Here is a 55,444-nt window from a genome sequence, read left to right on the forward strand (position 1 = left end):
GTCAGCGTCACCGTGGCGCGACCGGCGTTGATCTCGATCGGCTCGTCCCCGTACATGATCCGGTCCGTGTCCGTCATGGCGAACCGCTCCTTTCTGGTCGCGGCGGTGTCAGCCGCCGATGGGGTCGTGGCAGGAAACGAGCTTGGAGCCGTCCTTGAACGACGCCTCGACCTGCATCAGCTTGAGCATTTCGCGCACCCCGGGCATGACGTCCCCGGCGCCGAGCACCTGCTTGCCGAGCTCCATGCACTCGGCCACCGTCCTGCCGTCGCGGGCGGCCTCCAGGACCGCGACGCTGATCAGCGCCACCGCCTCGCTGTAGTTCAGCTTCACGCCGCGCTCGCGGCGCTTGGCGGCCAGGTCGGCGACGACGTAGATCAGCAGCTTGTCGATCTCGCGCGGTGCGAGGTTCATGAGCTCTCCTTAGGTGGAAGCGCGCCGGACGCCGGAGAACGCCGGGACCGCCGCCAGGAAGATCCAGGTGACCAGGACGAACGGCCAGGTCAGGGTGTGCCCGCCGACCGGCGCGAACAGGTAGCCGACGAACGCCGTCAGCACGGTCGCCGACACCACGCCGGCCAGGGCGTACAGCAGGCCGAGAACGGTCGGCACGACGAACGCGCAGCACAGCGCGATGCCGGTGAGCACCGCGTTGTAGCCGTACAGACCGGCGCCGATGTCGGCCGCGGGCGCGCCGAGCAGCACGGCCACCAGGATCCCGACGGCGCTGGCGGCCAGCGCGGCCCCGGCCACCCGCCACCCGGCGAACGCCAGGCCGATCAGGAAGATCAGGCCGACGTACCACTTGCCCTGGAAGAACACCTGCCCGACGCCGTTCAGCAGCCCCTGCCACAGGTCGGCGAACGTCACCGCGGTCCCCGGGGACGTCGCCGACGGCGGCGCCGCCAGGACGTGCCGGCGCCAGACCCGCTCGTAGGCCGGGCCGCCGACCACCATGATCGTGGCCACCGCGCAGAACGGCGCGGTGAGCCCCGGCAGGTCGTGCGGCCCGAGCAGCACCTTGAGCGCCGACGTCAGGACGCTGCCCATGATCGCGCCGACGACGACCAGCAGCAGCGTGATCCACCGCGCCTGGAAGTACAGCACCAGCGCGACGCCGATCAGCGTGCCGTTGAACCCTTCGAGCCCGGCGGTCACGCTCTCCCTGGCCGCGCCGAGGAACCAGGCGGTGAGCGTGCTCACGGCGGCGCCGACCAGGCCGAACAGCGCGAAGCGCCATCCGGCGGCGAGCAGCGCGACGACGAAGCAGATCGCGGTCCCCAGGTTGTTCTGCAGGTCCACCTGGCTGACGCCGCGGAGCGTGGCGAGCGGCAGGTCGGGCATCTCGGCGCGCATTCCGCCTGCCTCTCTCGCCGGCACCGGGGTTGACGTGCGGCAACATTCCCCTGCGACGGCGGGCCACGCGGCGGCGGCGGTTCGATGGACATTCTTTGCGAAAGCCGTCGAGGACTAAGAGCGCCTCAACAATGCACATCCCCGGCAAAGGCGGTTGACCAGGGAGTTTTGCCTCCGGTGCGCCCGATCATCTCTGTCTGGGGACAGGGAGGGAGGCCGAGCGATGCCGCCAGGGCTCAACACCGGGGATTCGGCCTGGGTGCTCGTGAGCGCCGCCATGGTGCTGCTCATGACGCCCGGACTGGCCTTCTTCTACGGCGGCATGGTCCGCGCCCAGAACGTGCTGAGCATGCTCTTCATGAGCTTCGTCTCGATCGCTCTGGTCACGATCCTGTGGTTCGGCTACGGCTACGGGCTGGTCTTCGGCCCCGACGTGGGCGGCGCCGGGGTGATCGGCTTCGGCGACCTGCGCTTCGCCGACATCACGCCCACGATGCTGCACGGCCGCGTCCCCACCTACGCCTTCGCGCTGTTCCAGCTCACCTTCGCCATCATCACGGTGGCCCTGATCAGCGGCTCGGTCGCCGGGCGCACCCGGCTCGGGCCGTGGATCGTGTTCTCCGTCGTCTGGGTGACGCTGGTGTACTTCCCGGTCGCGCACTGGGTGTTCGACCGGCAGGGCTGGATCAGCCGGTGGGGCGTGCTCGACTTCGCCGGCGGCCTGGTCGTCGAGCTGAACTCCGGCATGGCCGGCCTGGCCCTGGCCCTCGCGCTCGGCCCCGGCGTGCGTTTCCGCAGGAAGGAGCCGCCCCGGCCGAGCAACATCCCGTTCGTCATGCTCGGCCTGGGCCTGCTGTGGTTCGGCTGGTTCGGCTTCAACGCCGGCTCGGCCATGGCCGACGGCGGCATCGCGGTCAACGCCTTCCTGACCACCATGATCGCCGGGGCCGCCGGGATGCTGACCTGGCTCGTCCTGGAGTGGCTGCGCTACCGGCACTTCACCCGGCTCGGCTCGGCCACCGGCGCGCTGGCCGGGCTGGTGGCCATCACGCCCGCCTGCGCCTTCGTCAACGCCGAGGGCGCCCTGGTCATCGGCATCGTGGCCGCCGTCGTGGTGTCGTACGCGGTCACCTGGAAGCTCGTCCTCGGCTACGACGACACCCTCGACGTCGTCGGCGTGCACGGCGCGGGCGGCATCGTCGGCACCGCCCTCATCGGCCTGCTCGCGACCGGCGTCAGCGCCACCAGGACCAAGGGCCTGCTGTACGGCGGCCCGATCGAGCTGCTGCTCAAGCAGCTCGCCGCGATCGTCGTGGTCGGCCTCTACTCCTTCGTCGTCACCTACCTCATCGGCCGCGTCGTGGACCGGCTCTGCCGGATGCACGAGACCGAGGCCGAACAGCTCGCCGGCACCGACGCGCAGCTCGGGACGGAGGACTGATGGCCGCCACCCGTCATCCGGCCCGCGCGCTCGTCCTGATCGGGGTGGGCGGCGGCGTCGGCGCGGTCGCCCGCCACCTGCTCACCCAGACGCTGATGGGCGCCGACCACCCGCTGCCCTGGCCCACGCTGGTGGTCAACGTCCTCGGCTGCCTGCTGATGGGCCTGCTCACCGGCGAGCTGACCCGCCACCCGCTGCACCGCATGCCGGTCAAGGCGCTGCTCGGCACCGGCTTCCTGGGCGGCTTCACCACCTTCTCGCACCTGGTGGACGGCGTCCGCGAGCTCACCGTCGGCGGCGCGGCCGGCTGGGCGGTGCTCTACCTGGTGCTCAGCGTCGTCCTGGGCCTGCTGGCCGTCTGGGCGGGCCTGCGGCTGGGCGGCCGCCGATGATCCTGGTGCTGGTGGTCTTCGTCGGCGGCCTGATCGGCGCGCCGGCCCGCTACCTCGTGGACGCCGGCGTCACCAGGGCGGCCGGAAAGGCGATGCCCTGGGGCACGCTGGCCGTCAACGTCATCGGCTCGGCCGTGCTCGGCGTCCTGATGGGCATCGCCTCCCACGGGACCCTGCCGCCGGCCGTGTTGTCGCTGGTCGGCACCGGGTTCTGCGGCGCGCTCACCACTTTCAGCACCTTCAGCGCCGACACTTGGAAGATGCTGGCCGCCGGGTCCACCGGCCGGGCGCTGGCCAACATCGCCATGAACCTGGTGCTCGGCCTGGCCGTCGTCAGCCTCGGCTACCTGCTCGGCAGGGCGATCGCCGGCTGACCGGAAGGAGGCGGGAACGCCCATGACCACCGCCTCCCCGTGGGAGCGGGCCAAGCGGGCCCTGGTCGGCCGGCCGCTGCGGACCCAGCACCTGGAACGGCAGCTCCTGCCCAAGCGGCTGGCGCTGCCGGTCTTCTGCAGCGACCCGATCTCGTCGGTGGCGTACGCGACCGAGCAGATCATCATGGCCCTCACCCTGGGCGGCCTCGCCCTGCTGCACGTGACCGGCTGGATCGCCGTGGCCATCGCAGCCATGCTGGTGATCATCGTCGTGTCCTACCGGCAGACCTGCTACGCCTACCCGGGCGGCGGCGGCGCGTACGTCGTCAGCCGGGAGAACCTGGGCGTCAACGCCAGCCTGGTCGCCGCCAGCGCGCTGCTGGTCGACTACGTGCTGACCGTCGCCGTCTCCGTCGCCGCCGGGGTGGACGCCATCACCTCCTACGCGCCCGGCCTGGACCGCTGGTCGGCGCCGCTGAGCGTGGCCTGCGTCGCGCTGCTCACCCTGGTCAACCTGCGCGGCACCCGCGAGTCCGGCCGCGGGTTCGCGGTGCCCACCTACGCCTTCATCGCCTCGGTCTACCTGCTGTTCCTGGTCGCCGCCTGGCGGCTGCTCACCGGCGAGCATCCCCGCGCCGTCAGCGCCGGCTTCACCATCGAGCCGCTCTACCAGCCCGTCGGCTTCGTCGCCGTCTTCCTGGTGCTGCGCGCGTTCGCCTCCGGCTGCACGGCGCTGACCGGGGTGGAGGCGGTCAGCAACGGCGTGCCCGCCTTCCGGCGGCCCAAGAGCAGGAACGCGGCGAACACCCTGGCGATCATGGGTGTGCTGTCGGTCACCATGTTCTGCGGCATCACCGTGCTGGCTCTGCTGACCCACGTGCGGATGACCGACCCCGACCATCCCGGCCGGCTCGCCGGGATGCCCGCCGGGTACGTCGAGCCCACCGCCCTGGCCCAGATCGGCGACGCCGTGCTCGGCCGCGGCGTCCTGTACGCCTTCCTGCAGGCCAGCACCGCGGCGATCCTGATCATGGCGGCCAACACCGCCTACAACGGCTTCCCCATGCTGGCCTCGATCCTGTCCGCCGACTCCTACCTGTCCAGCCAGCTCCACAAGCGCGGCGACCGGCTGGTCTTCAGCAACGGCATCCTGCTGCTGGCGACGGCCGCGGCCGTGCTGCTCGTCGTCTTCGACGCCAACAGCTCCCGGCTCATCCAGCTCTACATCATCGGCGTCTTCATCTCCTTCACGCTGAGCCAGGCCGGCATGGTGCGGCACTGGCAGCGCGCCGGCCCGCGCTCGCCCGGCGTGCGGCGACGGCAGGCCGTCAACGCGACCGGCGCGACGGTCACCGCCGCCGTCCTGGTGCTCGTGCTGATCACCAAGTTCGCGAACGGCGCCTGGCTGGTCTGCCTGGCCATCCCGGGGCTGTTCGCGCTCATGAAGGGCATCAGGCGGCACTACGACCAGGTACGGGCGGCCACCACGCCGGACACGCCGGTCGAGGTGCCGGGCGGCGCCCACGCCATGGTGCTGGTCTCCCGGCTGGGCAGCCCCGCGCTCCAGGCGGTCGCCTACGCCGCGGCCACCCGTCCGGCCGGTCTGGAGGCCGTGCACGTGTGCACCGACGAGGAGGCGACCCGCGAGCTGCGTGAAGGCTGGGAGCACTACGCGCCCTCCTCCGTGCCGCTGAGGATGATCGAGGCGCCCTACCGGACCGCCGTCGGCCCGATCCTGCGGCACGTCCGCGACTGGCTGGCGCTGCACCCCGACCAGATCGTGACCGTCTACATCGTCAGCTACGTCACCGGCCGCTGGTGGGAGCCGGCCCTGCACAACCGGCTGACCGCGCGGCTGCGGGACCGGCTGCTGCTGCTCCCGGGGGTCATGGTCACCCTGGTGCCCTACCGGCTGGCCTCGGGGGAGGGCCGCGCCGAGCGCCCGCCGCGGCTGCCCACCCGCCTGGCCGTCCTGGCCCAGGCGCCGGACGGCGGCGACGACCCGGCGCAGGCTACGCCGCGGCCCTGACGACGTGCATGAGCTCGGCCAGGACCTCGGTGTTGAGCTGGTAGGCCAGCCGCACCTCGCCGATGATCCGCTGCCGCTCGCGCTCGTCGAGCTGCGCGCCGAGCGCGTCGAGCCGGGCCCGGTACTCGTTCTTGAACCGCGGCAGGCTGCCCACCTCGTCGAAGATGTAGAAGTCGACGCCGCCGCCGGGCTGGTAGCCGAAGATCTTCTGCAGCTCCATGCGGATGAACTGGCCGCCCGACAGGTCGCCGAGGTAACGGGTGTAGTGGTGGGCGACGTAGCCGCCGGGCCAGTCGGTCATCTGGTGGATGCGGGCCTGGAGGGTCCGGGTGGCCTTGGAGGGGGCGACGCGCTCGCGCCAGGCGGGGCCGTAGATGGTGGCCAGATCGCGTTCCAGGGCGGGCTCGCGGTACAGCTCGGGGAAGACGAAGCGGCCGGCGACCGGGTGGGCGGCCAGCTCCTTGGAGACGCCGTCGAGCGCGAGGTAGGCGAAGTAGTGCTGGGCGACCATCTCGCCGTACTCGTGCTCGGTCAACCGGCCGGCCATCAGCTCGGCGAGGTAGCCCTCGGACTCGGCCGACTCGTGGTCGCCCCAGGTGGCGGCCCTCAAGGTCTCGGAGAACGACGTCGTCACAACACTTCCCCAACTCGCGCGAATGTTTCTGACACAGTGTCACAACCCTCGGAGGCTCCGTCAAGGCGATGGCGACAGCATGTCAGCAAAACTCGCCTCCGCCGTTCATCTACCCAGGAAGGCGGCGCTCAAGGGGGCGGGCCTGGCGGGGCCGCCCGTCGCGCACAGTGGCGGGCGTCAAACGGTCCGCTACCTGGAAAAATCCCTCTAACATACGGTGACACCGTCACTCGCTAGCCAACCCAGGAGTGATCCTTGACCGTCCAAGCCGACGTCGCCAGGCGACGCATCGAAGAGCTGCTCCGTGAGCACGAGGAGCAGATCCTCGCCCGCTGGGTACAGCTCGCCAAGGCCCCGTCGGACGAGCTTCTCGACATCTACCGCGCCCTGCGGTCCTCGCTCGATCAGGGCAAGGGAGACCTCGTCGACGTCCGCGGGCTGCTCGCGGAGCTCTCCCGGACCCGCGCCCGCGCGGGCCACGCGCCCGCCGACACCGCCCGCGCGGTCTTCGGGCTCAAGGAGGCCCTGTACGAAGTCATCGAGGCCGACGGTGAGCCCGAGGCCCTGCGCGGCTTCATCTGGTTCTCCCGGCTCATCGACGACCTCGGCCTGCTCACCTTCGAGACCTTCGCCGACGCCCGCGAGAAGATCATCCTGGACCAGGCCGAGCAGCTGCTCGAACTGTCCACCCCGGTGGTCAAGCTCTGGGAGGGCATCGTCGCCGTGCCGCTGATCGGCACCCTCGACTCCGCCAGGACCCAGGTCGTGATGGAGAAGCTGCTGCAGACCCTGGTCGACACCGGCGCCGAGCACGCTGTGATCGACATCACCGGCGTGCCCGCCGTGGACACCCAGGTGGCCCAGCATCTCCTCAAGACCGTGGTGGCCGCCAGGCTGATGGGCGCCGAATGCGTCATCTCCGGCATCCGCCCGCAGATCGCGCACACCATCGTCACGCTCGGCATCGAGTTCGGCGACATCGTCACCAAGGCGTCGCTGGCCGACGCCCTCGCCCACGCCTTCAAGCGCAGCGGCGTGCAGGTGACGCAGTCGAAGCACGCCCGCATCGCCGTCCGGGCGGAGGGCGCCTGATGGACCGGGTCCCCGTACTCAAGCTCGGCGACATCCTGATCGTCTCCATCCAGATCGACCTGGAGGACCAGAGCGTGCTGGCCCTGCAGGAGGACCTGGCCGAGCGGGTCGTCGCCACCGGGGCCAGAGGCGTGATCATCGACATCACCGCGGTCGAGATCGTCGACTCCTTCATCGGCCGCATGCTGGCCACCATCGCCACCATGTGCCGCATGCTGGACGCCCAGACGGTGGTCGTCGGCATGCGTCCCGCGGTGGCGATCACCCTCGTCGAGCTGGGCCTGTCGCTGGGCGGCGTGCGCACGGCGCTGAACCTGGAGAAGGGAGTGGCGCTCCTCGACCACGTCAGGGGCGCCGCCACGTGACCGAGACGATGACGATCGCGGGCAGCGCGGACGTCGTGATGGTCCGGCAGATCGTGCGGACCCTCGCGATCGAGGCCGGGCTCTCCCTCGTGGACCAGACCAAGATCGTCACTGCGGCCAGCGAGCTGGCCCGCAACGCGCTCGTCTACGCCGGCGGCGGCGACGTGCGCATCGACCTCGTCGAGAACGGCAGGAAGCGGGGCCTGAAGCTGGTCTTCAGCGACAAGGGCCCCGGCATCCCCGACCTGGACAAGGCGCTCACCGACGGGTTCACCACCGGCGGCGGCATGGGCCTCGGCCTCGGCGGCTCCCGCCGCCTGGTCGACGAGTTCGACCTGCTCTCCGCCCCCGGGAAGGGCACGACCGTGACGGTGACCAAGTGGGCGAGGTGAGCCCGGCCTGGGTGCGCGCCGAGGACCCGAGCGCCGTCGGCGCCGTCCGGCGGCGGGCGGTCGAGCTGGCCGAGGCGGCCGGGTTCGACACCACCCGCACCGGGCAGACGGCCGTAGCCGTCAGCGAGGCCGTCTCCAACCTGGTCAAGCACGCCGTGGAGGGCGTCGTCCTGGTGCGGCCGCACCCCGAGGACCCGGCCAGCGTCGAGCTCGTCGCGGTGGACAAGGGCCCCGGCATGGCCGACGTGGCCCGCGCCCTGCGCGACGGCTACTCCACCTCCGGCACGCTCGGCATCGGGATGGGGGCCATCGCCCGCATCGCCACCGGATACGACGTTCACTCGGTGCCCGGCATGGGCACGGTGCTCGTCATGCACTTCACCGCCGCGGACACGCCCGGCCCGCCGCTGCGCGCCAGCGGCCTGACCCGGCCGATCGGCGACGAGGTCAGCTGCGGTGACGGCTACGCCATCGCCGAGAACGACGAGAGCACCACGGTGCTGCTGTGCGACGGTCTCGGCCACGGCCACATCGCCGCCATCGCCGCGCAGACCGCCGTCGAGCTGTTCGCGCAGGTCCAGGACCAGGAGCCGCTGGCGATCCTGGAACACCTGCACCGCGGGCTGAGCGGCACCCGCGGCGGCGCCGTCGCGGTCGCCCGGGTCGGCCGGGACACCGTCACCTACGCCGGGCTGGGCAACGTCTCCGGCTGGGTCGCCGACGCCGGCGGCCGGCAGGGCATGATCTCGCTGCCCGGCATCGCCGGCCACCAGGGACGCACGCTCCGCCAGTACGAGTACAAGATCCCCCCGTACGCCACCGTCGTGATGCACTCCGACGGCCTGACCGACCGATGGGACCCCGGGAACGTACCGGGGCTGTTCGCGCGCACCCCCGCGGTCATCGCCGCGGGCCTGCTGCGCGAGGCGGGCAGCAGGCGCGACGACGCCTGCGTGGTGACGGTGAGGCCCGGCAATGGCGGAAACTGAGCTCATCAGGGTCAGGCTCGAAACCGACCAGGACGTCTTCGTCCTGCGCCGCCTCGGCCGGGCCGCGGCCGAGCTGGTCGGGCTGGAGTCCCAGGACCAGATCAGGGTCGCCACCGCCCTCAGCGAGGTGGGCAGGGAGGCCTTCGGCAAGGACGCCGCCGCCGTGATCGCCCTCGGCCGCGACGTGCTCGCGATCACCATCCGCCACACCAGGCCGTCCGCTTTGGACCGCTCCGAAGGCGTGACGCTGGCCGGCCGGCTCGTCGACGACATCGCCCTCGGCGACGGCCACGTCACGATCACCAAGCGGCTGCGGCCGCGGGCGACCGCCGTCCCGCTGGCGGCGATCCGGGCCGACCTGGCCAAGCTGGCGCCGATCAGCGCCATGGAGGAGCTGCGCGAGCAGAACAGGGAGCTGGCCGAGACCCTGGAGGACGTGCTGCGGCTCAACTCCGAGCTGCAGGAGACCAACACCGGCGTGCTGGCCATGTACAACCAGCTCTCGGCCGAGCTGGAGGAGACCAACAGGGGAGTCGTCGCCCTGTACGCCGAGCTGGACGAGAAGTCCGCCCAGCTCCGCGAGACCATCGACGCGCGCAACCGGTTCTGGGCCACCGTCAGCCACGAGCTGCGCACCCCGCTGAACTCCGTCATCGGCCTGGTCCGGCTGCTGACCGGCCCGGGCGGCGAGCCGCTGACCGAGGAGCAGGCCCACCAGATCGGGCTCATCGGCGACTCGGCGCAGACGCTGCTCGAACTCGTCAGCGAGCTGCTCGACATGGCCAAGGCCGAGTCCGGCCGCCTGGATCCGCAGCCCACACTGGTCAACCTGGCGCGGATGGCCGGGCAGTTGCACGTCACGATGCGGCCGACCAGCGAGCGCGCCGGCGTGACGCTGAGCCAGGAGATCGCGCCGGAGGCCACCGAGCTGTACGCCGACGAGGGCATGCTGCTCAGAATCCTGCGCAATTTGCTCTCGAACGCGCTCAAATTCACTCAAAGCGGGCAGGTAGTGCTGGCCGCGCATGCCGACGAAGCCAAGAGCGAGATCGTCATCACGGTCACGGACACCGGCATCGGCATCTCGGAGGAACACTTGACGCGCGTGTTCGAGGACTTCTACCAGGTTCCCGGCTCGCTCCAGGTCAGGGCGAAGGGCACCGGCCTCGGCCTGCCTTACGCGCGCAGGCTCACCGAGGCCCTGGGCGGCACGCTGGATCTCACCAGCACGCCGGGCGAGGGCACCACCGCCACCCTGCGGCTGCCGCACCAGAGCGGCACGCCGGAGGTGCAGCGCGTGCTGATCGCCGACGACGACGAGGTCTTCCGCGCCAGCGCCCGCCGCATGCTCTACGGTTTCACCGTGCACGTGGACGAGGCCGCCGACGGCGCCGCCGCACTCGAGGTCATGGCCGCCTCCCCGCCCGACGTGATCCTGGTCGACCTGCTCATGCCGCGCATGGACGGCCACGTGCTGCTGCACCAGATGGCCGAGGACGAGCGGCTGAGCGACATCCCGGTCGTCGTCGTGACCATCGCCCCGCAACACGCCCCCGGCAACCGGCCGGTACTGTCCAAGCACGGGCTGCGCAGGGAACAACTCCTGCAGGCCATCCGCAGCGCCCGCCAGGGCGAGGACGGCGGTGCTGGAGAGGACCAGGATGTCTGAGTCCGCACGCGTGCTGGTGGTGGACGACACCCCCACCAAGCGCTACATCCTGTCGAGCTGGCTGCGACGGTCGGGGCACCAGGTGCTGGAGGCCAGGGGCGGCGAGGAGGCCCTCGGCCTGCTCGCCGCCAACCAGGTCGACCTGGTCGTCCTCGACGTGCGCCTGCCCGACATCAACGGCTACGAGGTCTGCGAGCTGATCAAGGCCAACCCGGCCACCGCCTCCATCCCCGTCATCCAGGTGTCGGCCAACGCGATCACCCCCGCCGACCGCACCGAGGGGCTGGAACGCGGCGCCGACGCCTACCTGAGCGAGCCCATCGAGCCCACCGAGTTCGCCGCCACCGTCGAGGCCATGCTGCGCTACTACCGGGCGCGCTGGCGGGCCGAGCTGATGGCCGAGCGCCTGGCCAAGCTCGCCGAGGTGACGTTGCGGATGAACGAGGCCGAGACGTTCGACGAGCTGCTGACCGTGGCCGTCGAGGGCACCGCCGAGGTGCTCGGCCGCTACAGCGGCACGCTCGCCATGCTGCCCGACGGGCGGGTGCGGCGCTTCCGCGCCCGGCCCGGCGAGCCGGCCAGTGTCCAGCCCGCCGCCTCCGACGTGCTGGACCGCCTGTCCGAGCGGACGCTGAAGGACGCCACCAGGGCCCGGGTGTTCACCCTGGCCACCAGCGAGTGGGAGGGCCTGCTGCCCGACGTGCGCGCCGAGGACTCCACCACCGGCGTGCTCTGCCGCACCAAGAACTCGCCATCGCCGGTCTACCTCGGCGTCGAGGCCGTCTCACCGCTCGACGCCGACGAGGTGAACCTGCTGCGCCAGCTCGGCCAGGAGCTGGCCCTGGCGCTGGGCGCGCTGCGCGCCTACACCGAGGAGCACGACATCGCGCTGACCCTGCAGCGCAGCCTGCTGCCCAGCCGCATCCCCGAGGTGCCCGGCCTGCAGGTCGCGCTGCGCTACCAGCCCGCCGTGGACAACGTCGAGGTCGGCGGCGACTTCTACGAGGTGCTGCAGGTCGACGGACGCGTGCTGGTCGCCGTCGGCGACGTGGAGGGCCACTCCCTGCACGCCGCGACCGTCATGGCCGAGGTGCGCCACGCCCTGCGCGCCTCGCTCATCGCCCAGGTGGACCTGAGCGCCTCCCTCGACCTGCTCAACCAGATGATGCGCCGCTACCACCGGGGCCTGACCGCCACCGTGTGCCTGATGCTCATCGACCCGGCCACCGGCGAGATCGAGCTGGCCAACGCCGGGCACATGCCGCCGCTGTTCGCCGGGCCCGGCAGCTCGTACCACACGCTGGGCAACCTGCTGCTCGGCGCGGTGCCCGAGCGGTACCAGGTCGACCGGCTCAAGCTGCCGCCCGGCGGCACGATGATGTTGTTCACCGACGGCCTGCTGGAGGACCGGCACATCCTGCTCGACGACAGCATGGAGAAGGCCAGGCAGCTCGCCGAGACCGTCGAGGACGACCTGGAGGAGTTCGCCGAGCGCATGCTGGCGGCGTTCGGGGCGCGCGAGGACGACGTGGCGCTCGTCGTCGTCCGCCGCACGCTCGACGCGGATTCCGGCGGGGCCTGAACGGTTGCACCGGCGCCTCAGCGGGTGTACCGGTGCTTGGCCCCGGGCGGGAAGTACTCGGGGTCCCCGGCCTCGCGCAACCGGATGGACGGCAGCTGCTGCGCCGCCGGTACATAGTTCGCGAACTCGCTGTTCAGCCGCAGGAGCTGGGTCAAGATCGAGGCCCCCACCGCCTGGGCGACCTCGTCGGTCGGCTTCTCGCCGGGCATCAGCTCCACCGTGACCGTCAGCTGCCGGTCGTGGTCGGCGTCCTCGGCCGCCTCCATCACGAACTTGCCCGTCACCGACCCGCTGACCTCCGGCTGCTCCAGCCCCACCGCGATGTTCTCCGGGTAGACGTTCGCCCCGTAGTACGACAGCGTGAAATGGCTGCGGCCGAACACGTAGACGAACGGATGGCGCGGGCCGGCGACCTGCGACCGGAATCCGTGCCGCCCGGCGAACTCCATCATGCGCTCGTACGGGATCACCCCGCCCTCGTCGGCGATGTGGTACCGGATCAGCGGCACGCCGTTGTCGCCGGAGAACAGCAGCGTGCCCTCGTGCTCCTCGAAGAAGCGCACCCGCGGGTCGTACTGCACCAGGGTCGGCAGCCGGGACTCCCCGAACAGCTCCCTGGCCGTGTCCGGACGGCCGGACAGGAAACGGCGCAGCTCGACCGAGAGCGGCGTCTCGTTGCCGAGCACCCCGGCGTCCGCGGTGCCGTACAGGGAGGCGATGCCGCGCACCGGGTCGGCGATCCCGGCCCGCTCGGCCACCAGCGTGCGCCACTCCTCGCTGAACACCTCGCCCGCCGTGACCAGCTTGACGTTCCAGTCGGCCCAGGGGAGCGGCTCGGTGTCGATGACGTTCTTCAGGAACGGCGGATAGCCCAGCAGGACCACCTGGTCGAAGTGCGGCGCCAGCTCCGGCAGCACCCGCGCGATCTCCCTGCGGTCGGTGCCCGGCGCGACGACCGTGATCGGGTAGCCGCGTTCGGCCAGGTGACGACAGCACTCGATGGTGAACAGGCCGCCCACCCAGGTGCCCAGGGCGAAGCAGACCACGGCCAGCGTACGGCGTTCGCGGGCCCCGAAGGAGTCACGGAAGACCTCCTCGAAGCGGGCGGCGATCACCCGCTCGTCCGCCACCGTACGCGGCCAGAACGACGGCGTCCCCGTCGAGCCCGACGACACGGCGATCATGTCCCCGATCACGCCGTCCCGGCAGAGGTCGGGGAGCGGGTGGCGGCGGATGTAGGTGTCCTTGGACGTCATCGGCAGCCGGCTGAAGCGCTCCAGGCTGGTGACGTCCGCCGGCTCGACACCGTGCTCGGCCAGGAACGAACGGTAGGCGGGCACGGTGGCGGCCACCTGGTGAAAGAGCTCAAGGGGATCCATGGGGCACGCGTGGCCGACCGCCCGGAACCTCGCGCCCCGGACCGGCCCCCACGCCTCCTCCCTCCAAGATTCGATCGTCTCCAGCCCCATGGTGACACCACGGCAGCACGAACGGGCCAGGGCCTGCCGGTGTGGGGGTCGAGCGGCCACAGACTGCCGGCGACATGGCGGAATCCGTCGAGCAGGCCGACAGGTAAGCCAGTCCGGCCAGGTCCGGACGGTCGCGGAAGCGTGGTGACCCGCGCCGGATCTCCTCGACCAGCTCCCTCGTGCCCGGCGGGTCGTCGAGCGTTCGCGGGACGGGTCACTCGCCGGGGCGGACGAGGCCGGTTTCGTAGGCGAAGACGATGGCCTGGGCGCGGTCGCGCAGCCCGAGTTTGGTCAGCACGCGGCCCACATGGGTCTTGACCGTCTGCTCGGCCACGAACAGCTTCTGGGCGATCTCCTGGTTGGACATGGCCTGCGCGACCAGGATGAGCACCTCCGCCTCGCGCTCGGTCAGCTCCTCCGGACGCCTCCCCGACGGCGGACGCGGCCCGCCCAGCCGGGCGAACTCGTGGATCAGCCGCTTGGTGACGGCCGGCGCGATGAGCGCGTCGCCGGCGGCGACCACGCGGACGGCCTCGGCGAGCTGGGCCGCCGAGGCGTCCTTGAGCAGGAACCCGCTGGCTCCCGCGCGCAGCGCCTCGTAGACGTAGTCGTCGAGGTCGAACGTGGTCAGGATGAGCACCTTCGACGCCGGGCACGCCGCCAGCACCTCCCGGGTCGCCTCCAGCCCGTTCATGACCGGCATGCGCACGTCCATCAGCACCACGTCGGGGCTCAGCGCGACGGCCCGCGTCACCGCCTCGCGGCCGTCGGCCGCCTCGCCCACGACCTCGATGTCCGGCTGGCCGCTCAGGAACACGGTGAACCCCGTGCGGACCATCCCCTGGTCGTCGGCGATCAGCACGCGGATCACGCGGCGCCCTCCCTCTCCTCGATCGACAGCCCTGCGCCCAACCCCGTTGACGACCCGACCGGCGGTTCCGTCGGCAACGCGGCGCTCACCTGGTAACCGCCGGCCCTCGTGGGCCCGGCGTCGAGCGTGCCGCCGAGCAGCGCCGCGCGTTCCCGCATGCCCACCAGCCCCTGGCCCGCGCCGGGCGCCGCCGCGGCGGAGCGGCCGGGGCCGTTGGCGACGCGCAGGCGCAGCGTGCCGGCGTCGGCGGCGATCTCGACGGTGACGCTCGACCCCGGCGCGTGCCGCATCGCGTTGCTGAGCGACTCCTGCACGATCCGGTACGCCGACAACCCCACCGCGGGCGACAGCGGCCCGATCGGCCGCCGCCGGTCGACCGCCACGGTCAGCCCCGCGTTGCGGGCGTTGGCCACCAGCTCCTCCAGGCGGTCGAGGCCGGGCTGCGGCGCGGTGTCGGTGCGGCCCTCGGGGTCGCGCAGCACGCCGAGGACCTGGCGCAGCTCGTCGATGGCCTCCAGGGACAACGCGCGGATCTCGGCCAGCCCCGCCTCCAGCTGGGACGCGTCGCCCGCGGCCCTGAGCGGCACCGCCTCGGCCTGGATGGCGATCACCGACATGTGGTGGGCCACGACGTCGTGCAGCTCGCGGGCGATGCGGGCGCGCTCCTCCAGCACCGCCTGGGCGCCCTCGGCCTGCCGGGTGCGCCGCTCCTCCTCGACGAGCAGGGCCGTGGCGTTGCGCCGGGCGCGCACGTTGTAGCCGAACAGCAGGACGACCACGGCCACGCCGGCCACCACCGGCGTCGAGTCGACGTCGACGGCCAGGCACAACAGGACGGTGAGGATCCCGGCCCCCACCGTGATCCGCCGCTCGCAGCGCACGCCCACGGAATACAGCGCCAGCAGGTACGCCACCCCCACCGCGACCGGGTAGGGCGCGTAACCCTCGTCCTGCCCGATCGTGAGGCTGGCGCAGACGGCGACGGGGGCCAGCACGGCCGCCGCCCGCCAGGCCGCCAGCGGCCACCGGTTGCGCAGCACCACGGGCAGGCCGGCGGCCAGGGCCGCGAGGACGACGACGCCGCCCCAGAGCGGCGCGGGATCGCCGGGCGTGGCGGCGGCCCGCTCGTTCCACTCCTGGGTCGTGGACAGCGTCACGCCGAACAGCTCCACGCCCAGCAGGAGCTCGGCGATCTGCACCACGCTGTACGTCTTCACCGGGACCACCGGCGCCAGCCATCGGGGCACCGGCATCCGCAGCCACCGGGAACGCGGCCGGGACGGGGGATCGGCGCCGCCCGTCAGCAACGCGAGCGTGAAGGGCCGCAGCACGGCCAGTAAGGCCCGCCACAACGCCACGGCGAACCGCCCGGCCGCTCCTCCCGGCGACTCCGGAGGGCCGGTGCGCGCGTCGCCCCGGAAGGCGAGGGGCGCGGAGCGCCGGGCACGGTGATTCACCTGGTCAAGAATACGGAAAGGCGGGCGGCCGGGCGTCAGACCAAGGTCTGATCCTGACGTCACCCTCAGGTATCGCTTACAACATTACGATCGCCGTGAGCGAACATCGGCAAGGTTGGGAACAACAGCGCGCTCCAATGAATTGAGTCGGTATAACTCAACCCTTTGGAGTTCGCATGAGTGAGAGCTTGATCCTCCCGGTCCTGCCGCTCGACGACGAGGTCGTCCTGCCGGGCATGGTGGTTCCGCTGGACCTGTCCGACTCCGAGGTGCGTGCTGCGATCGACGCGGCCCGCGCGTCCGGTGGTAACAAGCCGCGGGTCCTCCTCGTTCCCCGGATCGACGGCCGTTACGGCGCCGTCGGCGTCCAGGCGGTGATCGAGCAGGTCGGGAGGCTGCCCGGCGGTGAGCCCGCCGCCGTGGTCCGCGGTGTCAACCGGGTGCGCGTGGGCACCGGCACCACCGGCCCCGGCGCCGCACTGTGGGTCGAGGCCGACACGATCGACACGGTTCCGGCCGGCGAGCGCGCCCAGGAGCTGGCCAAGGAGTACAAGGCCCTGGCCACCACCATCCTGCAGAAGCGCGGCGCCTGGCAGGTCGTCGACCAGGTCAACCAGATCGACGACCCCTCGGTGCTGGCCGACAGCTCGGGCTACACCCCTTGGCTGACCACGGCGCAGAAGGTCGAGCTGCTCGAGGCTCCCGACCCCGCCGACCGCCTGGCCAAGCTCGTCGAGTGGTCGCGCGAGCACCTCGCCGAGCTCGACGTCGCCGAGACGATCCGCAAGGACGTCCAGGAGGGCATGGAGAAGCAGCAGCGTGAGTTCCTGCTGCGCCAGCAGCTCGCCGCGGTCCGCAAGGAGCTGAAGGAGCTCAACGGCGACACCGCCGAGAGCGAGGAGGAGGACTACCGGGCCCGCGTCGAGGCCGCCGACCTGCCGGAGAAGGTGCGCGAGGCCGCGCTCAAGGAGGTCGACAAGCTGGAGCGCACCTCCGACCAGTCCCCGGAGGGCGGCTGGATCCGCACCTGGCTCGACACGGTGCTCGACATCCCGTGGAACGAGCGTACCGAGGACAACTACGACATCGCGGGCGCGCGGGCCGTGCTCGACGCCGACCACACGGGCCTCGACGACGTCAAGGACCGCATCATCGAGCACCTGGCCGTGCGCAAGCGCCGCCAGGACAAGGGCCTCGGCGTGGTGGGCGGCCGGCGCAGCGGCGCCGTCCTGGCCCTCGCCGGTCCTCCCGGGGTCGGCAAGACGTCCCTGGGCGAGTCGGTGGCGCGCGCGATGGGCCGCAGGTTCGTCCGGGTCGCGCTCGGCGGCGTACGCGACGAGGCGGAGATCCGCGGGCACCGGCGCACCTACGTCGGCGCCCTGCCGGGCCGCGTGGTGCGGGCCATCCGCGAGGCCGGCTCGATGAACCCGGTCGTCCTGCTCGACGAGGTCGACAAGGTCGGCGCCGACTACCGCGGCGACCCGACGGCGGCGCTGCTGGAGGTCCTCGACCCGGCCCAGAACCACACCTTCCGCGACCACTACCTGGAGGTCGAGCTCGACCTGTCCGACGTGCTGTTCCTGGCCACGGCCAACGTGCTGGAGGCCATCCCCGGCCCGCTGCTCGACCGCATGGAGGTCGTCACGCTCGACGGCTACACCGAGGACGAGAAGGTCGCCATCGCCCGCGACCACCTGCTGCCCAGGCAGCTGGAGCTCGCGGGCCTGACCTCCGAGGAGGTCAAGGTCGACGACGGCGCGCTGCGGCGGCTGGCCGGCGAGTACACCCGCGAGGCCGGCGTGCGCTCGCTGGAGCGGGCGGTCGCCAGGATCCTGCGCAAGGTGGCGGCCAAGGACGAGCTGCCCGTCACGGTCGGCCCGGACGACCTGGTCGGCTACATCGGCAGGCCGCGGTTCGTGCCGGAGTCGTCGCTGCCCGAGTCCACCCAGCGCACCTCCGTGCCGGGCGTGGCCACGGGCCTGGCGGTGACCGGGGCCGGCGGCGACGTCCTCTACGTGGAGGCGTCGCTGGCCGACCCGGAGACCGGCGAGACCGGCCTGACCCTGACCGGCCAGCTCGGCGACGTGATGAAGGAGTCGGCCCGGATCGCGCTGTCCTACCTGCGCTCGCACGGCGCGGAGCTGGAGCTGCCGGTCACCGCGCTGAAGGACCGCTCGGTCCACGTGCACTTCCCCGCGGGCGCCGTCCCCAAGGACGGTCCCTCGGCGGGCGTGACGCTGACGACCGCGCTGGCCTCGCTCCTGTCGGGCCGCCAGGTCCGCGCCGACGTCGCCATGACCGGTGAGATCTCGCTGACCGGGCGGGTCCTGCCGATCGGGGGCGTCAAGCAGAAGCTGCTGGCCGCCCACCGGGCGGGCATCACCACGGTGCTCATCCCGGCCCGCAACGAGCCCGACCTGGACGACGTGCCCGAGGAGGTGCGCAACGAGCTGACCATCCACGCGGTCAGCGACGTGCGCGAGGTCCTCGACATCGCGCTCACCCCGGCCGAGGTCGCCACCACGGTCGCGGCCTGACGCCGCACCCGGCACCGCCCCGCCGCACCCGGCTTCCCGGATGCGGCGGGGCGGCTCCATGTACGGGGGCGGGCCCGAACACACCGGCGAAGCGGGGTCAGCCGGTGAGGAGCAGCGCCTCCAGTTCGTCCAGCAGGGCCACGACCCGGGCCGCGCGCTCGGGGTCGTCGCCCACCGCCGCGCGCACCGCCTCCTCCACCGGCCTGGCCGCCCGGCGGTGGACCGCGGCCAGCGCCGGCTCCGTCAGCGTGACGAGGGTGCGCCGCCCGTCGCCGGGGTCGGGCTCGGTCCGGACGAGGCCGCGCTCGCGCATCCGGGCCACCGAGGCCGACACGTGGCTCTGGACGAAGCCCGTCCTGGCCTGGATCTCGCCGACGGTGCCGCCCGGGTGGCGCAGCACGTCCTCGAAGACGGCCTCCTCGCCGGGCGTGAGGGGCGGGCCCTTGGTCTCGCCGGCCGCCGTCTTCGACAGCTCCACCAGCCGCCGTCCGAGCCTTCGCAGTCGTGCCACGTTCATGGTGGCCGATTGTATCGCTGGAGATGTATCGTCAGCGATATGAACGGCGTGGCGAGGACGGCGGTGGGCGCGGCCTGGTTGCGGGCGCGCGAGAGCGAGCGGCCCGACCGGCTGTTCGAGGACCCGTACGCGAGCGCCTTCGTGGCGGCGGCGGACGCCCGGTCGCCGCAGGCGGGGCGGGGGAGCGGGGCGGGCGATCTCTTCGGCGCCCACCTGGTGTTCAGGACCAGGTTCTTCGACGACCACCTGAGCGGTTCCGGCTGCGACCAGGTCGTCCTGCTGGCCGCCGGGCTCGACGCCCGCGCCTACCGGCTCGACTGGCCGCCGGGCGTGCGGCTGTTCGAGCTCGACCTGCCCGAACTGCTGGCGTTCAAGGAGGGCGTGCTGCGCGGGCTGGCCGCGACGGCGCGCTGCGAGCGCGTCCCGGTGCCGGCGGACCTGCGCGAGGACTGGCCGGGCCGCCTGCGCGCGGCCGGGTTCCACCCGGCCCGGCCGACCGCCTGGCTGATCGAGGGCCTGCTGATCTACCTGAGCCCGGCCGAGGCCGGGCGGCTCCTCGACGGCGTCGGCGCGCTGTCGGCGGCGGGCAGCAGGCTCGCCTTCGAGTACGACCCGGCCGCGGCCGCCGTGCTCGCCGAGCGGGTGCGCACGATGCCCGAGCTGCGGCGGATCGCCACCCTTTGGAAGGGCGGCCCGGGCGAGGACGTCGTCGCCCGGCTGGCCGCCCGCGGCTGGCGGGCGCGTACGGTCGAGGCCTCCGCCCTCGCCGGCCGGTACGGCCGCCCCGCCCCGCGCGGCGGTTTCCTCACCGCGGTGCTGAGTGACGCAGATCACCACAATTCCCCGGAATAGGAGTATGTAAAGGCGGCGTTAGCACCGGCGTGAACGAGGCATACGCGAACGACCACCGCGCCCACCGGGACGCCATGTGTTGTCGCATGCGTATGGGGCGAATGCCGGCCCGTTAGAGACCAGATCCCGCCCGTTCTCCTCGAAGGTCACCATGATCCACACCTTTAGCTTCGTGCTGCGCAGGCTGAGCCACCTGCCCTTCCCTCCCGGCAGCCACTAGATCCCGCCGCTCCGACGGCGACGTTCGTGTGTTGTTCGTGTGTTGTTCGTGCAAGGAAGCGGCCCGCCACCCGGCCGCTCTCACTCGTGGGGAAATTTTCGTGATCCAGGCTTCCGGCCTGCGCAAGCAGTACGGCCAGACCGTCGCGCTCGACGGCGTCGACCTGCATGTGCGCGAGGGCGAGATCTACGGCGTGCTCGGCCAGAGCGGCGCCGGCAAGAGCACGCTGCTGCGCTGCGTCAACCTGCTCGAACGCCCCACCGCGGGCACGGTCACCGTCGCCGGGCAGGACCTGACCGCCCTGCCCGGCCGCGAGCTCAACCGCGCCAGGCAGCGCATCGGCATGATCCACCAGCACTTCGCCCTGCTGTCCTCGCGCACGGTGGCCGGCAACGTCGCCTTCCCGCTGGAGGTCATGGGCGTGCCCAGGGCCGAACGGCAGCGGCGCGTGGCCGAGCTGCTCGACCTCGTCGGCCTTCAGGGACGCGGCGGCGACCGCCCCCACCAGCTCTCCGGCGGCCAGAAGCAGCGCGTGGGCATCGCCAGGGCGCTGGCGGGCAACCCGTCGGTGCTGCTGTCGGACGAGGCCACCTCCGCGCTGGACCCGGCCACCACCCAGTCGATCCTCGCCCTGCTCAAGCGGCTCAACGCCGAGCTGGGCCTGACGATCCTGCTCATCACCCACGAGATGAACGTCGTCAAGAGCGTCTGCGACTCGGTCGCCATCATGGCCGGGGGCCGCATCGAGGAGTCGGGGGCGATCGCCGACCTCATCAGGACGCCCGGGTCCCGCCTGACCAGGGAGATCTTCCCGCTGCCCGAGCCCGCTCCGGCCGGTTCCGTCACGCTCACCTTCACCGGTGACCCGGGCCGGCCGCTGGTCTCGGAGATGGCGCGCAAGTTCGACGTGGACGTCAACATCCTCGGCGGCTCGATCGAGGACCTGGCCGGCGGTTCGGTCGGCCGCCTGAGGGTGGCGCTGACCGGCGCCGAGTCGTCCTCGGCGCTGTCGTTCCTGCGGGAGTCGGGGCTGATCGTCGAAGTCGCGGGGGAGGCCGCATGACCTGGGAAGAGATCGCGCCGCTGCTGTGGCCGGCCACGTGGGAGACCGCCCAGATGGTGGGGTGGGCCACGCTGTTCACCGTGCTGTTCGGGCTGCCGCTCGGCGTGGCGCTGGTGGCCTTCGACCGGGACGGGCTGCGTCCGCTGCCGGCGTTGAAGTCCGTGCTGGGGATCGTCGTCAACATCGGGCGGTCGCTGCCGTTCATCGTGCTGATGATCGCGATCATCCCGTTCACCCGGCTCGTCATCGGGACCACGATCGGCACCGCGGCCGTGGTGGTGCCGCTGACCGTGGGGGCCGTGCCGTTCTTCGCCCGGCTGGTCGAGACGGCGCTGCGCGAGGTCGGCACCGACGTCGTCCAGGCCGCGCAGGCCATGGGAGCGAGCCGGACCGCCATCGTGCGCAAGGTCCTGCTGCCCGAGGCGCTGCCGGGCCTGGTGTCGGGGCTGACCGTCACGATCGTCGCGCTCATCGGGTACTCGGCCATGGCGGGCACCGTCGGCGGCGGCGGGCTCGGCGACCTGGCCGTGCGCTACGGCTACCAGCGGTTCGAGACGCTCGTGATGATCGTGACCGTCGTCCTGCTCATCGTCATCGTGCAAATTCTGCAGAGTCTGGGCGACTGGGTCGCTCGGCGTATTTCACATAAGTAAGGGAAAAATCATGAAGATTCGCTCGATATTGGGTGCTGCTGCGCTGTCCGTGTTGCTCGCCGCATGCGGTACGTCGCAGTCCGCGACCTCCACCCCTGCCGCCGAGTCGGCCGACACGGTGCTGAAGGTGGGCGCGAGCCCCGTCCCGCACGGCGAGATCCTGAAGTTCGTCAAGGACAACCTGGCCCCGGCCGCCGGGCTGAAGCTGGAGATCGTCGAGTTCACCGACTACGTCCAGCCGAACGTGCAGCTCGACGAGGGCCAGCTGAACGCCAACTTCTTCCAGCACAAGCCCTACCTGGACGACTTCAACGCCTCCAAGGGCACCAAGCTGAGCTTCGTCACCCCGGTGCACCTGGAGCCGCTCGGCCTGTACTCCAAGAAGATCACCTCGCTGTCGGCGCTGGCGGACGGGGCCACCGTGGCCGTCCCCAACGACGCCACGAACCTCGGCCGCTCGCTCAAGCTGCTCGCCGACAACGGCCTGGTCAAGCTCAAGGACGGCGCGGGCACCGCGGCCACCGAGCGCGACGTCACGGACAACCCCAAGAAGCTGCAGTTCAAGCCCCTTGAGGCGGCCCAGCTCCCGCGCTCGCTCGACGACGTGGACGCCGCGGTGATCAACGGCAACTACGCCATCGAGGCCGGGCTCAAGCCCGCGAGCCAGGCGCTGGTGCTGGAGAAGACCGAGGGCAACCCGTACGTCAACGGGCTCGTCGTCCAGGCCGGCCACGAGAAGGACGCCAACATCGTCACCCTCGGCAAGCTGCTCCAGGACCCGAAGGTCAAGGACTTCATCAAGCAGAAGTACGAGGGCTCGGTGATCCCCGCCGAGTGACCTCTGTCGAGTGATCCCGGCGTCGGCCTGATCCCCGTGTCGGTCGGTGCCCAAGCCGCGGCTCCCCGGTGGGAGGGCCGCGGCTTCGGCGCGCCCTAGCGCCGCCGCCGAACGACCGAATACTGTTCTAATATGTACCCGGGAGCCATCGCAGCCGTCACCCCCGACAAGCCCGCTGTGATCATGGCGGGCTCCGGGCGGGTCCTCACCTACCGCGAGCTCGAAGAGGAGTCCAACCGCCTGGCCCACGCCTTCCGCGCGGCCGGGCTCAAGCCCGGCGACCACGTCGCCTTCATGCTCGCCAACCACCCGCTCTTCCTGGCCATCGCCTGGGCCGCGCACCGCGCGGGCCTGTACTACACGCCGATCAGCTCCCGCCTGCAGACCGACGAACTCGCCTACATCGTGGACAACTGCGGCGCCCGGGTCTTCATCTCCAGCGCGAACCTGGCGGAAGTGGCCGGCTCGATCACCGGCGCCACCCCGCGCGTGGAGCTGCGGCTCATGCTCGACGGCGTCGCCGAGGGCTTCGCCTCCTACGAGGAGACGGTGGCCGGCTGCCCGGTCACCCCGATCGCCGACGAGTGCCAGGGCGCCGACATGCTCTACTCCTCCGGCACGACCGGCCGTCCGAAGGGCGTCAAGGTGGCCGCCTCGCTGGCCCCGCTGAGCGAGTCGAACACGCTGGTCCGGCTCATCCAGGGGCTGTTCGCGCCGTCGGCCGACAGCGTCTACCTCTCGCCCGCGCCGCTGTACCACGCCGCGCCGCTGCGCTACTGCCTGTCCTTCCAGCGGCTCGGCGCCACGGTGGTGGTGATGGAACGCTTCGACCCCGAGGAGTACCTGCGGCTGGTCGAGCGGTACGGGGTGACGCACTCACAGCTCGTCCCGACGATGTTCATCAAGATGCTGAAGCTGCCGGAGGAGACCCGGACGAAGTACGACCTGTCGTCGCTGGTCTGTGCCATCCACGCCGCCGCGCCGTGTCCCGTGCCGGTCAAGGAGCAGATGATCTCCTGGTGGGGGCCGGTCATCCACGAGTACTACGCGGGCACCGAGGGCAACGGCTTCCTCTACGTCGGCTCCCAGGACTGGCTGGAGCACAAGGGCACGGTCGGCCGCTCGCTGCTCGGCGTCGTGCACGTCTGCGACGAGGACGGCGAGGACCTGCCGCCGGGCGAGCACGGCACGGTCTACTTCGAGAACGGCGCCCGCTTCGAGTACCACGGCGACCCCGACAAGACCCGCTCGGCGCAGGACCCGAAGGGCCGGGGCTGGACCACCCTCGGCGACATCGGCTACCTGGACGCCGACGGTTTCCTGTACCTCACGGACCGCCGCTCGTACATGATCATCTCGGGTGGGGTGAACATCTACCCGCAGGAGGCGGAGAACGTGCTGGCCGTCCATCCCAAGGTGGCCGACGTGGCCGTGTTCGGCGTACCGGACGAGGAGATGGGGGAGCAGGTCAAGGCCGTCGTCCAGGCGATGACGGCGACGGAGGCGGGGCCGGCGCTGGAGGCGGAGCTGATCGCGTACTGCCGGGAGCACCTGGCCCACTACAAGTGCCCGAAGTCGGTCGACTTCCGCGACGAGCTCCCGCGCCACCCGACCGGCAAACTCTACAAACGCCTCCTGAGGGACGAATACTGGCCGGCCCGCACCTGACCACCGGACCGCGATCACACGACCGGCGTTCGGAGTCTGCCGAGCGGAAGCCCCGGCCCGCCGCCGCCTCTGGCGCGTACGCGGGTCGGTGGGGGAGGCTCGGTGGTGCCCTCGGTCCCGCCGCGGGCCGGGGCGAACGGTTCGGTACCGACCCCGAGGGGCTCGCCGACCGCGGCCGGGGATAGCCCGCCCGCGGGACGGCTCCTCGACAGCGCCGCTCCCGGCCGCCTAGGGTGCTGGCCATGACGGACCGCCCGGTCGTGGGCCAGTGCGAGTGCGGCGCGGCCGCCGGACCGCTGGGCGCCTGCGTGGACTACTACCACGCCGTCCTGTCCGAAGAGCAGGGCGACCCCGGCATGTACCGGTGGCACGCGGTGGTGGTCTGCGCGTACTTCCTGCAGCATCCGTCCGGGGCGCACCCGAAGTACCTCGACGGCCAGTTCCGCCAGTTGCAGCTCTGCCTGGACCGGGGCCTGGACGCGCTGCTTCGCGTGGGAGCCCGCCAGGTGGCCAGGAACAGGCGCGGGACGCGGCCGGTCGACGACCTGGAGCCGTTGTCGGCGTACGCGCCGCTCCCGCCGGGTGGGCCGCCCCGGCACTTCCGCGCCACGTTCCGCGACCTCCCGGTCCGGGACGGCAGCTTCGTGTCCGACGGTCCCCCGGCCTACGGCCGGCGCATCGAGACGATCGCCGAAGCCACAGTGGAATCCTGGCGCTCCCTCCAAACCTGACCCCGCCCGAGGCGGAGGCCGTGGCTCCTTGTCAACGGATCGCGCTGTCGGTGCCCACCCTGCGCATCGAGGCGGCCGTCCGTGCCCGCCGCTGACCGGACCCGCCGGTGTACGGAGACCGCGTGAAGCCCCAGAATGGGGTCATGCGCCAGGAGATCGACCGGAGCAGGCTCAAGGTCACCAGCAGGCGGCAGATCGCGGAGATACGGGCCCGGCGGGCTCACGAGCGGGAGTGGCGTGAGGCGCGCAGGATGGCGCACCTGTACCGGAAGATCCGCCTCATCGGGAAGATGATGATCATCCCCGTCGCCATAGTGGTGGGAGTGCTGCGAGCCCTCGGCGTCATCCCGCCGCTGTGACCACACGTCGCCGCCCACGTTCGGGCTCGCCCGCACCGCCGTACAAAAGTGGTTTGTAGATTCTTTTCTGTTTTTGGGTGCATATGTCTGGCCCGTGAGCAGCGCAGATAAAGCGTGAGTGAGTCGTCTCACAGCGTTCCGATCACCGCCTTAACCAGCTCTTACGCCCCTCTTGGCACCCTTGAGTCATAGGGACTTGAGGGAGATGACAGATGAACGCGAACGAGCCTCGCGAGCAGGGCACCGGCGGGTGGAGCCAGTTCGGCGCCACCCCGCCGGCCGCCGGGGGCTTCCCCCGGCGGGACACGATCGTCATGGAGCAGCCGCCTCCTCCTCCGCCGTCCACCCCCGTCAAGGCGCGGCTCAACGCCGGGCAGAAGGCCGTCGCCGGGCTCGCGCTGGCCGCGATGGCCATCGGCGGCGGTGTCGTGGGGGCCGCCGTCGCGACCGCGTTCCAGCCCGAGCCGCAGCAGGTGGTCAGCGCGCCGAGCCCGGTGCTCAGGTCCGCCTCCAACCAGCTCTCCACCGCTGAGGTGGCCGAGCGGGTGCAGCCGTCGGTGGTCATGATCCAGGGGCAGACGGGCGAGGGTTCGGGGGTCGTGCTCTCCGAGGACGGCCTCATCCTCACCAACAACCACGTGGTCGTCGGCGCCTCGCAGGGCGGGGGTCAGATGACGGTCAAGTTCAGCGACGGCAAGACCGCCAAGGCCAAGGTGGTGGGCACCGACCCGGCCACCGACCTCGCGGTCATCAAGGCCGAGGACGTCTCGGGGCTGACCAAGGCCATGCTGGGCGACAGCGACCAGCTCAAGGTCGGCGACGACGTGCTGGCCATCGGCAGCCCCCTCGGCCTGGACGGGTCGGTCAGCCGGGGCATCGTCAGCGCCCTGAACCGCACGCTCAAGCTGGGCGGCGAGCAGCGTCAGCAGCTTCCCCCCGGGTTCGGCGGCGAGCAGCAGCAGGGCCAGGTGGAGGGCACCACCATCGGCGACGTCATCCAGACCGACGCCGCGATCAACCCCGGCAACTCCGGCGGCGCACTGGTGAACGCGGCGGGCGCGCTCGTCGGCATCAACACCGCCATCGCCTCCGACGCGGCCGGCGGCGGCGTCGGCTTCGCGATCCCGGTCAACACCGCCAAGCAGGTCGCCGAGCAGCTCATCAAGAGCGGCAAGGTCAGCCACGCCTTCCTCGGCGTGAGCGTCACCGACGCCACCGGCGACGTGCCCGGCGCGCTGATCCGGCAGGTGACCGCGGACAGCCCGGCGGCGAAGGCCGGGCTGCAGGAGGGTGACCTGATCACCAAGATTGGGGACACACCTGTTGACTCAGGCGATACGGTTGTTGGACAGGTCAGAGGTTTCAAACCGGGCCAACAGGTCAAGATCACATATATGAGGGACGGTCGGTCCGCGGAGGCCACCGTCACCCTCCAAGAGAAGAAGTGAACACCAGGACCCCCTCCCGGAGACGGGTGTGCCGTTGAGATCGCTGCGGACTCGGCGGCACACCCCCCCATCAGGCGAGACGCCGGCCTATCAAGCGAAACGCCGGCCCTCGTCGCGGCGGTAGGCCCAGGTGGCGGCGGCCGCCGCGACCACCGTCCAGACGCCCAGCATGATCAGCGCGATCCCGTCCGGGCGGACCCCGGCGATGGCCGCCCAGATCAGCTCGGCCGCGCCCCTGGACGGAACGTACGGCGAGACGGCCTCCACGATGTCCGGCAGGATCTGCGGCGGCAGGATCAGCCCGCCCACGATCGCCACGGGGAAGAAGACGATCTGCGCCACCGCGAGCGCCGCCTTCGACGGCAGCGTCAGGCCGAGGAACAGGCCGATCAGCATGAACGGCACCCCTCCGCCGACCAGCGCGGCCAGCCCCAGGGCCAGCCGGACCGGCGTGATGACCGCCTCGGTCAGCAGGGCCGCGACCACCAGCACCGGCACCACCGACAGCAGCATGAGGACCACCGTCGAGACCATCCGCCCGGCCAGCCGCGGGAACGGCCCGGCGGGCAGCGTGCGGGTGTAGGGGTCCCAGGGCTGCTCGCGATCCTGCGAGACCGACGCGCTGAGCCCGATCACCGCCGAGGACATGGCGCCGAAGAACATCAGCGCCCCCGTCGCCGATGTCGCCGCGGCCGGGTCGCCGCCCGCGAACGGCACCACGAACGCCAGCATCGAGATGGCCGGGAACATGGAGCTGGCCAGGATCCCGATGGGCACCCTGAACTGCTCGACGAGCTGCAGCCGGGTGTGGGCCACGATCAGGCTAGACATGCGCGCTCTCCTTGGGGGGCGAGGTCGAGGTGATGGTGAGGAAGGCCTCCTCCAGCGTGGTCGGCCTGACCTCCAGCCCCGAGAACGGGATGCCGCTGCGCACCAGCTCGACCACCAGGCGGTCGGGGTCGGTGGTCAGCAGGCTGACGCGGCCGTCCTGGCGTTCGGTGCTGAGCACGCCGGGCAGCTCGGGCAGGTCCCCGGCGTCGAGCGAGACGCGCCGCACGCCCACCATGTCGCGCACGGCCCGCACGGTGTCGTCGGCCAGGACGCGTCCCTGCCCGACGACGACCACGCGCTGGGCCAGCGCCTCGATCTCCTCCAGGTAGTGGCTGGTCAGGACGACCGTGCCGCCTTCGGCGTGGAAGGCCTGGATGCCGTCCCAGAGGGTGCGCCTGGCCTCGACGTCGAGGCCGGTCGTTGGCTCGTCCAGGAACACCAGGCGCGGGCGGCCGGCGAAGGCCAGCGCCACGGCCAGGCGCCGCTTCTGCCCGCCGGACAGCCCGCCCACCTGCCGCTTGACCAGGTCGCTCAGGCCGAAGCGGTCGAGCAGTTCGTCCCTGCCGAGCGCGTCGGGGAAGTGGGCGCGCACGAAGTCGGCGATCTCGCCGACCCGCAGCGACTCGGGCAGGCCGGTCTCCTGCGGGGTCACGCCGATGCCCCGGCGCGTGACGGGATCCTGGGGCGAGCCGCCGAACAGCTCGACCGTGCCGGAGGTCGGGCGGCGCAGCCCGACGAACAGGTTGATCAGGGTGGACTTGCCCGCGCCGTTCGGGCCGAGCAGGCCGACCAGCTCTCCGGCCCGGATGTCGAGCGAGACGCGGTCGAGCGCGAGCACGTCCCCGTAGCGGCGGGTGACCTCCACCGTTCTGGCGAGGGCCGTCATGGGGTTCCTCCAGCGTTGTCGAGCAAGGCGCGGATCGCCTTGGTGTAGTCCTCGAAGGCCAGCCGTCCGCGCTGGGTGAGCGCGACGTACGTGACGGGGGTGCGGCCCTTGTGGGTCTTGGTGATGCGGACGTAACCGGCGTCCTCCAGCTTGGTCAGGTGCACCGAGAGGTTGCCGGCCGTCATCCCGAGCAGGTCCTTCAGCGAGGGGAAGGCGATCTCGTCGCGCCCGCCGAGGGTGTTGAGCGTGGCGACCACCCGCAGCCTGGCCTGCGCGTGGATCACCGGGTCGAGCTCGGGGACGGCCCCGTCGGGGCTCACATCCGCCGCCGCAGCACGACGCCGGCCGCGATGTAGCCGCCGCCGGTCAGCACGGCCGTCAGCAGCGCGTGCCAGCCGGCGCCGAGCATGACGCCCACGCCGTTGACGACCGCCGTCCACACGCCGACGAAGAACATCGGCCAGTACGTCCAGATCGCGCCGCCGGCCATGTAGAGCAGCGCGACGAGCGTCATGAAGCCGCCGCCCCACAGCAGGCCGCTCTCGGCGGCGGGGAGCTGGGGACTGAAGCGGATGGCGATCACCGTCATGGAGACCAGGCCGGCCATCCAGGCGTAGCCGTACATCATGCCCTTGGCCGAGGTCTCGCCGCGGACCTGCGCCCCCATCTTCACCATGGCGAAGATCGCGATCGCCCCGGCCAGCGACATGCCGGCGAACAGCACCGTGATCGCCTGCGGGTGGGAGATCGGCGCGTAGGGCACGCCGTCGAGGCCGTAGTGCAGGAACAGCGCCGTGAAGCCGAGCAGCCAGGCCACGCCCCAGGGCACGTACAGCAGCACCGGGTCGCCGTGCAGCCGCCGGACCGTGGCGGTGCGTTGCTGCTCGATCAGCCGCAGCGTCTCCTCGGGGGTGCGCGCTCCGTCGTCGTCCACCATGCCAACTCCTCTTACCCGCAAACAGGTTTGCATCATAAACCTGATGGCGACGCAAACTCAAAGCGTGGGCAAAGGGATCGGCTAGCGCCTGGTCAGCGCCTCGGACTCCCACAGGTCGCGGTAGTAACCGGGCACCGCCACCAGCTCGTCATGCCGTCCGCGCTGGACGACGCGGCCCTCGTCGAGCACCACGACCTCGTCCACCGACTCCAGGCCCTTGAGCCGGTGGGTCACCAGGACGGTGGTGCGGTCGCGGATGACGTCCAGCAGGTCGGCCATCAGGCGGTCGGCGGTCTCCTCGTCGAGCGCCTCGGCGGGCTCGTCCAGCAACAGCACGGGCGGGTCGTACAGCAGCGCCCTGGCCAGGGCCAGGCGCTGGAGCTGGCCGCCGGAGACGGTCCTGCCGTCCTCGCCGAGCTCGGCGTCCCAGCCGACGCGCTCGGCCCACGGGCCGAGCCTGGCCTCCCGCACGGCCGCCGCCAGCCGCTCGTCGCCGGCGTCCGGCCCGGCCAGGCGCAGGTTGTCGCGCAGGGTGGTGCGGAAGATGTACGGGTCCTGGGTGAGGCCGGTCATCAGCGTGCGGACGTCGTCGCCGGACAGGTCGCGCAGGTCGGTCCCGTTGACCCGCACGCTGCCAGACTCCGGCTCGACCAGGCGCATCAGCGCGGCCAGCAGCGTGCTCTTGCCCGCGCCGCTCGGGCCGACGATCGCCACCCGGCGGCCGGGGGTCAGGCGCAGGGAGACGCCGTCGAGCGCGGGCCTGGCGGCCTCGGGGTGGCGGACGACGAGGCCGTCGACCTCGACCGTCAGCGGAGCCGACGGCACGGGCGCGGGCGCGGCGGGCTCGGCGACGGCCGGCGCGGCGGCGCGGACCTCGCGCAGCCGCCGGATCGCGGCGGTGATCCCGGCCATGCGCTCGCCCGCCGCCGCCAGCGGCAGCACCGGCTCGAACGACACCAGCGCGGTCAGCGCGAGCACCGCCGTGGCGACGGAGCCGGCGCCCGCCCCCTGGGCGAGCAGCACGATGGCCGCCACCGTCAGGCCCTGGGCCAGCGTGCCGACCGCCAGGGCGGCGGCGTGCACGCGCGACTGGCGGCGCTCCAGCGCGGCCAGCGCCTCGTCGGCGGCCAGCGCGCCGGACAGCGCCCGCTCGCCCGCGCCGTAGGCGGCCAGGTCGGCCGAGCCGTGCACGAGGTCGGCCACGCGGGCCGCCAGCGCGGCCCTGGCCGGCGCGATCCGGGCCGACCAGCGGCGCGCGGCGGCGGCGGTCGCGGCGGGCAGCAGCACGCCCGCCACCACGAGCCCGGCCACCAGCACCAGCGCGGTCAGCGGCAGCACGAACAGCCCGATGGCGACCGCGGCCAGCCCGGTCAGCAGCGCGGCGGCGGCCGGGAGCAGCGCGCGGACCAGCAGGTCCTGGACGGCCTCGGTGTCGTCCACCATGCGGCTGAGCAGGTCGGCGCCGCCGTGGCGGGGGCGCTGGGGCGGGACGAGCGCCTGGTAGAGCCGCTCGCGGGTGCCTGCCTGGGCGCGCAGGGCCACGTCGTGGCCGGTGAGCCGTTCGGCGTAGCGGAAGACGCCCTTGCCGGTCGCGAACGCCCTGGTCGCCACGATGGCCACGCTCAGCGCGGCCAGGGACGGCTGCTGCGCGGCCCTGGTGATCAGCCAGGCGGCGGCCGCGATCAGCCCCAGCCCGGCCAGGTCGGCGGCCGCCCCGGCCAGCACGGCCCAGGCCAGCCGGGTGCCCATGCGCCGGTTCATCGCGCGCTCCCCTCGGGAAGGGAGGCCACGCTCTGCGGCTCCCGGTGACCGTCGCCGTCCGGGCGGGCGGGCGGACGGTCGCGGGTGGTGTCGGAGACGACGCGGCCCTCGTGCACCCGCACGATCCGGTCGGCCAGGTCGATCATCGCGGGCCGGTGGGCGACGATGACGGCGGTGCGCCCTCGCGCCAGCTCCGCGGTGGCGGCCACGACGGCGGCCTCGCTGCGGCCGTCGAGGCGGGCGGTGGGCTCGTCGAGCAGCAGCGCCGTGGCGTCCGGGCGGCAGAAGCCCCGGGCCAGCGCCACGCGCTGCCGCTGGCCGGCCGACAGGTTCGCGCCGCGCTCGCCGACCACGGTGTCGAACCCCTGGGGCAGGCCGTCCACGAAGTCGGCGTGCGCGGCGGCGGCCGCCCGCCGGACCTGCTCCAGGGTGGCGCCGGGCGCGCCGAGCCGGATGTTGTCGGCCACCGAGGTGGTGAACAGGTGGGGCCGCTGCGGCACGTACGCCAGCGCCGCCCGCCAGCTGTCCAGGTCCAGCTCGCGCAGGTCGGCGCCGTCGACCAGGACGCGCCCCTCGGCCGGGCGCAGGAAGCCCAGGACCAGGTGGAGCAGCGTGCTCTTGCCGCCGCCGCTCTCGCCGACCAGCGCCACCCGCTCGCCGGGCGCGATGGTGAGCGTCACGTTCTCCAGGGCGGGCTCGTCCCTGCCGGGGTAGCGGACGGTCACGTTCTCCAGGCGGATCTCCGGCGCGCCGTGCCCGTCGTACCGGCGGGCCGGGCCGGACGGGCCGGACGGGTCGCCGGCGGCCTCGTCCAGGACCGCGAAGGCCGCGTCGGCGGCGGCCACCCCCTCCATGGAGGCGTGGAACCGGGTGCCCATGGCCCGCAGCGGCAGGTACGCCTCCGGCGCCAGCAGCAGCACCAGCAGCGCCGTCGTCAGGTCCAGCGAGCCGCCGAGCAGCCGCAGCCCGATCGGCACCGCCACCAGCGCCAGCGACAGCGACGCGCACAGCTCCAGCACCAGCGACGACAGGAACGCCACCCGCAACGTGCGCATGGTCGCGCTGCGGTGGGCGTCGGCGACCTGCCGGATGACCGTGGCCTGGTAACGGGCCCGCCCGAAGGCGCGCAGCGTGGGCAGCCCGCGCACCACGTCGAGGAAGTGCCCGCCGAGCCGCGACAGGGCGTGGAACTGCCGCTCGGTGACCGCCTTGGTGGTCATGCCGACCAGCGCGCCGAAGACGGGGATCAGCGGCAGCGTCACCAGGACGATCACCGCGCTGCCCAGGTCGGCGGTGAACAGCCGGACCAGCACGGCCACCGGCACCACGGCCGCCACCGCGATCGAGGGCAGGTAGCCGGTCAGGTAGGCGTCGAGGCCGTCCAGGCCGCGGCCGGTCAGCGTGACCAGCTCGCCCGACCGGTGACCGGTCAGCCTGGACGGGCCCAGCTCGCCCAGGCGGGCCAGCAGCCGGTGGCGCAGCGCGGACTTCACGCCCGTCGCGGTGCGCCCGGCGAAGACGCCCTGCGTCCAGGCCAGCAGCGCCCGGACGCCCACGACGGCGGCCAGCGCTCCCAGCGCGGCAGCGGTGAACCGGCCTGACAGCACGCCGGCCAGCAGCTCGGCCTGCGCGAGCACGAGCAGCCCGGCGAGCACGGCCGCGACCATGGTGACGGTCAGGTGGCGGCGCACCGAGCGCTCGGCCCGCATGAGCCGCAGAAGATCCTTATGCACGTGGCCTTCAGAAGAACGAGGGGAGCGGGACGGCGCCCTTACCTGGCCGGAAAGTCCGCCATACCCATACTTGCGCGCCCAGCATGATCGGCGCGAACGGCAACGCCATGACACTGAGCACATTCAACGTAGCCGCCGGCGCGCTGTGCTCCAGCAAGTACGGCATGGCCCCCGCCAGCAGGCCGATCGCGGGCAGCGCGGCCACCAGCCCGGACAGCAGCAGCGCCCGCCCCGAACGCACGGCCCCGAACGCGCCCGGCTCCCGCCAGGCCAGGAACGTCCACCCGTGGAAGGCGAACAGCAGGGTGACCAGCACGCCCAGCAGCACCCCGACCGGATGCACCGGCGAGGAGGCGAACCCGGTCGCGGCGGCGTGCAGCGCCATGCCCCACCCGAACGACAACCCCAGCGACCCGAACGCGATCATCGCGTCCCAGAAGCCGCGCCACCGCGCGCCGTCCAGCCGCCGCCGGAACCACAACCCGGCGTCGCGCACGATCCAGCTCAGCAGCATGGCCACCACCAGCGGGTAGAGCCCGAACAGCACCTCGCCCTCCAGGCGCGGGTACACCCCGAACAGCGTCCCGGCCACCGCCACCAGCCATACCTCGTTGGCCAGCACGAACGGCGCCATCGCGGCCACCATGCGGTCGCGGTCGCCGCGCGTCCTGCCCAGCACCGGCAGCAGCAGGCCGACGCCGAGGTCGAAGCCCTCCAGGGCGAAGTACCCGGCCAGCAGGACCGCGAAGAACAGGAACCAGATCACTTCCATGTCAGCACTCCTAGTAGCTCATCGCCGGGGCGGGCTCGGCGCCGGCCTGGACCGCCCCGAGGTCGAGGTCACGCGGGCCGCGCCGGACGACCCGGGCGATGAGGACGTAGTCGACGACCGCCAGCAGCCCCAGCACGCCGGCGAACCCGATCAGCGAGGCCGTGACCATGCCCGAGGTCAGGCCGGGCGTCAGGGCGTCGGCCACGGTGAGCTTGTGCCAGACCATCCACGGCTGGCGGCCGATCTCCCTGGCCATCCAGCCCAGGATCGCCAGCGCGAACGGCACCGGGGTCATCACGATCAGCACGGTGTGCGTCCACCGCCAGCGCGGCAGCCAGTAGATGAGCGGCAGGAGCACGAACAGCAGCACGAACCCCAGGAGCTGGCCGATCTCGATCATGAGGCCGAGCGGCACCCCGGCGCCCGCGTCGCCGTCGAACTTGCCCTCCTGGACGCCGCCGAACTGCGCGTACCCGAACCCCAGGGCCAGGAAGGCGCCGACCGCCGCCACGCCGACGCCCGTGCGCAGCGACCTGGCGAAGAACAGCGTCTCGCGGGTGCGCCGCCGCAGCTGGTACGCGCTGGCCCCGGCCAGCACCAGGCCGCCGGTCAGCAGGCCCGCGCCGATGACGTGGGGGAAGGAGAAGACCAGCGTCTTGTTGGTGAGCAGGGCGCCGAAGTCGACCAGCTCCAGCCGGCCGTTCCTGACCACCGAGCCGGCCGGGTTCTGCAGGAAGGAGTTGGCGACCATGATGAAGAACGCGCTGGCGTACGCGGTCAGCGTCACCAGCCAGATGCAGGCCAGGTGCAGCCACTTGGGCAGCCGCCCCCACCCGAAGATCCACAACCCGAGGAACGTGGACTCCAGGAAGAAGGCCACCAGCGTCTCCATGGCCAGCGGCGCGCCGAACACGTCTCCGGCGTAGTGGGACAGCCCGCTCCACGACAGCCCGAACTGGAACTCCATCACCAGGCCGGTGACGATGCCCAGGGCGTAGTTGATGACGTAGATCTGCCCCCAGAACCGCGTCATGCCGCCGTGCAGCGCGCTGCCGGAGAGCACGTGGCGGGTGTGCATGAGCGCCACGACCGGCGCCAGCCCGAGCGTGAGCACGACGAACAGGAAGTGCAGGCTTCCCGTCACGGCGAACTGCGTGCGGGCGAGTTCGAGTACGTCCATTCGATCGACTCCGTTGTTGTGTCTACCTACATATAGGCAGCCTACATGTAGACTGGCTACATGGCGAACGGTTGTCTAGGATCTGGAGCATGAATCCAGACGCGCTGCGCGGGCACATGGACGCGTTGCTGCTCTCGGTGCTGGAGCGGGAGCCGCTGCACGGCTACGCCATCATCGAGGCGCTCCAGGAGCGCAGCGGGGGCGCGCTGAGCGTGCCCACCGGCACCGTCTATCCGGCGCTGCGGCGGCTGGAGCGTGTCGGCTACCTGGCCAGCGAGTGGGCCACGGTGGGCGGGCGCAAGCGGCGCACGTACCGGCTGACCGACCCGGGCAGGAAGCAGCTCGAAGGGGAGCGGTCGGCCTGGCGCGAGTTCACCAGCGTGATCGGCGGCGTGCTCCAGGCCGACACCCGGGCCGACGCGCGGGCCTCAGGCTGAGGCGGCCGAGGAGGTCGAGGAGGCTCAGGAGGCCGAGGAGGCCGAGGAGGCCGGGGCGGGCCGGCGGGTGCGGCTGACCCGCAGGCAGCGCGTCGCGCCGTAGATCTGCAGGCCCCAGAACGCGGTGGTGACCAGGTTCGCCAGGAACGCGGGCAGGTAGCCGGTCATCGTGCCCGGACCGGGCGGGCTGTAGGACAGCACGAGGCTCATCGCGCCGCCGAGCGGCAGCATGCCCCACACGACGATGCCCAGCGACCTGGTGACCAGGTGCGGGCGGCGGATCCAGCGGGCGCCGCGGCCCAGCGCCAGCAGGGCGAGGCCGCCGTACAGGCCGGTGGCGAGCTGGCAGACGTCGAGCAGCTTCGAGATCAGGTGGTACCAGGCCGGACGGCCCATCCACAGCGCCGGGTCGGCGGGGTAGGTGCGCCACACCATCGACCACATGAGCGCGGTCAGCGGGACGCTGATGAACAGCAGCAGGCCCAGCCGCCGCCCGGCCGCGGCGGTCAGCTCGTTCTGGTAGCCGGGGGCGATCTCGGTGACCGGGCCGAACTCCGCCACCGCCAGCCGCTCGGCCTCGGCGCGGTCGAGGCCGTCGGCCTCCAGGGCGTCGGCGGTGTCGGACAGGCTGTCGCGGGCCTCGACGACCAGGTCGCGCTTCGCGCCGGACGGGCCGGAGAGCGCGCGATCGAGGTCGGCCACGTAGTCGTCGATCCGCATGATCCCAGTCTACGGAGTACGCCGCCGATGGCCTATCAGGGAAGACCCCGATATTTCGCGCCGCGACTTGATATGTCGGAAAAATCCTACGTATAGTGTCCGACATGCTGATTTCCGGGATCCTCACCGTCACCGTGCCCGTCGCCGACCAGGCGCGGGCGCTCGACTTCTACACCGGCGTGCTCGACTTCGAGGTGCGCACCGACAACCCGTTCCCGATGGGCCGCTGGCTCACCGTCGCGCCCAAGGGCGCGGCGACCGCGCTCCTGCTGGCCTCCTGGTTCCCCGACATGGCCCCCGTCGGCGGGCTCGTGGTGGCCGCGCCCGACCTCGACGCCCTGGCCGCCCGGCTCGCCGCGCACGACGTCGCCTTCGAGGGGCCGAGCGAGCAGGCGTGGGGACGCCAGCTGCTCTTCCAGGACCCGTTCGGCAACGGGTTCGTGGTCAGCCAGGCATGACCGCCGACCACGTCTTCACCGCGCTGGCCAGCCCGGCCCGGCGCGAACTGCTGCGCCTGCTGCTCCAGGAGGGCCCCCAGCCCGCCGGGCGGCTGGCCGAGCGCTTCGACATGAGCCGGCCCAGCGTCTCGGAGCACCTCAAGGTGCTCAAGGACGCCGGGCTCGTGGCCGAGGCCCGCAAGGGGCGCGAACGGCACTACCAGCTGGAGGCCGAGCCGCTCATGGAGATCCGCGACTGGCTCACCCCGTACGAGAGGTTCTGGCGCGAGAAGCTGACCGGCCTGTCCGCGCTGCTCGACGAGATGGAGGACGACGATGGCTGACGACCGGACCGCGATCAGGCTGGACGAGTTCCTCAAGCACCCGCCGGCCAAGGTGTGGCGGGCGCTGACCGATCCCGAGCTGATGGCCCGCTGGCTGATGCCCAACGACTTCCGGCTGGAGGTGGGCCACCGGTTCACCTTCACCACCCAGCCGAGGAAGGCGGTGGGGTTCGACGGGACGGTCCACTGCCAGGTGCTGGAGTTCGAGGCGGAGAAGCTGCTGCGGATCAGCTGGAGCGACCGCAAGCAGGCCGACTGGACGGTCACCTGGCGGCTGGTGCCGGAGGGCCGGGGCACCCGCCTGTTCCTCGACCACGAGGGTTTCGACCCCGACGACCCCACCCAGCAGCTCTCCCGCCGGATCATGGGCGGCGGCTGGCCCCGGCACTTCACCGTCATCGGCGACCTGGCCGCCACCCTCTGATCCGGCTTCCTGCACGGCCGGCTTCCTGCACGGCCGGCTTTCTGCACGGCCGGCTTTCTGCACGGCCGGGTTCCTACATGGCCGGGTTCCTACATGGCCGGGAGCTCGCGGGTCAGGCGCGAGCTCCACGGGCACCAGTGGCCGCCCGGCAGGAACGCGCCGCCCGCCTCGTCGAGGTGGTCCTCCACGTACGTCATGCTCGCGTCGCAGACCTCGATGGCCACGTCGAAGAAATTGATCGTCTCGGGCTGCAGGTGGTAGCTCCACCGGGCGTTGTAGGCGACGGGCCGCTTGACGATGCGGCCGTGCACGTGCGGCCGCTCGTCGGTGGCGCCGGCCAGCAGGTCGCGGGCGTGCCGGATGGAGCCGGGGTCGGTGAGCTGGATGACGAACCGGGACCGGCCGTCGGTGTCGGTGAACTCGAAGTACGCCTCTCCGGCCGCCTGGGCCGGGACGGCTCCCGCCGCGGCGAGCAGGACGACGGACGCCAGCACAGCACTGATCTTGGTGACGATGCGGGGCACGGGGGACACCTCCGAAACTGTCGGCCGCACTCTGCGGCTCGTCACCCAAAGTAATCGAGCGAATGCGCAAAGTCACTACGACGGAAGCCGGAGGCGGGCCATGACCCGCGCGGCCACCTCCTGCGGCGACCGGCCGTCGGTGTCCAGGCGCACGTCGCCCGCCCCCGCGCGGTCCAGGGCTGCGGCCTCCCGCGCCGCCCGTCCGGCCACGGCCCGCAGGGCGTCCGGGCCGAGCCCGCGCAGCTCGTCGCCGGGCGTGGCCGGGCCGCCTCCCCGGCCGCGCAGCAGCACGCGTTCCAGCAGCGTGGCGGGGGAGGCGTGCAGCCGGAACACGGTCGGCGTCAGGCCGGGAAGCAGGCGGGTGCAGGCGCGGACGGCCTCGTCGGAGTCCGCGCCGCCGGAGACGACCAGGCATTCGGCCCCGGCCGCCCGGTACCCGTCCCACAGCGCGGCCAGACCGCCGGCCCTGAGCCGGCGGCCCTCCTCAGGCGTGGACGGGCGCAGCGCGGAGATCTGCCGCAGATCGACGTAGGCGGCCCGTACGCCCGACCGGTGAACACGGCTGAAGACCTCGTAGCCGACCGTCGACTTCCCGGCCGCCGTCGCCCCCGAGAACCACACCAGGGGAACCGGCGCACCGGCACCGGCACCCCCGCCCCGAACAGCCGAGGCGGGCGCCGGCCCGGCGACGGGTGCGGTGAGGGGGGCGGTTACGTGGGCGGTGCCGGGTGCGGTGAGGGGGGCGGTGACGGGTGCACGGGCGGGTGCGGTGACAGGTTCGGTGGCGGAGGCGGGGGTGGGTGCGGTGACAGGTTCGGTGGCGGAGGCGGGGGTGGGCGGCGGCCATCCGCCCAGCCGGTCGAGCACCAGCCGGGCCGTCTCGGCCACCGTCCGGCCGCCGGTGTCCACGCACAGGTCGGCGTACCGGCTGCGGTCCTGCTCGACGGCCTCGGCCACGGCCGCCTCCACCAGGTCCGGACGCCAGCCGCGCCCCAGGAACCGCTCCCGCAGCTCCGCGTGGGGCACCCGCAGCCGGCACACGGTGAACGCCGCGCCGGGCAGCAGCGCGGTGTACTCGCCGACCTCCTCGGGCGTGTCCACGAAACCGGCCAGCACCAGGCAGCGCATCCCGGCGCGCCGGAACCCGGGCCACAGGGCCGCCAGGTTGCGCGCCCGCAGGCGATGCGTGCCGCCCTCCGGCGCCGGATGGCACAGGGCGATCTGGTCGGTGTCGAGGAACGCCGCCTTGACGCCGTTGCGGCCCAGCCGGTCGAAGATCTCCCAGCCGGCCGAGGACTTGCCGGCGCCCGTGGGGCCCGTCAACCACAGCAGCGGCAGCGGATCGTTACTCACCGGCGCGACCCTAGCGAGCCCGGTCCGCCGCCCACCACCGCATTTCGGCCCGCCCGCTGATGGATGACCGGACCGCCCGGCCCGGCTACTGGTGCAGGACCGGGTTGTGGTGGACCGCCTGGCGGGCCGCGTGCGAGGTGGAGCTCCACAACACCGCCGCCGCCGTCAGCGCCGCGAGCAGGGTGCACCAGGCGACCGCGCGTCCGAGGCGCATGCCGTACCCCCACAGCAGCCACGACAGCGACAGCCACCAGTGCTCACCGGCCTGGCGGCGCATCTCCATGGCGGCGAAGGCGAAGTCCGCCGAGGTGTCGCGGTCCTCGATCCGGCCGCGCAGCTCGGCGTAGAGGGAGGCCAGCAGGTCGGGGGTGGGGGGCGAGCCGCCGGCGGCGTCCCAGCCGCGCAGGGCGTGCTCGTCGGCCAGCGCGCTGCGCCGCGAGATCCAGCGCAGCATCGGACGGCGCAGGCTGACCCGCACCCCGCGCGGCGTGAGCGCGAACGTGCAGTTCCTGACCCGCACCCCGGCCGGGTGCATGAGCCCGGCGAAGCCGCACCCCGACAGGTCGAGGCCGGTCAGCGTGAGGCTGGCGGCGTCCACCTGGCGCAGCGAGCTCAGCATCGACAGGCCCTTGCCGGTCACCGAGGCGGGCCCGTGCAGCACGGCGCCCTCCAGGTCGGCGCTGGAGTCGGTCAGCCGCACGGTGGCGGCCCCGAAGACCTCGGCCCGCCGCAGGTCCACCCCGCAGCGCGCGACCGTCACGTCGAGCAGGCCGTCGGCGCGGGTGCGCGCGGCCGAGAGCCTGCCGGAGGCCGACAGGTAGGCGTCCCCGGCGAAGTGGGCATAGTCGAACCCCGCCTGTCCGCGCACCTTGCGGAAGGAGAGGGTCCGGCCGAACCTGGCCCCGCGGAACGTGGCGCCGGTGCCCAGACGGGCGTCGTCGAAGGTGGCGTACCCGTCGAACCGGGCGCCCTCGCAGGAGAGCCCGTGCTCGAAGACGGCCTGGCCGAACAGCGCGTCGCGGGACATGACGGCCCGGTCCAGCGAGACGTGCCCACGGACGCGTACGCCGTGGAAGGACAGCTCGCGCGTGAACCTGGCCGCCGCCAGCGACACGTTCCCCTCGAAACGGGCCCCGAAGAAGGAGGCGAGCCGCTCGAACCTGGCTCCGTCGAGCGACACGTCCCCGGCGAACGTCACGCCCGACAGCCTGACGTCGCCGGTGAACCTGGCCCGGTCGAGCCGGGCGCGGCCCGGTCTGCAACTCGTCGCCTCCAGGACCCGCGCGAGCAGGTCGCCGTTGACGGTGGTGCCGCGGAGGTCGAGCAGCCTGCCGGGGGACAACCGGGCGAGGACGGCGGGCAGGTCCTCGGCCGGCAGATGCGCCAGGCACAGGCCGGACGGCTGTTGGGCGATTCCGGGGCAGGCAGCAGAAAACGCGCAGGTGACCCAGTCCATGCACTGGTCATACCCGCGTGCCGCCAATGTCAAGGTTCGATGATTTAATGTTCTATCCACTTTTGTGTGGAAATATGCGGGCAATAATCCCTCTAAAGTGCCGGTCATGCGCGTTTTATCCCGAGCAGTACTCGCTGCCCTCGTGGCGGGCGCCCTGACCGCCACCCCGGCCCTCGCCGACACGGCGGCGGCGCCCTGTGACACCCCGGCCGACCGCCGCGTCGCCGAGGTGCAGGGCAGCGGCGACACCGGCCCCCTGACCGGCCAGACCGTACGGGTCGAGGGCATCGTGACCGGCGACTTCCAGCGGACCGACCAGCTCAGCGGCTTCTTCCTCCAGGACCCGCGGCCGGACGCCGACCCCCGGACCTCCGAGGGCCTGTTCGTCTTCGCCCGCGAGTCCTTCAAGGACGTCAAGACCGGCGACCGCGTCCTGGTCACCGGCAAGGCCACCGAGTTCAACGGCTGGACCGAGCTGTCCCCGGTCACCGCCGTGGACGTCTGCGGCACCGGGAGCGTGGCGGCGCAGCCGTACACGCTGCCCCCGGCCGCGGACGGCCTGGAGGCCGTCGAGAACATGCTGCTCACCTTCCCGCAGCCGCTCACCGTGGACGACAACTACAACCTGGGCCGCTTCGGCGAGGTCACGGTGTCGGCGCACGGCCGGCTGTACCAGCCCACCGACCGGCCCGGCGTGGACCCCGCCGGCGACACGCGCCGCTCGCTGCTCATCGACGACGGCTCCAACCGCGAGAACCCGGCGACGCTGCCGCCCGTCACGCGGGCGGGCGCCGTGGCCGCCGGCGTCACCGGCGTGCTCGGCTACGGCTTCGGCGAGTACCGCCTCCAGCCCACCAAGCCGATCGCCTACCTGGACGCCAACCCGCGCACGCCACGCCCCTTCCCGGTGGTGGGCAACGTGACGGTGGCCTCGTTCAACACCCTCAACTGGTTCACCACCATCGGCTCGCGCGGCGCCAGCAACGCCAACGAGCAGCAGCGGCAGCTCGCCAAGCTGGTGGCCGCGCTGAAGGGCCTGGACGCCGACGCGGTCGCCCTCATGGAGGTCGAGAACAACGGCCAGACCGCGCTGCAGGCGCTCGTGGACGCCGTCAACGCCGAGGTCGGCGCCGGCACGTACGCGGCGCTCAGCCACCCTCACCCCGGCACGGACCTCATCCAGGTGGGCCTGATCTACAAGCCGGGCAAGCTGACCCCGGTCGGCGAGACCAGGGCCTCCCAGGACCCCGTCTTCAGCCGTCCGCCGCTGATCCAGACCTTCCGCAGGAAGGGCGGCGGCCAGCCGTTCACCATGATCGTCAACCACCTCAAGTCCAAGGGCAGCTGCCCGGCCGACGGCCCCGACGCCGACCAGGGCGACGGCCAGAGCTGCTGGAACCCCACCCGCGTCAAGCAGGCGCAGGCGCTGCTCGGCATCATCGGCGACCAGGACCTGCCCAACCCGCTGGTGCTCGGCGACCTCAACGCCTACGGCGAGGAGGACCCGATCGACACGCTGGAGGACGGCGGCCTGACCAGCCTCACCAAGCGGTTCGTGCCGCAGGCGCAGCGCTACAGCTACCTGTTCGACGGCCTGGCCGGCGAGCTCGACCACGCCTTCGCCGGCAAGCAGCTGCTCAAGCGGGTGACCAGCACCACGATCTGGCACATCAACTCCGACGAGCCGCGCATCCGCGACTACAACACCGAGTTCAACCCGCCCGGCCTCTACCAGCCGGACGCCTACCGTTCCTCCGACCACGACCCCCTGGTGATCGGCCTGACCCTGCCCGGCGGCCACTGACCCGTGCGGAAGGCGCGGCCCGCGGGCCGCGCCTTCCGGCGTCCCGGATCGCCGCTCGCAGCGGGGTTGCGCGCCTCCAGGGCATGGAATGCTGGTGGGGGGTACGTGGTTGACACGGTTGCAATTTCACCGAAGAGCGAGGAGCCGCTTGTGGCGACCATCGAAGTAACAGAGAAGAACTTCAACGACATCGCCGACAAGGGCATCGTGCTGCTCGACTTCTGGGCGACGTGGTGCCCGCCGTGCAAGAAGTTCGGGCCGATCTTCGAAGCGGCCTCCGACAAGCACGACGACATCACCTTCGGCAAGATCGACACCGACGCGGAGCAGGCGCTCGCGCAGGGCTTCGACATCACCTCGATCCCCACGCTGATGGCGATCCGCGACGGCATCGTGGTCTTCGCCCAGGCCGGCGCGATCCCGGGCCCGGCCCTGGAGGACCTCATCCGCCAGGTCCGCGCCCTCGACATGGACGCGATCCGGGCCGAGCTCAGCGAGGAGCTGAAGAACGCCGAGCAGAACTGACCCCGGCGGGCCCCGCCTGCACGGCGGGGCCCTCGCGTCGCCCGGCCCGCGCCAGGGCGGCGGCCAGCGGGAACACCGCGATCACCACGAGCGTGCCGGGCAGCCCGGCCAGGCGTGACAACGCGCCCGCCACGCCCAGCCCGATCCCGCCGCCGACGAAGAACGTCAGGTTCAGCAGGCCCATCGCGCCGCCGCGCCGCTCCACCGGGAAGCTCGCCGACATCCGGGCCGTGATCACCACCTGGGCCAGCGAGAACGCCGGGAACCCGAGCGAGGCGGCCACCACCAGCAGCACCGCGGCCCACCCCGCCGGCCCGCCGTGCCCACCCTGCCCGCCCGGCCCGTCGCTGAGCGCGCCGGCGAGCCCCGCCGCGACCAGGCTGAGCGCGAACGCCGCGGCGACGGCGGGCAGCAGCCACGACCGGGTGCCCGCGATCCTGGCCAGCACCACGCCCACCAGCGCGCCCGGCAGCAGCCAGGCGCCGATCGTCAGCACACTCCACCCGTGCACCCCGGCCAGGAGTTGCGGGGCGGCCCACATGGTGGCGAACAGGCCGCCGTACACGCCGACGCCGATCAGGGCGGCCCCGCGGAAGACCCGGTCGGCCGGCAGGTCACGCGGGACGAACCCGCCCGCCGCCGTACGGGTGCGCCGGACCAGCGCGGCCCCCGCGACCACCGCCACCACCCCGGCCAGCGCCGCGACGGGCCAGGTCAGCCCCAGGTTGGCCGACTGGACGAGCACGAGGAACGCCGACACGCCCGCCGCCAGCAGCCCCGCGCCCACGACGTCCACCCGGCCGCCCGACCCCGCCCGCCGCGCCACCGGCAGGCAGAACGGCACCGCCACCAGCGCCAGAGCGGGCAGCGCGAGGGTGAGCCGCCACGACAACGCCTGGGTGACCAGCCCCCCGGCCAGCGTCGCGCCCGCCGAGAAGACCGCCATCGCGCTGCCGAACCAGGTCAGCACCGCCTGACGCCGCTCCGGCTCGGCCGTGGCCGCCAGGTTCAGCGCGACCGCCGACAACCCGCCCGACCCGGCCGCCAGCACCGCCCGCGCCGCCACGAGCGCGGCCAGCGACGGCGCCGCCAGGCAGGCCAGCGCCCCGAGCGCCAGCACCGCCGAGCCGAGCAGCAGCGTGCGGCGCACCCCCCACGCGTCCGACAGGCGCCCGAACAGCGCCGTCCCGATGCCCAGCGCCAGCGCGTGCGCGGTCAGCACCCACACCACCGCGCCAGGACGCGCCCCCAGCGCGGCGGCGACGTCCGGCAGGGCCACTCCGGCCGCCGTGACGCCGAACACGGCCGGGCCGAAGAGCGCGCCCAGCCTGATCCCGATCGATCCACTCCCGTTCATGCGGGACAGTCCATCGCGGGAAGAGCGGGCGAACCAGGAGACGTTCTCCTGGACAGTCATCACGGATCATGATGAATGGAGACACCGTGGAGCTGCGGCAGCTCGCCTACTTCGTCGCCGTCGCCGACGAGGGCGGCTTCGGCCGGGCCGCCGAGCGGCTGCACATCGTGCAGCCCGCGGTCAGCCAGCAGGTGAGCAGGCTGGAACGCGAGCTGGGCGCCCGCCTGTTCGACCGGTCGACCCGGCACGTGCGGCTGACCGAGGCGGGGGAGCGGCTGCTGCCCGAGGCCCGCGAGGTGCTCGCCGCGGCCGAACGGGCCCGCCGGGCGGTCACCGGCCACCTGGCCGAGTCCACCGTGCGGCTCGGCGTGTCCGCCGCGCCCGGCACCCGCCTGTACCCGATGCTCGACCGGCTCGACCCCGGCCTGCGGGTCCGGCTCAGCAAGCAGGGGCTGGCCGAACGGCTGGCGGCGGTGCGCTCCGGCGACCTGGACGCCGCCCTGGTGCGTCTCGTGGACGCCGCGCCCGGCCTGGAGTTCTTCCCCGCCTGGACCGAGCCGCTGGTCGTGGCGCTGCCCGCCGGCCATCCGCTGGCCGGCTCCGGCACCCTCAGCCTCGCCCAGCTGGGCGACCTGCCGGTACGGCTCGCCCCCCGCGAGCGCAACCCGTCCTTCCACGACCTGGTCACCGGGGCCCTGGCGCGGGCGGGCGTGGACCCGCCGCGCGGCCCGGCCTTCACCGGCCTGCACGACACGCTCATCGACCTGGCCTCGGGCCCGCCGTCGTGGACGCTGTTCTACCCGGTCTTCGACGACCTGCCGCCGATCCGCGGTGTGGCCTACGCCGGCCTGGACGAGCCCGAGGTGCGCACCTACCTCGCCGTGCCGCCCGGTCCGCCCACGGCCCGGGTACGCCGGCTCCTGGCCGCCCTGGCCTGACCGCGGGCCGCGACCGGGCCGTCCGTCAGGGCTTGCGGGCGACGCCGACGTAGCCGACGTCGGTGCCGCTCGTCAGGGCGGGCGGCTCGGTGGGACGCCAGTCCTGGGGGAAGACCAGGCCGGGGTCGGCCAGCTCGTAGCCCTCGAAGAAGGCCAGGATCTCCTTGTCGGTCCGCAGGCTCAGCGCGGCCGTGGCCTGGTTGTAGACCTCCAGCGCCTGCGGGGTGGTGTCGGGCCTGGCGTCGATGGCGTGGCTGATCACCAGGTGGCTGCCGGGGGCGCTGACCTCGCGCAGCCGGGCCACGATCGGGTGGGCCTGCTCGTCGGGGATGAAGTGCAGGATCGCCAGCATGAGGAAGGCCACCGGCCGGTCGAAGTCGATCAGCGCGCCCAGCTTGTCCAGGAGGGTGTCCACCTCGCGGATGTCGGCCTGCAGGATGTCGACGTTGTCCGTACGGGCCAGCAGCGCCCGGCCGTGGACGCACACCACCGGGTCGTAGTCGACGTAGACCACGCGGGCCTCGGGCGCGATCTCGTGCGTGTTGCCCTGGGTCGGCAGCCCGGCGCCCAGGTCGACGATCTGCCGTACGCCCGAGTCCACCAGATGCCGCACGGCCCGCCGCAGGAACGCCCGGTTGGAGCGGGCGGCCTCCTTGGTGTTGGGGAACACCTTGAGGATCTGCTCGGCCGCGGCGCGGTCGGCCGCGAAGTTGTCCTTGCCGTCGAGGTAGTAGTCGTACATCCGCGCGACGTTGGGGACGTTGGGGTCGACCCCCTCGGGGGCACTGTCCACGATTTCTCCCGAAATTTCGGTCCTTCGGGTGATCATAGCCTCGCCGACCCCGCCCGCACCGGAATTCGGTTCGGTTGTCCGCGCGGCGCGCGTCACGAACACGCGCCACGCGGAACCGGCCCAGCCCGGGAGCACGCCGCCCTCAGCGCTGCGGCTCCCGGTACGGCTCAGCCCCGATACTGCGTCAGCCCCGGTACAGCTCGGCCACGCGGAAGGCGAGGTCGAGCGACTGGCCGCGGTTGAGCCGCGGGTCGCAGGCCGTCTCGTAGCGGGTGCCGAGGTCGCCCTCGACGATCTCGTGGCCGCCGCCCACGCACTCGGTGACGTCGTCGCCGGTGAACTCGATGTGGATGCCGCCCGGGTGGGTGCCGAGCGCGCGGTGGACCTCGAAGAACCCGGCCACCTCGTCGAGCACGTCGTCGAAGTGGCGCGTCTTGTGCCCGCTGGGCGCCTCGAAGGTGTTGCCGTGCATCGGGTCGCAGATCCAGGCCACCTGGGCGCCGGCGGCCGTGACCTCCTTGACCAGGGTGGGCAGGTGCTCACGGATCTTGGACGCGCCCATCCGGGTGATGAACGTGAGCCGGCCGGGCTCGTTGTCCGGGTTGAGCTTCTGGATCAGCGCCAGCGCCTCCTCCGGCGAGGTCGTCGGCCCGAGCTTGACGCCGATCGGGTTGCGGATGCCGGCGAAGAAGTCGACGTGCGCGCCGTCGAGCTGACGGGTGCGCTCGCCGATCCAGACCATGTGCGCCGAGACGTCGTAGGGCAGGCCGGTGCGCGAGTCGATGCGGGTGAGCGCCCGGTCGTAGTCGAGGATGAGCGCCTCGTGGGAGGAGTAGAACTCGACCGTGTGGAACTCCTCGGGCTCGGCCCCGCAGGCCCGCATGAAGGCCAGCGCCTGGTCGATCTCGCGGGCCAGCTGCTCGTAGCGGCGCCCGGCGGGCGACTCGGCCACGAAGTCCTGGTTCCAGGCGTGCACCTGGCGCAGGTCGGCGTAGCCGCCCTTGGTGAAGGCGCGCGCCAGGTTGAGCGTCACCGCCGAGGAGTGGTACGCCTTGAGCAGCCGCCACGGGTCGGGCTCGCGGGCTTCGGGGGTGAACTCGAACCCGTTGACCATGTCGCCCCGGTAGGCCGGCAGCTCCACGCCGTCGCGGATCTCGGTGCCCTTCGACCGAGGCTTGGCGAACTGGCCCGCCACCCGGCCGATCTTCACGACCGGCACCTTCGCCGCGTAGGTCAGCACGATCGCCATCTGCAGCAACGTCTTGAGCTTGTTGCGCACGTTGTCGGCGGTCGCGCCGGAGAAGGTCTCGGCGCAGTCGCCGCCCTGCAGGACGAACGCCTCTCCGCGCGAGACGGCCGCCAGCTGCCTCTTGAGCTGGTCGCACTCGCCGGCGAAGACGAGCGGGGGCAGGCCGCCGAGCTCGGCGACGACCTTGTCGAGCTCACCGCGATCGGGCCAGTCGGGCTGCTGGGCCGCGGGGAGGGCTCGCCAGGAATCGAGATCCACGAGATTGCTGCTCACGAGATACGAGGGTATTCCACTGACCCGGGCCCACCGACCCCCTTGTCCACGTTGTGAGAATGCATTTATCAGCTTTCGGGAGACTTCACATGCTCAGGCAGCACCCCGAGGCCGATGAAACGCCGCGGCAGCCGGTTGAACAGCGGGATCCTGGTCAGGTCGCGCGGCATCCCGGACGCGTCGAACCGCCGCCCCAGCGCCGGCGTGATCACCTGGTTCTGCACCAGCCGCTGGGCCGCCTGGGTGACCCGCGTGGGCAGCATGCGCCGCCGCTGCAGCCGGTGCAGGAGGGACTCGGGGATCGGCAGGCCCGCGGCCAGCGGCGCGGCCAGCAGGTTGGCGGCGGCCACCGCGTCCTGGACGGCCAGGTTGATGCCCACCCCGAACACCGGCGACATGGCGTGCGCCGCGTCCCCGATGCACAGGAAGCCGGGGCGGTGCCAGCGGCGCAGCCGGTTGAGCGCGACCGTGAGCACGCTGACGTCGTCGAAGCCCTCGATCTGCCCGACCCGGCCGGCCAGGTACGGCAGCAGCGTGGCCACCGGCCGCCTGAGGGCGTCGATGCCCTGCTCGGTCAGCCGCCCGAAGCCGCCCTTGGGGATCAGGTAGGCGAGCTGCCAGTAGGTCTCGCGATTGATGGCGACCATCATGTGGCCGCTGGAGACGCGCAGGAACGTGTCGTCGGGGTCGTCGTCGTGCCGGGGGAGGCGGAACCAGACCACGTCCATCGGCGCGTGCAGGTCCTGGGGGACCAGGCCGGCGCGGGCGCGCAGCGCCGAGTGCCGTCCGTCGGCCGCCACGGTCAGCGTGGCGCGCAGCTCGTGCTCGCCGGACGGGTCGCGGTAGCGCACCCCGCGCACGGCCCCGCCCTCCCGGATCAGGTCGTGGGCCTCGGCGTTCATCAGCAGCCGGAAGTTCGGGTACGCGCTCGCGGCCGAGGTGACCAGCTTGAGGAAGTCCCACTGGGGGACGAACGCGATGTAGTCGTAGCCGCCCGGCAGGCCGCGCAGGCTGGCGAGCCTGATGTCGCCGGTGTCGGTCACCAGCCGCAGCTCGTGGGCCTTGCGGTGGGGCAGCCGCAGGAAGTCCTCCGCCAGGCCGAGCTCGGCCAGCACGCGCAGGGTGGAGGGGTGGATCGTGTCGCCGCGGAAGTCACGCAGGAAGTCGGCGTGCTTCTCCAGCAGCGTGACCTCGACGCCGGCCCTGGCCAGCAGCAGTCCGAGCACGGCCCCGGCGGGGCCGCCTCCGGCTATCACACACGTCATAATTCATCACCCAATGAGATTGTGTCACGTCCCCGGAAATGAGCAAGCCCCCGCGCCGCTCCGGCGGGCCCGGAGCGGCGGTGGGGGGAGCCGGGTCAGGAGGGGAGGGGCGGACGGCCGTAGCGGGCCGTCCAGGCCGTGTAGACCGGGCTGCGGGCCGCCACGGCGGCGTGGGCCGCGCGGGCGCTCTCCAGCAGCGCCGGCGCGTGCGCGGCGAACGACGACCGCCAGATGAGCACCTGACGCATCCACAGCGGGTTCCCGCGCAGCGGCAGCACCGACACCCGCTCGCCCGGGTCGTAGAGCGCCTGGCAGGCCGACACCGCGTGCCCGGCCGCGATCAGCTCCCGCCGCACCCCGGCCTCCACGAGCTGGTACCGCCCGCGCGGCGTGAAACCGGCCCGCCGGCACGCCTCCAGCAGGTGCTCCGGCCAGCCCATCCCGTCGGGCGGCGGCAACACCCACGGCTCGCCCGCCAGCTCGGCCAGCTCCACCTCGGCACGCCCGGCCAGCGGATGGGCGGCGGGCAGCGCCACGAACACCGGCTCGACCGCCACCACGCCCATCCCCATGGCCGGGCCGGGCCGCAGCTCGTGGTCGGGGTAGTCGGCCACCAGCGCCACGTCGAGCCGTCCGTTGGCCACCATGTCCACCAGCACCCGGACGTAGTGCTCGGTCTGCAGCGTGATCCGCGCCTCGGGCAGCGCGCCCGCCAGGTTCGCGACGAGCGGCACGACGACGGGGTTCTCGAAGCCGCCCACCCGGATCGCCTGCCCGGCCAGCTCGTACGGCCCCGCCGCCAGCAGGTCGTCCACCCCGGCGAGCACCACCCGCGCCCTGGCCAGCACGAACTCCCCGAACGCGGTGGCCGCCACGCCGCGGTGGTCGCGGGTGAAGACCGCCCCGCCGAGCAGGCGTTCGATCCGTCCGAGCTGGGCGGTGAGCGCGGGCTGGGAGACGCCGAGCGCCGCCGCGGCCCTGGTCACACTGCCGTGGTCGGCGATGGCGCGCAGCGTCCTGAGATGTCTCAGTTCGAGCTGCATCCCGCAGAAGCTATCACTCCGGAGTTATGCCCTTATGGGATGAGACTGCCGGATCTATCCGGCCGATAGTGCATGACATGCGTAGATTCGCGGCCCTGGTACTGGCCGCCGCCGTCCTCCATGTCCCATCCGCCCATGCGTCGGCGGCCGCCGACGGGCCCGGCGCGGCCACCGTCGTGCCGGTCCAGGTCACCGGCGCCCCGGCCAAGCGGTTCAACCTGATCGTCATGGGCGACGGCTACACCGAGGCCGAGCAGGCGAAGTTCCGGGCCGACGTGGACCGGCACCTCAACGTGATGTGGTCGATCGAGCCGTTCAAGACCTACCGCGACTACATCAACGTCTACCGGATCGACATCGTCTCCGGCGAGTCCGGCGTGAGCTGCGACCCCGGCCTGGACGCGCCCCGCCGTACCACCCCGCTGAGCATGGGCTTCTGGGGCGGCTGCAACCCCGGCAGCGTGCAGCGGCTGATCACCATGGACAACTCCGCCGCCACCCGGTTCGCGAACCTGGTCACCGGGACGACGTCGGGCAACCGGCAGATCCTCGCCCTGGCCAACAGCGGCACCTACGGCGGCGCGGGCGGCAGCTACGCCACCGCCTCGGGCAGCAACTCCATGTCCGCCCTGATCAGCCCGCACGAGCTCGGCCACTCCCTGGGCGGCCTGCAGGACGAGTACGACTACTACCAGCGCGGCGTCCCCGGCGGGACCTACGGCGGCTCCGAGCCCTCCAGCGCGCACCACAGCCTGCTGACCGAGCAGCAGATGCTCGACCAGCGCCGGAAGTGGTGGCGGTGGCTGGGCGAGGACAGCGAGTCCGGCGGCCCGATCGCCCGCTACGAGGGCGGCCTGTACTACACCAGCGGCGTGTGGCGGCCGAGCAGGCACTCCATGATGAAGACCCTCGGCTACTACTTCGACCAGGTCAGCCGCGAGGTCATGACCCAGCGCATCACCGCCAAGACCACGCTGATCCAGGACTCCACGCCGACCGCCGCGCCCGTCGGGGCCGACCGGGTGCTCTGGGTCGAGCCGATGCGCCCGGTGGGGCACTCGCTGACCACCACCTGGGCCGTGGACGGCAAGAACCTGCCCGGCGACGCCGACGTCCTCGACCTGCGCACGCTGGGCCTGGCCGCGGGCACGCACACGGTCACGGCCACGGTCGCCGACCCCACGGAGTTCGTCCGGGACCCGGCGATCCGGACCGCCATGAGCAAGACCCGCACCTGGACCGTGGACACCACGCTCACCACGCCGCCCGACGGCGTCCAGGCCGCCGTCGTGTCGTCCACGCCGACGGACCGCCCGGCCGGGCGCGACGCCGTCGTGTACGTCGAGACCACCCACCCGGCGGCGTCCGTCCCGGCCGTCACCTGGGCGCTGGACGGCCGGCCGGCGGGCACCGGCACCGAGTTCGACCTGGGCGCGGCCGACCTGACGCCCGGCGCCCACACCCTCACCGCCACCCTCGGCGCCACCACGCTGACCTGGCAGGTCGACGCCACCGAGCCCACCACCGGGTACGAGCTGTCCGAGCCGCTCGCCCGCTCCGGCGACACCTACGTCTACAACGGCCCGTTCACGATGAAGCTCACCGGCGACGACGACCGCGACGGCTACGTGGTCTCGGAGTCCCGGGTGGACGGCGACGGCTGGTTCAACTACTTCGGCTGGCCCACCTCCTCCGAGCTGCCCTGGACGTTCACCGAGCAGGGCACCGTCATCGACTCCCTGGTCTACGGCAAGCTGCCGCGCGGCCGGCACACCGTCGAGTACCGCTCGATCGACGCCGCCGGCAACTACGGGCAGGCCAAGAGCTTCACCGTCACCACCATCGCCCCGCCGCCCGCCTGCGACCGCACGGTCACCGGCGCGCACCGCGGCCCGCTCACCGTGGCCGACGGCGTCACCTGCCTGAAGGACGCCCAGGTCAGCGGCCCGGTCACGGTCAAGGCCGGCGCCTCGCTGGTGACCGACGGCGGCCGGATCAGCGGCACCCTCACCGCCGCCGGGCCCGCCGCCGTGCACCTGATCAGGACCCGCGTGGACGGCGCGCTCAGCGTCACCGGCGCGGGCCGGCTCACGGTCGTGGGCGCCGAGCTGCGCGGCGCGGCCGTGCTCACCGGCAACACCGCGCCGATCCTGTCGGGCGTCACGGTCAAGGGCGCGCTCGCCTGCACCGGCAACACCCCCGGGCCGGCCGACCTCGGCGTGCCGAACCAGGTGAACGGCGCGGGCGGCGGTCAGTGCGGCAAGCTGTCAGCGGGCGTCAAGGGGAAGCCGTACGAGGCGGTCCAGGACGTCCGTCAGTGAGCTGACGGCCAGATCGCGGACCCTGGCGTACTCGGACTCCGGGTACTGCCGGGGTCCGTTCTCCACCAGCAGGATCAGGTAGAGGTAGGCGCGGTACAGGTCCAGCCGGACGCGGGCCGAGGAGGTCAGCTCCAGCGGCGTCACCTCGCGGTAGCCGGCCAGCAGCGGGTCGTCCTCGCGCAGCTCGTCGAAGATCGTCGGGGTGACGAACTCGGCGATCGGGTCGCCCCAGAACGCCCGCTCGTGGTCGATGATCGCCTGGATGCGCGGCTCGCCGGTCAGGTCGAGGAACACGTTCCCGGCCCACACGTCGAAGTGCACCAGGCACGGCGTGGTCACCTCGTCCAGCACCGGCGCGGCCCGCTCGAAGATCGCCATGATCTCGGCGGCCGGGCGGGGCAGCGGCGCCGGGTAACGCTCGGTGTCGGCCAGCAGCGCGCCCGCCATGGCCAGGAACGCCTCCCGCCAGGTGGCGCCGACGATCCCGGCGTGCGGGTAGCCGAACACCTCGCCGGTCACCGCGTTGAAGGCGGCCAGGTGACGGCCGAGCTCCCGGCGCAGCGCCTGCTCGCCCTCGGGCTTGACGTCGTTCCAGGAGACGCCGTCGAGCGCGGTCAGCATCAGGTAGTCGCCGCCGAGCACCGGGTCGTCGAACCCGGCCACCAGCAGCTCGGCCATGGGCACGCCCGCCGCGGCGGCCAGCTCGTAGGCGGCCGCCTCCATGCGCAGCAGGTTGCGCTCGTAGCTGAGCTGGTCGAGGTCGGGCGAGGGGGAGAGCTTGAGCACCACCTCGCGGCCGTCCTCCAGGGTCAGCCGCCACACGGCGTTGGCGTAGCCGTCGGTCAGCTCGACGGCCGTGAAGACGCCCGCGCCCACGGCCCGTCTGGCCAGCGCGTCGAGCTCGGCGGGCGATAAGCGGCGCTTGGTCCTGCTGTCCACGCGAGGCCCCTTCCGGGTTCAGGCGACGCTGATCGTCCAGCTCGCCACGTGTTCGTCGCCCGGCCGCAGCACGACCAGGTCGGTGCCGGAGTTGAAGGCGTCGGGCGGGCAGGTCATCGGCTCGACCGCGACGCCCTCGTAGCCGAGCTGCCGGCTCGTGCACACCTGCACCCACGGCAGCACCGCCGGGTCCCAGCCGACGCGCACCGCGCCCACCCGCACCTCGCCGCGGTCGAGCCCGGTGAAGGCGTGGTCGATCACGGTGTCGCCGACCGGGCGCGGCTTCCTGAAGTCGTACGGGGTGCCGGCGACGTCGGCCAGGCCGGCCGGCAGCAGCCGGTCGTCGGTCGTCAGGTAGCGGGCGGCGGGCAGCTCCAGCTCCTCGCCCAGCAGCCACGGGTGGGGCCCGCAGCCGTAGGGGGCGTCGGCCTCGCCGGTGTTGCGGGCCGTGACCGTCGTGGTCAGGCCGCCCGCGTCGAGCCGGTGCTCGGCCGACAGCGCCAGCGTGAACGGGTAACCGGGCGCCTCGGCCAGCTCGTACGTCAGGCGCGCCCGATCGGCCTCGGCCTCGGCCACCTTCCAGTCGACGACGGCGACCAGGCCGTGCAGCGCGTGACCGCGATCGGGCTCGGTCACCTCCAGCCGGTGCGAGCGGCCCTGGAAGGCGTAGCCGGCGCCGCCCACCCGGTTGGGCCAGGGGGCCAGGACGGTGCCCGCGAAGTAGGGGACCGGGCCCTGCTCGGGCCAGGTCGTCACGAGGTCACGCCCGCCGTGCCGGAGCGTTCTGAGCGCGGCGCCGCGCGGGCTGATCTGCGCGGTGTAGCCGCCGCCTTCGAGCTGGGGCACGGGAGAAGGTCCTTTCGTCGGGCGTGCGAGCAGCCGGGCCAGGATAACGCCTGGTCAGGCAGACTCTCGGCGAACCAGGTGCGTGTCGAGGATCACCACGGGCTGACGCAGCTCCTCGCCGTTGATGCGGGCCACGAGGAGCTGGGCCATCTGGCGGCCCATGGCCTCCGTGGGCTGGTGGACGGTGGTCAGCGGCGGATCGGCGTGCAGCGCGGCCTTGGAGTCGTCGAAGCCGATCACGGCGACGTCGCCCGGGATCGCCTTGCCCGCGGCCTTGAGCACGCGCATCGCGCCCAGCGCCATCGGGTCGGAGGCGGCGAAGACCGCGTCGAGATCGGGATGGCTCTCCAGCAGCTCCTGCATGGCGGTGGCGCCGCTCTCCTCGGAGAAGTCGCCGAAGGCCACGATCTCCGGCAGCCCCGAGGGCAGCAGCGCGTCGCGGTAGCCAGCCAGACGGTCGACGCCCACGCCCATGTCCTGGGAGCCGGCGATCGTGGCGATCGCGCCCCGGCCGAGGCCCAGCAGGTGTTTGACCGCCTGCCGGGCCCCCGCCCTGTTGTCCATGTCCACGAAGCTGTAGGGGTCGAGGCCGACGGGCCTGCCGCCGAGCACGGTCGGCACGCCCATCTCCTCCAGCCTGCCCGGCAGCGGGTCGGCGCCGTGCAGCGACAGCAGCAGCACGCCGTCGACGTGCTGCCCCGTCAGGTAGGTCTCCAGCCGCTCGTGCTCCTCGGGGGAGCGCGCCATCGCCAGGATCAGCTGCAGCCCGGTCTCGGCCAGCGCCGAGCCGATGCCGCGGATGGTGCCGGCGAAGTACGGCTCGTCGAAGACCCGGAACTGGGACTCCGACACCACCAGGGCGACCGTGTCCGTGCGGCGCGTGACGAGGGCACGCGCCGCCCTGTTGGGCACGTAGCCCAGCTCGCGGATGGCCAGCTCGACGGCCTCGCGGGCCTTGGCGCTGACGTTCGGCGAGCCGTTGATGACTCTCGACACCGTGCCCCGGCCCACACCGGCCCGAGCCGCGACTGCCTCAAGAGTCGGTCGGTTCATGTCGCCTATTCTGCCGGATGATCTCCGAGTACCAGTGCGCGCTGTCCTTCAGCAGCCGCTCCTGGGTGTCGAAGTCGACGTGGACCAGGCCGAAACGCTTGCCGTAGCCCCAGGCCCATTCGAAGTTGTCCATCAGCGACCAGGCGAAATAGCCCTGCAGGGGCACGCCCGCGTCGATCGCCTGCCGGCACGCGCCGAGGTGCGCCTCCACGTACGCCTGCCGCTGCGCGTCGTGGATGCGGCCG

The 55,444-nt window shown here is 72.5% G+C and carries 55 protein-coding genes and 1 pseudogene (2 of these 56 only partly in view); 27 read left to right on the top strand and 29 right to left on the bottom strand.

Annotated features, from left to right (window positions below):
• The 3 genes and pseudogenes from AB0J76_RS15300 to AB0J76_RS15310 form a co-directional block, all read right to left on the bottom strand.
• A pseudogene (locus AB0J76_RS15300) lies at window positions 1–77 on the bottom strand (urease subunit beta) (its annotated part extends 229 nt beyond the left edge of the window); the annotation flags it as partial.
• Between the two features lie 31 nt (window positions 78–108).
• On the bottom strand, window positions 109–414 hold the full coding sequence (locus AB0J76_RS15305; protein ID WP_352330244.1) for an urease subunit gamma: 306 nt from the start codon (window positions 412–414) through the stop codon (window positions 109–111).
• A gap of 9 nt (window positions 415–423) precedes the next feature.
• Window positions 424–1,356, bottom strand: coding sequence for an urea transporter (locus AB0J76_RS15310; RefSeq protein WP_352330242.1), 933 nt, complete (start codon window positions 1,354–1,356; stop codon window positions 424–426).
• Between the two features lie 223 nt (window positions 1,357–1,579).
• Between AB0J76_RS15310 and AB0J76_RS15315 the strand changes: the two genes are divergently transcribed.
• Genes AB0J76_RS15315 through AB0J76_RS15330 form a run of 4 tightly spaced genes read left to right on the top strand, consistent with a single transcriptional unit; the run spans window position 1,580 to window position 5,592 of the window.
• On the top strand, window positions 1,580–2,797 hold the full coding sequence (locus tag AB0J76_RS15315; protein WP_352330241.1) for an ammonium transporter: 1,218 nt from the start codon (window positions 1,580–1,582) through the stop codon (window positions 2,795–2,797).
• Window positions 2,797–3,189 (top strand): fluoride efflux transporter CrcB, encoded by a 393-nt coding sequence (gene crcB, locus AB0J76_RS15320; RefSeq protein WP_352330239.1) that lies wholly within the window; start codon window positions 2,797–2,799, stop codon window positions 3,187–3,189. The genes AB0J76_RS15315 and crcB (AB0J76_RS15320) overlap by 1 nt, the downstream gene beginning before the upstream one ends.
• Complete coding sequence (crcB, locus tag AB0J76_RS15325; protein ID WP_352330237.1) at window positions 3,186–3,563, top strand: fluoride efflux transporter CrcB; 378 nt, start codon at window positions 3,186–3,188, stop codon at window positions 3,561–3,563. Before crcB (AB0J76_RS15320) ends, crcB (AB0J76_RS15325) begins: the two co-directional genes overlap by 4 nt.
• Before the next feature lie 22 nt (window positions 3,564–3,585).
• Window positions 3,586–5,592: an APC family permease gene (locus tag AB0J76_RS15330; RefSeq protein WP_364389693.1), complete on the top strand. Its 2,007-nt coding sequence runs from the start codon at window positions 3,586–3,588 to the stop codon at window positions 5,590–5,592.
• Here the strand turns inward: AB0J76_RS15330 and AB0J76_RS15335 are convergent.
• Window positions 5,576–6,226: a biliverdin-producing heme oxygenase gene (locus AB0J76_RS15335; RefSeq protein ID WP_352330700.1), complete on the bottom strand. Its 651-nt coding sequence runs from the start codon at window positions 6,224–6,226 to the stop codon at window positions 5,576–5,578. The genes AB0J76_RS15330 and AB0J76_RS15335 overlap by 17 nt on opposite strands.
• 255 nt (window positions 6,227–6,481) lie before the next feature.
• On the opposite strand from AB0J76_RS15335, the gene AB0J76_RS15340 reads away from it, so the two are divergent.
• From AB0J76_RS15340 to AB0J76_RS15365, 6 genes are read left to right on the top strand one after another with little or no spacing between them, the layout of a single operon-like run.
• Complete coding sequence (locus tag AB0J76_RS15340) at window positions 6,482–7,318, top strand: STAS domain-containing protein (protein ID WP_352330698.1); 837 nt, start codon at window positions 6,482–6,484, stop codon at window positions 7,316–7,318.
• Entirely contained in the window at window positions 7,318–7,683 is a 366-nt protein-coding gene (locus tag AB0J76_RS15345; RefSeq protein ID WP_221762408.1) for an STAS domain-containing protein, read from the top strand. The genes AB0J76_RS15340 and AB0J76_RS15345 overlap by 1 nt, the downstream gene beginning before the upstream one ends.
• Before the next feature lie 8 nt (window positions 7,684–7,691).
• Window positions 7,692–8,075: an anti-sigma regulatory factor gene (locus tag AB0J76_RS15350; protein WP_352330701.1), complete on the top strand. Its 384-nt coding sequence runs from the start codon at window positions 7,692–7,694 to the stop codon at window positions 8,073–8,075.
• Window positions 8,063–9,064 (top strand): ATP-binding SpoIIE family protein phosphatase, encoded by a 1,002-nt coding sequence (locus AB0J76_RS15355; protein ID WP_364389696.1) that lies wholly within the window; start codon window positions 8,063–8,065, stop codon window positions 9,062–9,064. The genes AB0J76_RS15350 and AB0J76_RS15355 overlap by 13 nt, the downstream gene beginning before the upstream one ends.
• Window positions 9,051–10,733, top strand: coding sequence for an ATP-binding protein (locus AB0J76_RS15360; protein WP_364389698.1), 1,683 nt, complete (start codon window positions 9,051–9,053; stop codon window positions 10,731–10,733). The genes AB0J76_RS15355 and AB0J76_RS15360 overlap by 14 nt, the downstream gene beginning before the upstream one ends.
• Window positions 10,726–12,315 (top strand): fused response regulator/phosphatase, encoded by a 1,590-nt coding sequence (locus AB0J76_RS15365; protein ID WP_352328123.1) that lies wholly within the window; start codon window positions 10,726–10,728, stop codon window positions 12,313–12,315. The genes AB0J76_RS15360 and AB0J76_RS15365 overlap by 8 nt, the downstream gene beginning before the upstream one ends.
• 17 nt (window positions 12,316–12,332) lie before the next feature.
• On the opposite strand, the gene AB0J76_RS15370 is transcribed toward AB0J76_RS15365, so the two are convergent.
• From AB0J76_RS15370 to AB0J76_RS15380, 3 genes are all read right to left on the bottom strand, one after another.
• Entirely contained in the window at window positions 12,333–13,694 is a 1,362-nt protein-coding gene (locus tag AB0J76_RS15370) for a phenylacetate--CoA ligase family protein (protein ID WP_352328122.1), read from the bottom strand.
• A gap of 304 nt (window positions 13,695–13,998) precedes the next feature.
• On the bottom strand, window positions 13,999–14,655 hold the full coding sequence (locus tag AB0J76_RS15375; RefSeq protein WP_352328121.1) for a response regulator transcription factor: 657 nt from the start codon (window positions 14,653–14,655) through the stop codon (window positions 13,999–14,001).
• On the bottom strand, window positions 14,652–16,112 hold the full coding sequence (locus tag AB0J76_RS15380) for a histidine kinase (protein WP_352328120.1): 1,461 nt from the start codon (window positions 16,110–16,112) through the stop codon (window positions 14,652–14,654). The genes AB0J76_RS15375 and AB0J76_RS15380 overlap by 4 nt, the downstream gene beginning before the upstream one ends.
• A 176-nt stretch (window positions 16,113–16,288) precedes the next feature.
• Between AB0J76_RS15380 and lon the strand changes: the two genes are divergently transcribed.
• The gene (lon, locus tag AB0J76_RS15385) at window positions 16,289–18,649 is read left to right on the top strand and encodes an endopeptidase La (protein WP_352328119.1); all 2,361 of its coding nucleotides are present in this window, start codon (window positions 16,289–16,291) and stop codon (window positions 18,647–18,649) included.
• A 97-nt stretch (window positions 18,650–18,746) separates the two neighbouring features.
• On the opposite strand, the gene AB0J76_RS15390 is transcribed toward lon, so the two are convergent.
• Window positions 18,747–19,166, bottom strand: coding sequence for a MarR family winged helix-turn-helix transcriptional regulator (locus tag AB0J76_RS15390; RefSeq protein WP_352329105.1), 420 nt, complete (start codon window positions 19,164–19,166; stop codon window positions 18,747–18,749).
• 39 nt (window positions 19,167–19,205) lie between these two features.
• On the opposite strand from AB0J76_RS15390, the gene AB0J76_RS15395 reads away from it, so the two are divergent.
• The 8 genes from AB0J76_RS15395 (at window position 19,206) to AB0J76_RS15430 (ending at window position 26,998) form a co-directional block, all read left to right on the top strand.
• Entirely contained in the window at window positions 19,206–20,018 is an 813-nt protein-coding gene (locus tag AB0J76_RS15395) for an SAM-dependent methyltransferase (RefSeq protein WP_352329104.1), read from the top strand.
• 320 nt (window positions 20,019–20,338) lie between these two features.
• Window positions 20,339–21,301: an ATP-binding cassette domain-containing protein gene (locus tag AB0J76_RS15400; RefSeq protein WP_352329102.1), complete on the top strand. Its 963-nt coding sequence runs from the start codon at window positions 20,339–20,341 to the stop codon at window positions 21,299–21,301.
• Window positions 21,298–21,954 carry a methionine ABC transporter permease gene (locus tag AB0J76_RS15405; RefSeq protein ID WP_352329100.1) on the top strand — a complete coding sequence of 219 codons (657 nt, stop codon included), beginning with the start codon at window positions 21,298–21,300 and terminating at the stop codon, window positions 21,952–21,954. The genes AB0J76_RS15400 and AB0J76_RS15405 overlap by 4 nt, the downstream gene beginning before the upstream one ends.
• 10 nt (window positions 21,955–21,964) lie before the next feature.
• Window positions 21,965–22,792, top strand: coding sequence for a MetQ/NlpA family ABC transporter substrate-binding protein (locus AB0J76_RS15410; protein WP_352329098.1), 828 nt, complete (start codon window positions 21,965–21,967; stop codon window positions 22,790–22,792).
• Window positions 22,793–22,924: 132 nt separating this feature from the next.
• Window positions 22,925–24,460, top strand: a complete 1,536-nt coding sequence (locus AB0J76_RS15415) for an AMP-binding protein (protein ID WP_352329096.1) — start codon at window positions 22,925–22,927, stop codon at window positions 24,458–24,460.
• A 242-nt stretch (window positions 24,461–24,702) separates the two neighbouring features.
• On the top strand, window positions 24,703–25,191 hold the full coding sequence (locus tag AB0J76_RS15420) for a DUF5946 family protein (RefSeq protein ID WP_352329094.1): 489 nt from the start codon (window positions 24,703–24,705) through the stop codon (window positions 25,189–25,191).
• A gap of 122 nt (window positions 25,192–25,313) precedes the next feature.
• The gene (locus AB0J76_RS15425; protein ID WP_352329092.1) at window positions 25,314–25,550 is read left to right on the top strand and encodes a hypothetical protein; all 237 of its coding nucleotides are present in this window, start codon (window positions 25,314–25,316) and stop codon (window positions 25,548–25,550) included.
• 212 nt (window positions 25,551–25,762) lie between these two features.
• Window positions 25,763–26,998 (top strand): trypsin-like peptidase domain-containing protein, encoded by a 1,236-nt coding sequence (locus AB0J76_RS15430; RefSeq protein ID WP_364389704.1) that lies wholly within the window; start codon window positions 25,763–25,765, stop codon window positions 26,996–26,998.
• 90 nt (window positions 26,999–27,088) lie between these two features.
• Here the strand turns inward: AB0J76_RS15430 and AB0J76_RS15435 are convergent, their stop codons facing one another.
• From AB0J76_RS15435 to AB0J76_RS15470, 8 genes are all read right to left on the bottom strand, one after another.
• Window positions 27,089–27,829: an ABC transporter permease gene (locus AB0J76_RS15435; RefSeq protein ID WP_352331117.1), complete on the bottom strand. Its 741-nt coding sequence runs from the start codon at window positions 27,827–27,829 to the stop codon at window positions 27,089–27,091.
• Window positions 27,822–28,715, bottom strand: a complete 894-nt coding sequence (locus AB0J76_RS15440; RefSeq protein ID WP_364389706.1) for an ABC transporter ATP-binding protein — start codon at window positions 28,713–28,715, stop codon at window positions 27,822–27,824. The genes AB0J76_RS15435 and AB0J76_RS15440 overlap by 8 nt, the downstream gene beginning before the upstream one ends.
• Window positions 28,712–29,035, bottom strand: a complete 324-nt coding sequence (locus AB0J76_RS15445; protein WP_352328377.1) for a transcriptional regulator — start codon at window positions 29,033–29,035, stop codon at window positions 28,712–28,714. The genes AB0J76_RS15440 and AB0J76_RS15445 overlap by 4 nt, the downstream gene beginning before the upstream one ends.
• Window positions 29,032–29,652, bottom strand: coding sequence for a hypothetical protein (locus tag AB0J76_RS15450; protein WP_352328376.1), 621 nt, complete (start codon window positions 29,650–29,652; stop codon window positions 29,032–29,034). Before AB0J76_RS15450 ends, AB0J76_RS15445 begins: the two co-directional genes overlap by 4 nt.
• Window positions 29,653–29,733: 81 nt before the next feature.
• Window positions 29,734–31,413 (bottom strand): thiol reductant ABC exporter subunit CydC, encoded by a 1,680-nt coding sequence (cydC, locus tag AB0J76_RS15455; RefSeq protein WP_352328375.1) that lies wholly within the window; start codon window positions 31,411–31,413, stop codon window positions 29,734–29,736.
• Window positions 31,410–33,146 carry a thiol reductant ABC exporter subunit CydD gene (cydD, locus tag AB0J76_RS15460; protein ID WP_352328374.1) on the bottom strand — a complete coding sequence of 579 codons (1,737 nt, stop codon included), beginning with the start codon at window positions 33,144–33,146 and terminating at the stop codon, window positions 31,410–31,412. The genes cydC and cydD overlap by 4 nt, the downstream gene beginning before the upstream one ends.
• 7 nt (window positions 33,147–33,153) lie before the next feature.
• Entirely contained in the window at window positions 33,154–33,918 is a 765-nt protein-coding gene (locus tag AB0J76_RS15465) for a cytochrome d ubiquinol oxidase subunit II (RefSeq protein ID WP_352328373.1), read from the bottom strand.
• A gap of 10 nt (window positions 33,919–33,928) precedes the next feature.
• On the bottom strand, window positions 33,929–35,098 hold the full coding sequence (locus tag AB0J76_RS15470; protein WP_352328372.1) for a cytochrome ubiquinol oxidase subunit I: 1,170 nt from the start codon (window positions 35,096–35,098) through the stop codon (window positions 33,929–33,931).
• Between the two features lie 89 nt (window positions 35,099–35,187).
• Here AB0J76_RS15470 and AB0J76_RS15475 point away from each other — a divergent pair, with 89 nt between their 5' ends.
• Window positions 35,188–35,535 (top strand): helix-turn-helix transcriptional regulator, encoded by a 348-nt coding sequence (locus tag AB0J76_RS15475; protein WP_352328371.1) that lies wholly within the window; start codon window positions 35,188–35,190, stop codon window positions 35,533–35,535.
• 24 nt (window positions 35,536–35,559) lie between these two features.
• Here the strand turns inward: AB0J76_RS15475 and AB0J76_RS15480 are convergent, their stop codons facing one another.
• Window positions 35,560–36,255, bottom strand: coding sequence for a permease prefix domain 1-containing protein (locus AB0J76_RS15480; RefSeq protein WP_352328370.1), 696 nt, complete (start codon window positions 36,253–36,255; stop codon window positions 35,560–35,562).
• Between the two features lie 104 nt (window positions 36,256–36,359).
• Here AB0J76_RS15480 and AB0J76_RS15485 point away from each other — a divergent pair, with 104 nt between their 5' ends.
• Genes AB0J76_RS15485 through AB0J76_RS15495 form a run of 3 tightly spaced genes read left to right on the top strand, consistent with a single transcriptional unit; the run spans window position 36,360 to window position 37,460 of the window.
• A complete protein-coding gene (locus AB0J76_RS15485; protein ID WP_352328369.1) occupies window positions 36,360–36,713 on the top strand; it encodes a VOC family protein in 354 nt (117 codons plus the stop codon).
• Window positions 36,710–37,036, top strand: a complete 327-nt coding sequence (locus AB0J76_RS15490) for a metalloregulator ArsR/SmtB family transcription factor (RefSeq protein WP_364389710.1) — start codon at window positions 36,710–36,712, stop codon at window positions 37,034–37,036. The genes AB0J76_RS15485 and AB0J76_RS15490 overlap by 4 nt, the downstream gene beginning before the upstream one ends.
• On the top strand, window positions 37,029–37,460 hold the full coding sequence (locus AB0J76_RS15495; protein WP_352330228.1) for an SRPBCC domain-containing protein: 432 nt from the start codon (window positions 37,029–37,031) through the stop codon (window positions 37,458–37,460). Before AB0J76_RS15490 ends, AB0J76_RS15495 begins: the two co-directional genes overlap by 8 nt.
• Window positions 37,461–37,549: 89 nt before the next feature.
• On the opposite strand, the gene AB0J76_RS15500 is transcribed toward AB0J76_RS15495, so the two are convergent.
• The 3 genes from AB0J76_RS15500 to AB0J76_RS15510 all read right to left on the bottom strand — a co-directional run bounded on the left by AB0J76_RS15500 (window position 37,550) and on the right by AB0J76_RS15510 (window position 40,793).
• Window positions 37,550–37,984 (bottom strand): calmodulin-binding protein, encoded by a 435-nt coding sequence (locus AB0J76_RS15500; RefSeq protein ID WP_352330230.1) that lies wholly within the window; start codon window positions 37,982–37,984, stop codon window positions 37,550–37,552.
• Window positions 37,985–38,059: 75 nt separating this feature from the next.
• Window positions 38,060–39,337, bottom strand: coding sequence for a hypothetical protein (locus AB0J76_RS15505; protein ID WP_352330231.1), 1,278 nt, complete (start codon window positions 39,335–39,337; stop codon window positions 38,060–38,062).
• Between the two features lie 85 nt (window positions 39,338–39,422).
• Window positions 39,423–40,793 carry a pentapeptide repeat-containing protein gene (locus tag AB0J76_RS15510; RefSeq protein ID WP_352330233.1) on the bottom strand — a complete coding sequence of 457 codons (1,371 nt, stop codon included), beginning with the start codon at window positions 40,791–40,793 and terminating at the stop codon, window positions 39,423–39,425.
• A gap of 106 nt (window positions 40,794–40,899) precedes the next feature.
• Here AB0J76_RS15510 and AB0J76_RS15515 point away from each other — a divergent pair, with 106 nt between their 5' ends.
• Together AB0J76_RS15515 and AB0J76_RS15520 are read left to right on the top strand one after the other, a co-directional pair.
• Window positions 40,900–42,597 carry an ExeM/NucH family extracellular endonuclease gene (locus AB0J76_RS15515; RefSeq protein ID WP_364389713.1) on the top strand — a complete coding sequence of 566 codons (1,698 nt, stop codon included), beginning with the start codon at window positions 40,900–40,902 and terminating at the stop codon, window positions 42,595–42,597.
• A 150-nt stretch (window positions 42,598–42,747) separates the two neighbouring features.
• Window positions 42,748–43,122, top strand: a complete 375-nt coding sequence (locus AB0J76_RS15520) for a thioredoxin family protein (protein ID WP_352329467.1) — start codon at window positions 42,748–42,750, stop codon at window positions 43,120–43,122.
• On the opposite strand, the gene AB0J76_RS15525 is transcribed toward AB0J76_RS15520, so the two are convergent.
• Window positions 43,088–44,539 carry an MFS transporter gene (locus AB0J76_RS15525; RefSeq protein WP_364389716.1) on the bottom strand — a complete coding sequence of 484 codons (1,452 nt, stop codon included), beginning with the start codon at window positions 44,537–44,539 and terminating at the stop codon, window positions 43,088–43,090. The genes AB0J76_RS15520 and AB0J76_RS15525 overlap by 35 nt on opposite strands.
• Before the next feature lie 26 nt (window positions 44,540–44,565).
• Here AB0J76_RS15525 and AB0J76_RS15530 point away from each other — a divergent pair, with 26 nt between their 5' ends.
• Entirely contained in the window at window positions 44,566–45,417 is an 852-nt protein-coding gene (locus AB0J76_RS15530) for a LysR family transcriptional regulator (protein ID WP_352329463.1), read from the top strand.
• A gap of 25 nt (window positions 45,418–45,442) precedes the next feature.
• On the opposite strand, the gene AB0J76_RS15535 is transcribed toward AB0J76_RS15530, so the two are convergent.
• The 4 genes from AB0J76_RS15535 to AB0J76_RS15550 form a co-directional block, all read right to left on the bottom strand.
• Entirely contained in the window at window positions 45,443–46,210 is a 768-nt protein-coding gene (locus AB0J76_RS15535; protein ID WP_352329461.1) for an SAM-dependent methyltransferase, read from the bottom strand.
• A 184-nt stretch (window positions 46,211–46,394) separates the two neighbouring features.
• Entirely contained in the window at window positions 46,395–47,732 is a 1,338-nt protein-coding gene (locus tag AB0J76_RS15540; protein WP_352329459.1) for a class II 3-deoxy-7-phosphoheptulonate synthase, read from the bottom strand.
• 68 nt (window positions 47,733–47,800) lie between these two features.
• Window positions 47,801–48,997, bottom strand: a complete 1,197-nt coding sequence (locus AB0J76_RS15545; RefSeq protein ID WP_352329458.1) for an FAD-dependent oxidoreductase — start codon at window positions 48,995–48,997, stop codon at window positions 47,801–47,803.
• 95 nt (window positions 48,998–49,092) lie between these two features.
• Complete coding sequence (locus AB0J76_RS15550) at window positions 49,093–50,040, bottom strand: LysR family transcriptional regulator (protein WP_364389718.1); 948 nt, start codon at window positions 50,038–50,040, stop codon at window positions 49,093–49,095.
• 77 nt (window positions 50,041–50,117) lie between these two features.
• Between AB0J76_RS15550 and AB0J76_RS15555 the strand changes: the two genes are divergently transcribed.
• The gene (locus tag AB0J76_RS15555; RefSeq protein ID WP_352325789.1) at window positions 50,118–52,361 is read left to right on the top strand and encodes a M64 family metallopeptidase; all 2,244 of its coding nucleotides are present in this window, start codon (window positions 50,118–50,120) and stop codon (window positions 52,359–52,361) included.
• Here AB0J76_RS15555 and AB0J76_RS15560 read toward each other — a convergent pair.
• The 4 genes in view from AB0J76_RS15560 to AB0J76_RS15575 are tightly spaced (at most 54 nt apart) and all read right to left on the bottom strand, a layout consistent with a single transcriptional unit that may run on beyond the window.
• Window positions 52,308–53,300, bottom strand: a complete 993-nt coding sequence (locus AB0J76_RS15560) for an aminoglycoside phosphotransferase family protein (protein ID WP_352325790.1) — start codon at window positions 53,298–53,300, stop codon at window positions 52,308–52,310. The genes AB0J76_RS15555 and AB0J76_RS15560 overlap by 54 nt on opposite strands.
• Before the next feature lie 18 nt (window positions 53,301–53,318).
• Window positions 53,319–54,146 carry an aldose 1-epimerase family protein gene (locus AB0J76_RS15565; protein ID WP_352325791.1) on the bottom strand — a complete coding sequence of 276 codons (828 nt, stop codon included), beginning with the start codon at window positions 54,144–54,146 and terminating at the stop codon, window positions 53,319–53,321.
• A 54-nt stretch (window positions 54,147–54,200) separates the two neighbouring features.
• Window positions 54,201–55,199: a LacI family DNA-binding transcriptional regulator gene (locus tag AB0J76_RS15570; protein ID WP_352325792.1), complete on the bottom strand. Its 999-nt coding sequence runs from the start codon at window positions 55,197–55,199 to the stop codon at window positions 54,201–54,203.
• A protein-coding gene (locus AB0J76_RS15575; protein WP_352325794.1) for a GH1 family beta-glucosidase crosses the window boundary here: on the bottom strand, window positions 55,180–55,444 show its 3' end. 1,145 nt of this gene lie beyond the right edge of the window; only the last 265 of its 1,410 coding nucleotides appear in the window; the start codon falls outside the window, past its right edge — the gene reads right to left on this strand; it ends in the stop codon at window positions 55,180–55,182. The genes AB0J76_RS15570 and AB0J76_RS15575 overlap by 20 nt, the downstream gene beginning before the upstream one ends.

This window comes from Nonomuraea sp. NPDC049624, assembly GCF_040675255.1.
Classification (GTDB): Bacteria; Actinomycetota; Actinomycetes; order Streptosporangiales; family Streptosporangiaceae; genus Nonomuraea.

Excerpts from the sequence above, each read along its gene's own strand:
- AB0J76_RS15305 (WP_352330244.1), bottom strand. The coding sequence starts at position 414 with ATGAACCTCGCACCGCGCGAGATCGACAAGCTGCTGATCTACGTCGTC.
- AB0J76_RS15310 (WP_352330242.1), bottom strand. The coding sequence starts at position 1,356 with ATGCGCGCCGAGATGCCCGACCTGCCGCTCGCCACGCTCCGCGGCGTC.
- AB0J76_RS15315 (WP_352330241.1), top strand. The coding sequence starts at position 1,580 with ATGCCGCCAGGGCTCAACACCGGGGATTCGGCCTGGGTGCTCGTGAGC.
- crcB (WP_352330239.1), top strand. The coding sequence starts at position 2,797 with ATGGCCGCCACCCGTCATCCGGCCCGCGCGCTCGTCCTGATCGGGGTG.
- crcB (WP_352330237.1), top strand. The coding sequence starts at position 3,186 with ATGATCCTGGTGCTGGTGGTCTTCGTCGGCGGCCTGATCGGCGCGCCG.
- AB0J76_RS15330 (WP_364389693.1), top strand. The coding sequence starts at position 3,586 with ATGACCACCGCCTCCCCGTGGGAGCGGGCCAAGCGGGCCCTGGTCGGC.
- AB0J76_RS15345 (WP_221762408.1), top strand. The coding sequence starts at position 7,318 with ATGGACCGGGTCCCCGTACTCAAGCTCGGCGACATCCTGATCGTCTCC.
- AB0J76_RS15350 (WP_352330701.1), top strand. The coding sequence starts at position 7,692 with ATGACGATCGCGGGCAGCGCGGACGTCGTGATGGTCCGGCAGATCGTG.
- AB0J76_RS15360 (WP_364389698.1), top strand. The coding sequence starts at position 9,051 with ATGGCGGAAACTGAGCTCATCAGGGTCAGGCTCGAAACCGACCAGGAC.
- AB0J76_RS15365 (WP_352328123.1), top strand. The coding sequence starts at position 10,726 with ATGTCTGAGTCCGCACGCGTGCTGGTGGTGGACGACACCCCCACCAAG.
- AB0J76_RS15370 (WP_352328122.1), bottom strand. The coding sequence starts at position 13,694 with ATGGATCCCCTTGAGCTCTTTCACCAGGTGGCCGCCACCGTGCCCGCC.
- lon (WP_352328119.1), top strand. The coding sequence starts at position 16,289 with ATGAGTGAGAGCTTGATCCTCCCGGTCCTGCCGCTCGACGACGAGGTC.
- AB0J76_RS15390 (WP_352329105.1), bottom strand. The coding sequence starts at position 19,166 with ATGAACGTGGCACGACTGCGAAGGCTCGGACGGCGGCTGGTGGAGCTG.
- AB0J76_RS15395 (WP_352329104.1), top strand. The coding sequence starts at position 19,206 with ATGAACGGCGTGGCGAGGACGGCGGTGGGCGCGGCCTGGTTGCGGGCG.
- AB0J76_RS15405 (WP_352329100.1), top strand. The coding sequence starts at position 21,298 with ATGACCTGGGAAGAGATCGCGCCGCTGCTGTGGCCGGCCACGTGGGAG.
- AB0J76_RS15410 (WP_352329098.1), top strand. The coding sequence starts at position 21,965 with ATGAAGATTCGCTCGATATTGGGTGCTGCTGCGCTGTCCGTGTTGCTC.
- AB0J76_RS15415 (WP_352329096.1), top strand. The coding sequence starts at position 22,925 with ATGTACCCGGGAGCCATCGCAGCCGTCACCCCCGACAAGCCCGCTGTG.
- AB0J76_RS15420 (WP_352329094.1), top strand. The coding sequence starts at position 24,703 with ATGACGGACCGCCCGGTCGTGGGCCAGTGCGAGTGCGGCGCGGCCGCC.
- AB0J76_RS15430 (WP_364389704.1), top strand. The coding sequence starts at position 25,763 with ATGAACGCGAACGAGCCTCGCGAGCAGGGCACCGGCGGGTGGAGCCAG.
- AB0J76_RS15435 (WP_352331117.1), bottom strand. The coding sequence starts at position 27,829 with ATGTCTAGCCTGATCGTGGCCCACACCCGGCTGCAGCTCGTCGAGCAG.
- AB0J76_RS15440 (WP_364389706.1), bottom strand. The coding sequence starts at position 28,715 with ATGACGGCCCTCGCCAGAACGGTGGAGGTCACCCGCCGCTACGGGGAC.
- AB0J76_RS15450 (WP_352328376.1), bottom strand. The coding sequence starts at position 29,652 with ATGGTGGACGACGACGGAGCGCGCACCCCCGAGGAGACGCTGCGGCTG.
- cydC (WP_352328375.1), bottom strand. The coding sequence starts at position 31,413 with ATGAACCGGCGCATGGGCACCCGGCTGGCCTGGGCCGTGCTGGCCGGG.
- AB0J76_RS15465 (WP_352328373.1), bottom strand. The coding sequence starts at position 33,918 with ATGGAAGTGATCTGGTTCCTGTTCTTCGCGGTCCTGCTGGCCGGGTAC.
- AB0J76_RS15470 (WP_352328372.1), bottom strand. The coding sequence starts at position 35,098 with ATGGACGTACTCGAACTCGCCCGCACGCAGTTCGCCGTGACGGGAAGC.
- AB0J76_RS15475 (WP_352328371.1), top strand. The coding sequence starts at position 35,188 with ATGAATCCAGACGCGCTGCGCGGGCACATGGACGCGTTGCTGCTCTCG.
- AB0J76_RS15480 (WP_352328370.1), bottom strand. The coding sequence starts at position 36,255 with ATGCGGATCGACGACTACGTGGCCGACCTCGATCGCGCGCTCTCCGGC.
- AB0J76_RS15485 (WP_352328369.1), top strand. The coding sequence starts at position 36,360 with ATGCTGATTTCCGGGATCCTCACCGTCACCGTGCCCGTCGCCGACCAG.
- AB0J76_RS15490 (WP_364389710.1), top strand. The coding sequence starts at position 36,710 with ATGACCGCCGACCACGTCTTCACCGCGCTGGCCAGCCCGGCCCGGCGC.
- AB0J76_RS15495 (WP_352330228.1), top strand. The coding sequence starts at position 37,029 with ATGGCTGACGACCGGACCGCGATCAGGCTGGACGAGTTCCTCAAGCAC.
- AB0J76_RS15510 (WP_352330233.1), bottom strand. The coding sequence starts at position 40,793 with ATGGACTGGGTCACCTGCGCGTTTTCTGCTGCCTGCCCCGGAATCGCC.
- AB0J76_RS15515 (WP_364389713.1), top strand. The coding sequence starts at position 40,900 with ATGCGCGTTTTATCCCGAGCAGTACTCGCTGCCCTCGTGGCGGGCGCC.
- AB0J76_RS15525 (WP_364389716.1), bottom strand. The coding sequence starts at position 44,539 with ATGACTGTCCAGGAGAACGTCTCCTGGTTCGCCCGCTCTTCCCGCGAT.
- AB0J76_RS15545 (WP_352329458.1), bottom strand. The coding sequence starts at position 48,997 with ATGACGTGTGTGATAGCCGGAGGCGGCCCCGCCGGGGCCGTGCTCGGA.
- AB0J76_RS15550 (WP_364389718.1), bottom strand. The coding sequence starts at position 50,040 with ATGCAGCTCGAACTGAGACATCTCAGGACGCTGCGCGCCATCGCCGAC.
- AB0J76_RS15555 (WP_352325789.1), top strand. The coding sequence starts at position 50,118 with ATGCGTAGATTCGCGGCCCTGGTACTGGCCGCCGCCGTCCTCCATGTC.
- AB0J76_RS15570 (WP_352325792.1), bottom strand. The coding sequence starts at position 55,199 with ATGAACCGACCGACTCTTGAGGCAGTCGCGGCTCGGGCCGGTGTGGGC.